This is a genomic window from Streptomyces sp. NPDC090108 (assembly GCF_044747185.1).
GTDB lineage: Bacteria > Actinomycetota > Actinomycetes > Streptomycetales > Streptomycetaceae > Streptomyces.
The window spans coordinates 227,997-285,667 of record NZ_JBIVDQ010000009.1; the positions used below are offsets into that span (position 1 = coordinate 227,997).

The following is a 57,671-nucleotide window of genomic DNA, read 5'->3' on the forward strand; positions in this document are numbered from 1 at the left end:
CCCGGCCTGTGTCCGTAAGGCGGTCCGCTCCACCAGTGACGTCCTCGGCGCCAAGACCGGCACCTACGCGGGCAGGAGTGCCTATCTCGTCGTGGTGCCCGCTTCCGACGACCCCACCCGGATCACGGCCTACGTCGTCGACGCGTCCTGCACCACCAAGCGCGCGGACTCCCCCGGCACGGTTCTGCTGAAGCAGTCCTTCGCCCGTTCCTGACCCGGACAGAGCCTCGCCGGGGTACGTGCGAACCCTCGTCCCGGGTGCGATCCCCGTGTGCCCGGGCATACGGGGAATGCGCGCCCCTTAGGATCCGTTGGGTGGTGTGAGAGTCCCGAGAGGGACTCCCACCGGTCACTGACGTAGACCAGAGACGAGGAATCTTGCCGTGAGCGACGTCCGTAACGTGATCATCATCGGCTCCGGCCCGGCCGGCTACACGGCAGCGCTGTACACCGCGCGCGCGTCGCTGAAGCCGCTGGTGTTCGAGGGCGCCGTCACCGCGGGTGGCGCGCTGATGAACACCACCGAGGTGGAGAACTACCCGGGCTTCAGCGACGGCATCATGGGCCCCGAGCTGATGGACAACATGCGCGCCCAGGCCGAGCGCTTCGGCGCCGAGCTGATCCCGGACGACATCGTCTCCGTCGACCTGACCGGTGAGATCAAGACCGTCACCGACACCGCCGGAACCGTCCACCGCGCCAACGCCGTCATCGTCGCCACCGGCTCCCAGCACCGCAAGCTCGGCCTGCCGAACGAGGACGCGCTCTCCGGCCGCGGTGTCTCGTGGTGCGCCACCTGCGACGGGTTCTTCTTCAAGGACCAGGACATCGCCGTCATCGGTGGTGGCGACACCGCGATGGAGGAGGCGACCTTCCTCTCCCGCTTCGCCAAGTCCGTGACGATCGTCCACCGCCGTGACTCCCTGCGCGCCTCCAAGGCGATGCAGGAGCGGGCCTTCAACGACCCGAAGATCAAGTTCGTCTGGGACAGCGAGGTCGCCGAGGTCCAGGGCGATCAGAAGCTCAGCGGGCTGAAGCTGCGCAACGTCAAGACCGGCGAGCTCTCGGAGCTGCCCGTCACGGGTCTGTTCATCGCGATCGGCCACGACCCGCGCACCGAGCTGTTCAAGGGCCAGCTGGACCTGGACGAGGAGGGCTATGTGAAGGTCGCCTCCCCCTCCACCCGCACCAGCCTCAACGGCGTCTTCGCCTCGGGTGACGTGGTCGACCACACCTACCGCCAGGCGATCACCGCGGCCGGCACCGGCTGCGCCTCCGCCCTCGACGCGGAGCGCTTCCTCGCCGCCCTCGCGGACAAGGCCGAAGACGCGAAGACCGCCGTCTGATCTTCCGCCCCTCCCCCCACCGCACGATCAAGTGAAGGAGCCCGCCGTGGCCGACCTGAAGAACGTGACCGACGCCGATTTCGACGAGGTCGTCCTCAAGAGCGACAAGCCCGTCCTGGTGGACTTCTGGGCCGCTTGGTGCGGTCCGTGCCGCCAGATCGCCCCGTCGCTGGAGGCGATCGCCAAGGAGCACGGCGACAAGATCGAGGTCGTCAAGCTCAACATCGACGAGAACCCGGGTACGGCCGCCAAGTACGGCGTCATGTCCATCCCGACCCTGAACGTGTACCAGGGCGGCGAGGTCGCCAAGACCATCGTCGGCGCCAAGCCGAAGGCCGCGCTCGTGCGTGACCTCGAGGACTTCATCGCCGAGTGATCAGCCGCCGTCGGGCAGACGGCGGGCGCACGTTTCACGTGAAACACGAATGGGCCGACCCCCTTGGGGTCGGCCCATTCGCATGAGACCACCGGTCCTGACCCGGCCGCGGGTCACCGCTACAGCGGTCGCAGTGCCGGCTCCTTCTGGACGGCCCCCAGCAGCCGGTCGAGGGCGTGCTCCACGTCTTCCCTCCAGGAGAGCGTCGAACGCAGATCCAGACGCAGCCGGGGATGCACAGGGTGCTGCCGGACCGTCTTGAAGCCCACGGCGAGAAGATGATCGGCGGGCAGCAGACAGGCAGGCTCTTTCCAGTGCGCGTCACCGAACGCCTCGATCGCTCTGAAGCCCCGCCGGAGCAGGTCCTTGGCGACCGTCTGGACGAGAACCCGGCCGAGGCCCTGCCCCTGATAGCCGGGCAGGACGAACGCGGTGATGAGCTGTACCGCGTCCGGAGAGAGCGGGCTCGTGGGAAACGCGGTCGAGCGGGGGACGTAGGCCGGGGGCGCGTAGAGCACGAATCCCACCGGCACGTCATCGACGTAGACCACCCGCCCGCAGGATCCCCAGTCCAGCAGGACGGCGGAGATCCAGGACTCCTTCTCCAGCGCGGACCGGCCCGCTCTCAGCGCGGCTTCGCCGCTGACGGGATCCAACTCCCAGAAGACACACGCGCGACAGCGCTGGGGAAGGTCCTGAAGGTTGTCCAGCGTGAGCGGTACGAGCCGGCGCCCCATGAAGGCCTTTCCTCGGTTTCTTCGCCCGCCGCGTCGCGAGCGGCTGTCAAAGCGCTCCGTTCCCTGAGCAGGCTGCCGACGAATCCGCCGACCGCTCCGAGGCCCAGGCCCGCGCTCACCAGTCCGGTGCGGCTCATCGTTCGCATGGCCTCCGTCTCCCCACTCAGAGATGCCTGCCGGGTGGATGCGCCATACCCGCTCGCATCGTATCCACGATGCGAACCCCTCGATACCGACTCAAAGCAAAGAGCGGACCGTGTTCCGGTACACACCGGACACGATCCGCTCTCTCCCTCTCAGGCCGTCCCGCCTGGGAGTCAGTCCTCGTTCTGCTGTTCCTCGGACTCGGTGTCCTGGAAACCCTTGGGCAGGATCGGACCCTCACCCGGGGCGAGAGTGCCGAGGATCCGCTCAAGGTCCTCCACGGAGGCGAACTCGACCGTGATCTTGCCCTTCTTCTGACCCAGGTCGACCTTCACCCGGGTCTCGAAGCGGTCCGACAGACGCGTCGCCAGGTCGCTCAGCGCCGGGGAGACCAGCGCACCGGCCCGCGGGCTCTTGGGGCGCTGAGGCGCCTGAGGACGCGAGCCCATCAGCGTCACGATCTCCTCGACGGCCCGCACAGACAGCCCCTCGGCCACGATCCGGTGGGCCAGGCGGTCCTGCTCCTCCGAGTCTTCGACGGAGAGCAGTGTCCGGGCGTGCCCGGCGGAGAGCACACCCGCCGCGACCCGGCGCTGGACCGCCGGCGAGAGCTTCAGCAGACGCAGGGTGTTGGACACCTGCGGACGTGAGCGCCCGATCCGGTCGGCCAGCTGGTCGTGCGTGCAGTTGAAGTCCTTGAGCAGCTGGTCGTAGGCGGCCGCCTCCTCCAGCGGGTTCAGCTGCGCGCGGTGCAGGTTCTCCAGCAGGGCGTCCAGGAGGAGCTTCTCGTCCTCCGTGTCCCTGACGATCGCCGGAATGGCTTCGAGGCCCGCCTCACGGCACGCGCGCCAGCGACGCTCACCCATGATGAGCTCGTAGCGCCCGGAGCCCAGCTGCCGCACGACGACGGGCTGGAGGAGTCCGACCTCCTTGATGGAGGTGACCAGCTCCTGGAGCGCGTCCTCGTCGAAGACCTCACGCGGCTGGCGCGGGTTCGGCGTGATCGAGTCGAGGGAGAGCTCGGCGAAGAACGCGCCCACCGGCGGAGCGGGCGTCTCTGCGGCCGGGCTCGCCGGAAGCTCTTCGGCCTCCTCCGTGACGGGGGGCAGCGTGGCCACCCTCGTCGCGGCGATCCCTCGGTCGGTCGTCAGCACAGGGCTCGCGGCGGGAGCCGCGGACCCTCCGCTCCCCAGCGCACCCGAGGCCGGGTTCTTCTCGGTCGGGGCAGCGGGGATCAGCGCGGCCAGGCCTCTGCCCAGCCCCCTCCGTCGTTCGTTCACTGGATCCCCTCCACCGTGTTCCGGTCGCTCTGGGCGCCGATGTGAGCGTGCGTCGGGTCGTAGTTGACCCCCACACCCCTCAGCGCGATTTCTCGGGCCGCCTCGAGATACGAGAGCGCGCCACTCGATCCTGGATCGTAAGTCAGCACCGTCTGCCCGTAGCTCGGCGCCTCGGAGATACGGACCGACCGCGGAATGCTGGTCCGCAGCACCTCGTGGCCGAAGTGGCTGCGCACCTCTTCGGCGACCTGGGAGGCGAGGCGCGTCCGGCCGTCGTACATGGTGAGCAGGATGGTCGACACGTGCAGGGCGGGGTTGAGATGCCCGCGCACCAGATCGACGTTGCGCAGGAGCTGGCCCAGCCCCTCCAGCGCGTAGTACTCACACTGAATGGGGATGAGGACCTCTTGGCCCGCGACGAGCGCGTTGACCGTCAACAGGCCGAGCGAGGGCGGGCAGTCGATGAGGACGTAGTCCAACGGCTGCTCGTACGCCTGGATCGCGCGCAGAAGCCGGCTCTCGCGAGCCACCAGGGACACCAGCTCGATCTCCGCTCCGGCGAGATCGATCGTGGCCGGTGCGCAGAAGAGGCCCTCGACGTCCGGGACGGGCTGGACGACCTCGGAGAGCGGCCGGCTGTCCACCAACACGTCATAGACGGAGGGGACATCGGCGTGGTGGTCGATTCCCAGCGCCGTGGAGGCGTTGCCCTGCGGGTCGAGGTCGATGACGAGGACCCGGTTGCCGTGCAGCGCCAGGGACGCGGCAAGGTTGACGGTCGTCGTCGTCTTGCCCACGCCACCCTTCTGGTTGGCGACCACCATGATCCGGGTCTGCTCCGGTCGGGGCAGGCCTTCGCCGGCACGGCCGAGCGCTTCCACCGCTAGCTGGGCGGCACGGCCGATGGGAGTGTCGTCCATCGGGGGCGGCGTTTCACGTGAAACATCCGCCCCCATCGACTCGGTGCGGGGACCGGGGACCGGATCGGTCATCGGTCCCGCGATGTTGGCGTCGGACCGCACGGATTCACTCTCCTCGACTTCAGACTCGCAATGAACAGAGCCTCCCATGCCTTCGGGGTGGTGAACCAGTGAGCCCTGGCGTTCTGTGGAGAAATCCACCTCTGTGGACAACTCCGGTACCTCTCCGAGTGAACCGAGAGGCTTCCGGTCGCGCGGTTCGGCCGCAGCGCGGCCCCGACTGATGATGCCGTGCAGCAGTGAGCGACGTTTCACGTGAAACACGATGCACAGCGACGGCGACCGGACCCCGGCGACACTCCGTCCCGCACGGCTTCGGCAGCTTGTGTGGAGTACGCCGCGTCGTCAGGACGGATCAGCGGCGCCGGCGTGTCCGGCTCGTCCGTGCCGCCTTGGCGCGCTTGGCCGCGAACCGCACACCGCCCGGGCTCTCACCGACCTCCACCCGGACGACGGTGGACAGTGGATCGACCACTCCCTCGCCGACCTGAAGGACCGACGTCGACACGGCGCCGAGCTTGCTGAGCGCGGTACCGGCCGCCTTCAGCTCCTCCTCCGCGGTGTCTCCCTTGAGCGCCAGCATCTCGCCGTAAGGACGCAGCAGCGGGATGCCCCAGGCGGCCAGACGGTCCAGCGGAGCCACGGCGCGAGCCGTCACCACGTGAACCGGGGGCACCTTGCCCAGCATCTCCTCGGCCCGCCCTCGGACGACCGTGACGTGGTCGAGGCCCAGCAGCTCCACGACCTCGGTGAGGAAGGTGGTGCGCCGCAGCAGCGGCTCCAGGAGGGTGATGTTGAGGTCCTCCCGCACCAGGGCGAGAGGGATGCCCGGCAGACCGGCACCGGAGCCGACGTCGCACACCGTCACGCCCTCGGGGACGGCCTCGGAGAGCACCGCACAGTTCAGCAGGTGCCGCTCCCACAGGCGGGGAACCTCGCGGGGACCGATCAGACCTCGCTGAACACCGGCCTCGGCGAGCAGCTCCGCATAGCGCACGGCGTCGTCGAAGCGATCGCCAAAAACTTCCCGCGCCTGCTCGGGCGCGGGGGGAAGCTCCGCTGCCTCCGTCACGGGGACCGTCCTTCCGTACAGCGCCGGCGCATCGTGCACCGGCCACCAGAACTACAGGCTGACAAAGTTCGGCCCCGTCTGCTCAACAGACGGGGCCGGTGGAACCAGGGTGCCGATCAGGCAGGCAGCACGACGACGAACCGCTGCGGCTCCTCGCCCTCGGACTCACTGCGCAGTCCGGCGGCCTTGACCGCGTCGTGCACGACCTTGCGCTCGAAGGGGGTCATCGGCTTGAGCTTCACAGGCTCACCCGAGTCCTTGGCCTCGGCCGCCGCCTTGGCGCCCTGCTCGGACAGCTCGGAACGCTTCTGGGCGCGGTAGCCGGCGATGTCCAGCATGAGGCGGCTGCGGTCACCGGTCTCCCGGTGCACGGCCAGCCGCGTCAGCTCCTGAAGCGCCTCCAGCACCTCGCCGTCCCGGCCGACCAGCTTGTTCAGGTCACGGCCGCCGGCGTCGCTGATGATCGACACGGAGGCGCGATCGGCCTCGACGTCCATGTCGATGTCGCCGTCGAGGTCGGCGATGTCGAGCAGACCCTCCAGGTAGTCCGCGGCGATCTCACCCTCCTGCTCCAGGCGGGAGAGGTTGTCTGCGCCCTCGGCAGCGGCAGAGGTGGTGCCTTCCGTCACGGGATGGGCTCCTTCTTACTTCTTGGACGGGGACTTGGGCCGCTGCGAGCCACCCTTGCGCTGGCCGGACTGGGCCTTGCTGCGGGTACCGGACCCGGGCTTCTGGGGCTGCTTGGCAGCGGACTTGCCGGCGACGGCCTGGGCGTCCTGCGACTCGTCGGCCTTCTCCAGCGACAAGGAGGGCTCGTCGACCGGCGTGGTGGACGACTCCTCCGGCTCGGTGGACGACGCGTCCTCGCCCGCCTGCTTGGCCCCGGACTGGCGCTGGGCCTTGCTCTGCCGCTTGGGCTGCTGGCGTCGCGGGGCACCGGCCGTGATGGTCGTACCGTCCTCGGCCTGGACCACGCTCTGGCTCTCGCTCTTCGCCACGGAGCCGTCGGCCTGGGCGGAGAGGCCGGCCTTGCTCAGGGCGTTGATGAACTTGCGCTCGGCCTCGTTGCGGTCGCGGCCCTTGGCGACGATCGCCTTGATGATGTTCTTCTCGCTGCGGCGACGGGCCTTGCCGTGGTGCGTGACGTGCTTGGTCAGACGCTCCAGGTAGGCGCCCTGGGCCTTGGAACCGGGGGTCGGGTTGTTGCGGATGACGAACATCTGCTGGCCCATGGTCCACACGTTGGTGGTCAGCCAGTAGACGAGGACACCGACCGGGAACCGGATGCCGAAGAAGGCGAACATGATCGGGAAGACGTACATCAGCATCTTCTGCTGCTGCATGAACGGCGTTTTCACCGTGGTGTCGACGTTCTTCGTCATCAGCTGGCGCTGCGTGTAGAACTGCGACAGCGACATCAGGACGATCATGATCGCCGTGACCACGCGCACGTTGACCAGCGAGGCACCCAGCGCGTTCGCCTGATCGGCGCTGTCCAGGAACTTCGCGGCCAGCGGGGCGCCGAAGATGTGGGCCTTCTGCGCGCTCTGCAGGAGGCTGTCGTTGATGACACCGATGGTCTTGCCCGACGCGATGCCGTTGAGCACGTGGTACAGGGCGAAGAAGACAGGAGACTGCGCCAGGATGGGAAGGCACGAGGACAGCGGGTTGGTACCCGAGTCCTTGTACAGCTTCATCATCTCTTCGGACTGGCGCTGCTTGTCGTTCTTGTAGCGCTCCTGGATCTTCTTCATCTCGGGCTGCAGCGTCTGCATCGCCCGGGTCGCCTTGATCTGCTTCACGAAGAGCGGGATCAGGCAGATACGGATCAGGACCACCAGAGACACGATGGACAGACCCCAGGCCCACCCGGTGTCAGGGCCGAAGAGCGACCCGTAGACCATGTGGAACTGGACAATGACCCACGAAACGGGTGTCGTGATGAAGCTGAAGAGGCTGGCAATCGTGTCCACTAATCATGCTCCTTGGGCATGGGACGAGGTCTCTGCGGCCGGGCCCGAGGAAGCCTCGGTGGGAGACTTCGGTTCGGTGGCCGGTTCGGCGGCGGAGGACCCGCCCTTGCGTGCGCGCCAGGCGTCGCGCAGCAGTTCGTGCCATCGCGGACGCTTGCGCGGGGGGACATGGTCCACACCGCCGAGCGACCACGGATTGCACCGGAGGATGCGCCAGGCGGTCAGAGCCGTTCCCTTGATCGCACCGTGCCGGTCGATGGCCGTATAGCCGTAGTGGGAGCACGACGGGTAGTACTTGCACACCGGTCCGAGCAGCGGACTGATCGTCCACTGGTACAGCTTGATCAGGACCAGCAGCGGGTACTTCATCGCGCGCCCCCTCCCAGCAGCCGCTGAAGAGCGGCGTCCAGGTCTTGGGCCAGCTGTGCGTGGGTCGCGTCACCCGATCCGGGCAGCGCTCGTACGACTACCAGGCTACCGGGGGGAAACAGGACAACTCGGTCACGCATCAGATGACGCAGTCGGCGCTTCACTTCGTTGCGCACGACCGCTCCACCCACGGCCTTGCTGACGACGAAACCCGCACGCGTCGGGGGAGCGCTCTCCCCAGGCGCGTGCGGGTCCGTGGCACCGCTACGAAAGTGGACGACGAGTGTCGGGCGACCGGCCCGGCGACCTCGTCGTACCGCGGCCGCGAAGTCCTCGCGCCGCCTCAGCCGGTTGTCGGAGGGCAGCACGACGTCACGACCTGACTGAATCAGGCGGACAGGGCGGCGCGACCCTTGCTGCGGCGGTTCGCGAGAATCGCGCGACCGGCACGGGTGCGCATCCGCAGGCGGAAGCCGTGGGTCTTGGCGCGACGACGGTTGTTCGGCTGGAAGGTGCGCTTGCTCACTCGGGGGCTCCAGAAAAAATCGATGGTTGGCGTGGTGCCGTCCTGGCTGTCACCGTGCGCCCACGAGTAGCTCGCGTCACGCCCGAGTGCACCGCTTCCCGATCACCTTTAGCGATCTGTGCCCTTCGGAGGCAGGCGGCAGCAGCCATCGACAACTCGACCTGGTTACGGTACGCGGGGCTACGCCATCCGGTCAAACCGGCGCTAGCCGAGAGACACTGTCCACAGGCTGGGGACAACAACTTGAACCCTACCGGTCGCGCTGACTACCTTGGCTGAACTCCCATTCGTTCGCATATCCCCGCCCGAGCGGGATTGCCCCCGACCTCACCGAGTTTCAACCCCACCCTTCCCACAACCACACGTTCGTGGGACCTGCGAGAGAGCGTGCCCTGTGGCTGACGTACCTGCCGATCTTGCCGCAGTGTGGCCACGCGTACTGGAACAGCTTCTCGGCGAAGGCCGCGGGCAAGGTGTCGAGTCGAAGGACGAGCGCTGGATCCGGCGCTGCCAGCCCCTCGCGCTGGTCGCGGACACCGCCCTGCTCGCCGTGCCGAACGAATTCGCCAAGGGCGTACTGGAGGGCCGCCTGGCCCCGATCGTCAGCGAGACGCTGAGCCGCGAGTGCGGCCGGCCCATCCGCATCGCGATCACCGTGGACGAGACCGCCGGTGAACCGCCGGCCCCCCAGGCACCGGCCGGCCAGCCCCAGCAGCAGTCCCGCTACGACGAGCCTGAGCTGCCCTCCGGTCCTTACGAGGGCTACGGCCGCCACCGCGGCGGCGAGCGCGCCGACCAGCACCGCGGTGGCGACCAGCACCGCGGCGGGGACCATCGTGGTGGCGACCACCGCGGCGGGGACCAGCACCCCGGCGGCGAACCGCCCGCCCGCACCGACCAGCCGTCCGCCGGCCGCGGCGACCAGCTGCCCACGGCCCGGCCCGCGTACCCCGCCGAGTACCAGCGGCCCGAGCCCGGCGCCTGGCCGCGCCCGGCGCAGGACGAGTACGGCTGGCAGCAGCCGCGCCTCGGCTTCCCCGAACGCGACCCCTACGCCTCGCCGTCCCAGGACGGCTACGGCCCGTCGGCCCCGGACTACCGGCAGCCGGGCCGGGAGCGCCCGTACGAGCAGCAGCGCGGCGACTACGACAGCCCGCGCCGCGAGTACGAGTCCGGCCGCCCCGACTACGAGGGCTACGAGCCGCGCTCCGAGTACGACCAGCGCGACCCCGTCCGCCGGGAACTGCCCGAGCCGCCCGCCGGACCCGCCCGCCGCGGCGGGGGCACGGGCCGGCCGGACCTGCCGTCGTCCGGGAGCGGCGGGCTCTCCTCGTCCGCGGCGGGCGGTGCCGGTGAGCCGACCGCCCGGCTGAACCCGAAGTACCTGTTCGACACGTTCGTCATCGGCGCGTCCAACCGGTTCGCGCACGCCGCCGCGGTGGCCGTCGCCGAGGCGCCGGCCAAGGCGTACAACCCCCTCTTCATCTACGGGGAGTCGGGACTCGGCAAGACCCACCTGCTGCACGCCATCGGGCACTACGCGCGCAGCCTCTACCCGGGCACGCGCGTGCGCTACGTCAGCTCGGAGGAGTTCACCAACGAGTTCATCAACTCGATCCGCGACGGCAAGGGCGACAGCTTCCGCAAGCGCTACCGCGAGATGGACATCCTGCTCGTCGACGACATCCAGTTCCTCGCGGACAAGGAGTCGACGCAGGAGGAGTTCTTCCACACCTTCAACACGCTGCACAACGCCAACAAGCAGATCGTGCTGTCCTCCGACCGGCCGCCCAAGCAGCTGGTCACCCTGGAGGACCGGCTGCGCAACCGCTTCGAGTGGGGCCTGATCACCGATGTCCAGCCGCCCGAGCTGGAGACGCGGATCGCGATCCTGCGCAAGAAGGCCGTCCAGGAGCAGCTCAACGCCCCGCCGGAGGTCCTGGAGTTCATCGCCTCCCGGATCTCACGGAACATCCGTGAGCTGGAGGGCGCGCTGATCCGGGTGACGGCGTTCGCGTCGCTCAACCGGCAGCCGGTGGACCTGGGCCTGACCGAGATCGTCCTGAAGGACCTGATCCCCGGCGGCGAGGACTCCGCACCCGAGATCACGGCGACGGCCATCATGGGCGCCACCGCCGACTACTTCGGGCTCACGGTCGAGGACCTGTGCGGTACCTCGCGCGGCCGCGCCCTGGTGACGGCCCGCCAGATCGCCATGTACCTGTGCCGCGAGCTGACCGACCTGTCACTGCCGAAGATCGGCGCGCAGTTCGGCGGCCGCGACCACACCACCGTCATGCACGCCGACCGCAAGATCCGCGCGCTGATGGCCGAGCGGCGCTCGATCTACAACCAGGTGACCGAGCTGACGAACCGCATCAAGAACGGCTGACAGCTCCGCACACGCACACCGACGCCGAGGGCGCCCCGGAACGACCCGGGGCGCCTTTCGCGTCCCCGCACCCACACCGGCGCCCGCCCGTGCCCCAACGAGCGCCCACGAGCCCCACGAGGGCCCTGCCCGGCCGGCCGGCCCCACTCTCCGCCGCGCACCGCCGCGCACGGCCTCACCTAACGCCTCCCTGGCCCCCGCACCGCTCGCGTACGCCTCCCCAGGCGCGGAGAGGCCGCCAGGCGCCGTTCTCCCGTCAGTGCGCCCGGATACGCGCCTCGGCGTTCGAACACCACCTCCGCGCTTCTCTCCGCCCCCTGGAGCCGCCCCCTCCGGGGGCCTCCGAGGCGGCCGGAATCCCCCTCGGAGGCCCCAGCAACCCGCCCCGACGCCCCCTCGGGACGCCCGACCCGGCGTCCGTGCCGCCCCGCTCCGGCCACCCGGTGTTCGATTAATCGCCTGGTTACGGCCTCCCTCCACAGATTTGGCAACTTTCTTCCGTCCACACGCTGGGGACTGCGAAGTTGTCCCGAGCTGCATCCACAGGGAACCTGGGGAGTCAGCGTCCTCGCAGCTCAGAGGGCTGTGGAATCGTGGACGAAGGATCTCCACAGGCTGTGGAAAACGAGATCGTCCACAGGGCGGCCGCGAAGTTTTCCACCGGCGGCCCACAGGCTGGGGGCCGTTGTCCCCAGCAACTTCCACCTTCTCCACACCGCTGTCCACTGTTCGGCAACCCGGCGGCCTCGCTCACCGCGTCGAGTGAAAGGCGTCACACGAAGGTGCCGGATTGGGCTGTGGGAAACGTGGGTAAACCTGGGGACGCAGCTGGGGAGAACTGCCCTCGCCCTGTGGGCGGTGTGTGCAGAACTTTCTGTTCTCCACAGAAACCCCGAGTTGTCCACCGCCTCCACCCACAGGGTCAGTGGACAAAATTCGTGCTCTGAGCTGGGCAAACGCGGTTATCCACCGTTTCCACAGGCCCTACTACTACTGCCAACTAGAGAGAGCTCGGAATCCGTTTCGAAGAGGGGGCTGTGCACAACTCGCCCTCTCGCGTCCCGCTGCCCCTCGGACGGACTTGACCCCGACAGGCACCTACTGTCAGTGCCGTGCGTCAGACTGGTCCCCGGTGTCCCGCGCTCCTCAGTGAGCCGTGACACCGAGTCGGAGGACTCAGTAGCAACAGCAGGAGGCGGCTTACGGTGAAGATCCGGGTGGAACGCGACGTACTCGCGGAGGCAGTGGCGTGGGCAGCACGCAGCCTCCCGGCCCGTCCGCCGGCGCCTGTCCTCGCCGGCCTGCTGCTGAAGGCGGAGGACGGCCAGCTGAGCCTGTCGAGCTTCGACTACGAGGTCTCCGCCAGGGTCGGCGTCGAGGCCGAGGTCGACGAGGAGGGCACCGTCCTGGTCTCGGGCCGGCTGCTCGCCGACATCTGCCGCGCGCTGCCCAACCGTCCGGTGGAGATTTCCACAGACGGTGTACGGGCGACCGTGGTCTGCGGCTCCTCGCGGTTCACCCTGCACACACTGCCTGTGGAGGAGTACCCGTCGCTGCCGCAGATGCCGAGCGCCACGGGCACCGTCCCCGGCGAGGTCTTCGCGGCCGCCGTCTCCCAGGTGGCCATCGCCGCCGGCCGTGACGACACGCTGCCCGTCCTCACCGGTGTGCGCATCGAGATCGAGGGCGACACGGTCACCCTGGCCTCCACCGACCGCTACCGCTTCGCGGTCCGCGAGTTCCTGTGGAAGCCGGAGAACCCGGACGCCTCCGCGGTCGCCCTGGTGCCCGCCAAGACGCTCCTGGACACCGCCAAGGCGCTGGGCGCGGGCGACAGCGTCACGCTGGCGCTCTCCGGCTCGGGCGCGGGCGAGGGCCTGATCGGCTTCGAGGGCGCGGGACGCCGTACGACCACGCGTCTGCTCGAAGGCGACCTGCCGAAGTACCGCACGCTGTTCCCGACCGAGTTCAACTCCGTCGCCGTGATCGAGACCGCCCCCTTCGTGGAGGCCGTCAAGCGTGTGGCCCTGGTCGCCGAGCGCAACACCCCGGTGCGGCTGAGCTTCGAGCAGGGCGTGCTGATCCTGGAGGCCGGTTCCAGCGACGACGCACAGGCTGTGGAGCGGGTGGAGGCGCAGCTGGACGGCGACGACATCTCGATCGCCTTCAACCCGACCTTCCTGCTGGACGGTCTGAGCGCCATCGACTCCCCGGTGGCCCAGCTGTCGTTCACCACGTCCACGAAGCCCGCGCTGCTCAGCGGCAAGCCGGCCCTGGACGCCGAGGCGGACGACGCGTACAAGTACCTGATCATGCCGGTGCGCCTGAGCGGCTGAGTCCGTCCACAGTCGTGCACAGCGCCGGGCGCCCCTGTGGGTACCCGGCGCCGGGCGCATCCCCGGTGTCCGGTCCGTCGGGAACGGACCGGACACACCCGCGGAACGGCCCGAAAGCCGCAGGTCAGAGGCGTCACGTTTGAGCGCGTATGCCCACAGCTGTGCGTGACCGTCCGGGTTTAGGCTCGGCACGGACACGAAGGTGTCCTCACGCCACACAGCGACCTAAGGAACACAACTGATGGAGCTCGGTCTCGTCGGCCTCGGCAAGATGGGCGGCAACATGCGCGAGCGGATCCGCCGCGCCGGCCACACCGTCATCGGATACGACCGCAACCCCGACGTCGCGGATGTCCACAGCCTGGAAGAGCTTGTGGGCAAGCTCAGCGCTCCGCGTGTCGTCTGGGTCATGGTCCCGGCCGGCGAGGCCACCCAGTCCACGGTCGACCAGCTCGCCGAGCTGCTGGAGCCCGGTGACGTGGTCGTGGACGGCGGCAACTCGCGCTGGACGGACGACGAGAAGCACGCCGAGGAGCTGGCGGCCAAGGGCATAGGTTTCGTCGACTGCGGCGTCTCGGGCGGTGTCTGGGGCCTGGAGAACGGCTACGCGCTGATGTACGGCGGCGACGCCGAGAACGTCGCCAAGGTCCAGCCGGTCTTCGACGCGCTGAAGCCCGAGGGCGACTTCGGCTCGGTGCACGCCGGCAAGGTCGGCGCCGGTCACTTCGCGAAGATGGTCCACAACGGCATCGAGTACGCGATGATGCAGGCCTACGCCGAGGGCTGGGAGCTGCTCGAGAAGGTCGACTCCGTGGAGAACGTCCGCGAGGTCTTCCGGTCCTGGCAGGAGGGCACGGTCATCCGTTCCTGGCTGCTGGACCTGGCGGTCAACGCCCTCGACGACGACGAGCACCTGGCGGGCCTGCGCGGTTTCGCACAGGACTCCGGTGAGGGACGCTGGACGGTGGAGGCCGCGATCGACAACGCGGTGCCGCTGCCCGCGATCACCGCGTCGCTGTTCGCGCGGTTCGCCTCCCGGCAGGACGACTCGCCGCAGATGAAGATGATCGCCGCGCTGCGCAACCAGTTCGGCGGCCACGCCGTAGAGAAGAAGTAGTCCACAGGATCGCCCCCGCGATCCACAACCCTGGGGGAGGTCGGCGAACGACCATGCACGTGACGCATCTTTCGCTGGCCGACTTCCGCTCGTACGCCCGGGCCGAGGTTCCTCTCGACCCGGGCGTCACGGCGTTCGTGGGGCCCAACGGCCAGGGCAAGACGAACCTGGTCGAGGCGGTCGGCTATCTCGCCACCCTGGGCAGCCACCGGGTCTCCTCCGACGCCCCCCTGGTCCGCATGGGCGCGGACCGGGCCGTGGTGCGGGCGCAGGTGCGCCAGGGCGAGCGGCAGCAGCTGGTGGAGCTGGAGCTGAACCCCGGCCGGGCCAACCGGGCGCGGATCAACCGCTCCTCGCAGGTCAGGCCGCGGGACGTGCTGGGGATCGTGCGCACCGTGCTGTTCGCGCCGGAGGACCTGGCGCTGGTCAAGGGCGATCCGGGTGAGCGGCGGCGGTTCCTGGACGAGCTGATCACCGCGCGTTCCCCGCGGATGGCGGGCGTGCGCTCGGACTACGAGCGGGTGCTGAAGCAGCGGAACACCCTGCTGAAGACCGCGGCGCTGGCGCGCCGGCACGGCGGCCGGTCGATGGACCTGTCCACGCTGGACGTGTGGGACCAGCACCTCGCGCGCGCGGGTGCCGAGCTGCTCGCCCAGCGGCTGGACCTGATCGCGGTGCTGCAGCCGCTGGCCGACAAGGCGTACGAGCAGCTGGCGCCCGGCGGCGGTCCGCTGGCGCTGGAGTACAAGCCGTCGGCGCCCGGTGACGCCCACGCGCGCGAGGAGCTGTACGCGCAGCTGACGGCGGCGCTCGCGGAGGCTCGCAAGCAGGAGATCGAGCGGGGTGTGACGCTCGTGGGCCCGCACCGGGACGACCTGGTCCTGCGGCTGGGGCAGCTGCCCGCGAAGGGGTACGCCTCGCACGGCGAGTCCTGGTCGTACGCCCTCGCGCTGCGGCTGGCGTCGTACGAGCTGCTGCGCGCGGAGGGCAACGAGCCGGTGCTGGTGCTCGACGACGTGTTCGCCGAGCTGGACGCCCGCCGTCGTGAGCGGCTGGCGGAGCTGGTGGCGTCCGGCGAGCAGGTGCTGGTGACCGCCGCCGTGGACGACGACGTGCCCGGGCTGCTGCGCGGGGCGCGGTACGCGGTGTCGGGCGGGACGGTGGAGCGGCTGTGAGCGCCGGGGAGCCCGCGGGAGGCCCGGACGCGAAGGGCGCGGGCGCGTCCGGTGGTGCGAAGGGGGCGGGCGGTGCCCCGAAGCCGGCCGAGGCCTCCGGTGTCGACCTCGCGCGCGTGGCGTTGCGCGCGGCGAAGGAGCAGGCACGCGCGCGTGGGGACGCGGCGCGGCAGAAGAAGCAGGTGCGGCGGGGCGGCGGGCTGCGGTCCGGCGCGCGTGCCGACGGGCGGGACCCGATGGCGCTGGGCGCGGCGATCAACCGGCTGATCAACGAGCGCGGCTGGGAGACGCCGGCCGCGGTGGGCGGTGTGATGGGCCGCTGGCCGCAGATCGTCGGCGAGGACCTGGCGAAGCACTGTGTGCCGCAGGGGTACGACGAGGACGAGCGGGTGCTGTCGGTGAGCTGTGACTCGACGGCCTGGGCGACGCAGCTGCGGCTGCTGGCGCCCACTCTGGTGGCCCGGCTGAACCAGGACCTCGGGCACGGCACGGTCCGGCTGATCAAGGTGAACGGCCCCGGCGGTCCGGCCCGGAGGTACGGCCCGCTGCGGGCTCCGGGGAGCACGGGACCGGGCGATACGTACGGGTGACGCACTTCACCGGGGGGTGAGGTGCGTCACGTCGTGGCGCCCTCGCGGAGCGCCGTCGCGCGCCCGCGCGGAGATGTGGATCACGCCCTGAGCCCCCGATGGCCAAGGGGAGACCGGCGAAAGCGCTGAGTGCCGCTGTGAGCCCCTCGGAGCCCCCTTCCGTATATCGGTACCCGGGAGACGCCGGTTCAGGGCGGCACATGGGGACTCAGGTGCCCGCAAGCCCCCATTACTGTCGGCGCTACCGGTAGACTGGAGGTAATCCCGCCCCCCATCGTGGGGACCGCCCGGGACAAGCTGAGCAACCGCTGATCAGGGCTTACCAACGCAACATGCCGCAGCCGCTCCGGCAGCCCTCCCCCAGAGGGGGTTCCCCCAGGAGCCCGGCTCGTGCTGTGCCAGAAAGGGCGCTTCGTGGCCGATTCCGGCAACCCCAACGAGAACATCCCTTCCACCGACGCCGGCGTCAACGGCGAGGCCACCGCCTCCACCTCCTACGACGCGAGCGCCATCACGGTGCTCGAAGGGCTGGACGCGGTCCGCAAGCGACCCGGTATGTACATCGGCTCCACCGGTGAGCGCGGACTGCACCACCTGGTGCAGGAAGTCGTCGACAACTCGGTCGACGAGGCCCTGGCCGGTTACGCGGACACGATCGACGTGACGATCCTGCCCGACGGCGGTGTGCGCGTGGTCGACAACGGCCGTGGCATCCCGGTGGGCATCGTGCCCTCCGAGGGCAAGCCGGCGGTCGAGGTCGTGCTGACCGTGCTGCACGCGGGCGGAAAGTTCGGCGGTGGCGGCTACGCCGTCTCCGGCGGTCTGCACGGTGTGGGCGTCTCCGTCGTGAACGCGCTGTCCACGAAGGTCGCCGTCGAGGTCAGGACGGACGGCTTCCGTTGGACGCAGGACTACAAGATGGGCGTTCCGACGGCGCCGCTGGCGAAGAACGAGGCGACCGAGGAGACCGGCACGTCGGTCACCTTCTGGGCCGACCCGGAGATCTTCGAGACCACCGAGTACTCCTTCGAGACGCTGTCGCGGCGCTTCCAGGAGATGGCGTTCCTCAACAAGGGTCTGACGATCAAGCTCACCGACGAGCGTGAGCAGGCGAAGGCCACCGCGGGCGCGGACGAGGCGGGTGCCGACGACAAGGCCGAGGTCAAGTCGGTCACGTACCACTACGAGGGCGGCATCGTCGACTTCGTGAAGTACCTGAACTCCCGCAAGGGAGACCTGGTGCACCCGAGCATCATCGACCTGGAGGCGGAGGACAAGGACAAGAACCTGTCCCTCGAGGTCGCGATGCAGTGGAACGGCGGCTACAGCGAGGGCGTGTACTCCTTCGCGAACATCATCCACACCCACGAGGGCGGTACCCACGAAGAGGGCTTCCGTGCCGCGCTGACGTCCCTGATCAACAAGTACGCGCGCGACAAGAAGCTGCTCCGCGAGAAGGACGACAACCTCACCGGTGACGACATCCGTGAGGGTCTGACCGCGATCATCTCGGTCAAGCTGAGCGAGCCGCAGTTCGAGGGCCAGACGAAGACGAAGCTGGGCAACACGGAGGCGAAGACCTTCGTGCAGAAGGCCGTCTACGAGCACCTCAACGACTGGCTGGACCGCAACCCGGTCGAGGCGGCGGACATCATCCGCAAGGGCATCCAGGCGGCCACCGCGCGTGTGGCGGCCCGCAAGGCCCGTGACCTGACCCGTCGCAAGGGTCTGCTGGAGTCGGGCGCGCTGCCGGGCAAGCTGTCGGACTGCCAGTCCAACGACCCGTCCAAGTGCGAGATCTTCATCGTCGAGGGCGACTCCGCCGGCGGTTCGGCCAAGTCCGGCCGGAACCCGCAGTTCCAGGCGATCCTGCCCATCCGCGGCAAGATCCTCAATGTCGAGAAGGCCAGGATCGACAAGATCCTGCAGAACCAGGAGATCCAGGCGCTGATCTCCGCCTTCGGCACGGGTGTGCACGAGGACTTCGACATCGCCAAGCTCCGCTATCACAAGATCATCCTGATGGCGGACGCCGACGTCGACGGCCAGCACATCAACACGCTGCTGCTGACCTTCCTGTTCCGCTTCATGCGGCCGCTGGTCGAGGCGGGCTACGTGTACCTGTCCCGTCCCCCGCTGTACAAGATCAAGTGGGGTCGTGACGACATCGAGTACGCGTACTCCGACCGCGAGCGCGACGCGCTGCTCGAGATGGGCCGCCAGCGCGGCAAGCGGGTCCGCGAGGACTCGATCCAGCGCTTCAAGGGTCTGGGCGAGATGAACGCCGAGGAGCTGCGCGTGACCACGATGGACCCGGAGCACCGTGTCCTCGGCCAGGTCACCCTCGACGACGCCGCCCAGGCCGACGACCTGTTCTCGGTGCTGATGGGCGAGGACGTCGAGGCCCGCCGTCTGTTCATCCAGCGCAATGCCAAGGACGTCCGCTTCCTCGACATCTGAGTCGGTCTCAGCTGACCGCACCAGGAAGGATCTTCACCAGCAATGACCGACGACACCTCGAACTTCATGCCTGAGCCAGTGACGCCCGAGGAAGAGACCGGCGAGATCGTCACCACGCGCATCGAGCCGGTCGGCCTCGACGCGGAGATGCAGCGCTCGTACCTGGACTACGCGATGTCCGTCATCGTGTCCCGCGCGCTGCCCGACGTCCGGGACGGCCTCAAGCCCGTCCACCGCCGTGTGCTGTACGCGATGTACGACGGCGGCTACCGGCCCGAGCGCGGCTTCTACAAGTGCGCCCGTGTCGTCGGTGACGTCATGGGTAACTACCACCCGCACGGCGACAGCTCGATCTACGACGCCCTGGTGCGCCTCGCCCAGCCGTGGTCGATGCGCATGCCGCTCGTCGACTCCAACGGCAACTTCGGCTCCCCGGGCAACGACCCGGCGGCCGCCATGCGCTACACCGAGTGCAAGCTGGCGCCGCTGTCGATGGAGATGGTCCGCGACATCGACGAGGACACCGTCGACTTCACGGACAACTACGACGGCCGCTCCCAGGAGCCGACCGTCCTGCCCGCGCGCTTCCCGAACCTGCTGATCAACGGCTCGGCCGGTATCGCCGTCGGCATGGCCACGAACATCCCGCCGCACAACCTGCGCGAGGTCGCGGCCGGCGCCCAGTGGCACCTGGAGCACCCCGAGGCCTCCCACGAGGAGCTGCTGGACGCGCTCATCGAGCGCATCAAGGGCCCGGACTTCCCGACCGGCGCCCTGGTCGTGGGCCGCAAGGGCATCGAGGAGGCGTACCGCACCGGTCGCGGCTCCATCACGATGCGCGCGGTGGTCGAGGTCGAGGAGATCCAGAACCGCCAGTGCCTGGTGGTCACCGAGCTGCCGTACCAGGTGAACCCGGACAACCTGGCGCAGAAGATCGCGGACCTGGTCAAGGACGGCAAGGTCGGCGGCATCGCCGACGTCCGCGACGAGACGTCCTCCCGCACCGGTCAGCGCCTGGTGATCGTCCTGAAGCGGGACGCGGTCGCCAAGGTCGTCCTGAACAACCTGTACAAGCACACCGACCTGCAGACGAACTTCGGCGCCAACATGCTGGCGCTGGTCGACGGCGTGCCGCGCACCCTGTCGCTGGACGCGTTCATCCGCCACTGGGTGACGCACCAGATCGAGGTCATCGTCCGCCGGACGCGCTTCCGGCTGCGCAAGGCCGAGGAGCGCGCGCACATCCTGCGCGGTCTGCTGAAGGCCCTGGACGCCATCGACGAGGTCATCGCGCTCATCCGGGCCAGCGACACCGTCGAGATCGCCCGGACGGGCCTGATGGACCTCCTGGAGATCGACGAGATCCAGGCGAACGCCATCCTCGAGATGCAGCTGCGCCGGCTGGCCGCCCTGGAGCGCCAGAAGATCGTCCAGGAGCACGACGAGCTCCAGGCGAAGATCAACGAGTACAACGCGATCCTGGCCTCCGAGGAGCGCCAGCGTCAGATCGTCCACGACGAGCTGGCCGCGATCACGGAGAAGTTCGGCGACGACCGCCGCAGCAAGCTGATCCCGTACGAGGGCGACATGTCCATCGAGGACCTGATCGCCGAAGAGGACATCGTCGTCACGATCACGCGCGGCGGTTACGTCAAGCGGACCAAGACGGACGACTACCGCTCCCAGAAGCGCGGCGGCAAGGGGGTGCGGGGCACGAAGCTGAAGGAGGACGACATCGTCGACCACTTCTTCATCTCCACCACGCACCACTGGCTGCTGTTCTTCACGAACAAGGGCCGGGTGTACCGGGCCAAGGCGTACGAGCTGCCGGAGGCGGGCCGTGAGGCGCGCGGCCAGCACGTGGCGAACCTGCTGGCCTTCCAGCCGGACGAGGCGATCGCCGAGATCCTCGCGATCCGCGACTACGAGGCGGCCCCGTACCTGGTGCTGGCCACCATGTCCGGTCTGGTCAAGAAGACGCCTCTGAAGGATTACGATTCGCCCCGCTCCGGCGGTGTGATCGCGATCAACCTGCGGACGCGCGAGGACGGCTCGGACGACGAGCTGATCGGCGCCGAGCTGGTCTCCGCCGAGGACGATCTGCTCCTGGTCAGCAAGAAGGCCCAGTCGATCCGGTTCACCGCATCGGACGACAGCCTGCGCCCGATGGGCCGTGCCACCTCGGGTGTGAAGGGCATGAGCTTCCGCGAGGGCGACGAACTGCTCTCGATGAATGTGGTGCGACCGGGTACGTTCGTCTTCACCGCGACGGACGGTGGGTACGCCAAGCGCACCGCCGTCGACGAATACCGCGTCCAGGGGCGTGGCGGTCTCGGCATCAAGGCTGCGAAGATCGTGGAGGACCGTGGTTCTCTCGTCGGCGCGCTGATCGTCGAGGAGACCGATGAGATCCTCGCCATCACCCTGTCCGGCGGTGTGATTCGCACGCGAGTCAACGAGGTCAGGGAGACGGGCCGTGACACCATGGGCGTCCAACTGATCAACCTGGGCAAGCGCGATGCCGTGGTCGGTATCGCTCGTAACGCCGAGGCGGGGCGTGAGGCGGAGGAAGTCGACGGCGACGTGGCCGTGGACGAGTCCGTCGAGGCTGTCGCGACCGCCGGCACGGACGAGGGTGAGGCGCCCTCGGCCGAGTAGCACGAGGAGTGAGTGATCGTGAGCGGAGCCACGGGCGCCGGATCGGCCGGTACCTCCACGGGTACGGAGACGGACGGCGGCGGCCGTGGCTCCGCCGCGAGCAGGGCGGGCAGGACGGGCAAGGCCGGCCGGCCCGGCGGCAAGGGGAGCGGCTCCGGCCGGGCCGGTGGGTCCGGCGGGGCGGCGGCCGCGGCCGCGGCTCCTGGCGGTACGGCGGCTCCGGGTACGCCCGGGCCGGCGACCGACCCGCACACGACCGAGCTGAGGCCGGTCAAGGCCGCGGAGGACACCTCCGCGCCCCCCGCCGCCTCCTCCTCCCCGTCCTCCGGCTCCTCCGCTCCATCCGCTCCCTCAACCTCCGACGCGCATGGATCCCAGGGGGGAACTGTGACGGACACCCGAGGCCCGCAGACCCAGTCCGGCGGCGGTACGGCCGAGACCCGGCCGGCCTCCCCGCTGCCCGGGGAGCGGCGCGCCGAGCCCGCCGACGGCCCGTACCACCCGCCGCAGGCCTACCCGGCGCAGCCGCCCGCGGGCGCCGTGCGCCGGCCGCGCACCGGGGCGCGGACCGCGCCGCGCACCCGTAAGGCGCGGCTGCGGGTGGCGAAGGCCGACCCGTGGTCGGTGATGAAGGTCAGCTTCCTGCTCTCCATCGCGCTGGGCGTCTGCACGGTCGTCGCCTCGGCGGTGCTGTGGATGGTCATGGACGCCATGGGCGTGTTCTCCACGGTGGGCGGCACGATCTCGGAGGCGACCGGTTCCAACGAGGCGAATGGTTTCGACCTCCAGTCCTTCCTCTCGCTGCCGAACGTCCTGATGTTCGCGGCGGTCATCGCGATCATCGACGTCGTCCTCGCGACGGCGCTGGCCACCCTGGGCGCGTTCATCTACAACCTCTCCGCGGGCTTCGTGGGCGGCATCGAACTGACGCTGGCCGAGGACGAGTGACCCCTCCCCGCATGCCGCGCCGGCGGTCCCGGGGAACCGATTTTGGGACTGCCGCCCTCGTGCGCTAATCTTCAGGAGTCAGCGCGCGGGACACACACCGCAAAGCGCGGCGGGGCTATAGCTCAGTTGGTTAGAGCGCATCCCTGATAAGGATGAGGCCACAGGTTCAAATCCTGTTAGCCCCACAGTACGAAGACCCCCGGACCACATGGTCCGGGGGTCTTCGGCGTTCACGGGTGAATCGGCGGCGGCCCGGTGGCGGCGGCGCAGGATTTCGGCGTACGGGAAAACCCGACCGCTGGCGACGGGGGATGCACCAGCGATCGGGCTATGGCCAAGGGTAACAAGGTTGGTTGGGCTGGGGGAGGCAAGTCGGAGGAGAAAATCCGAGTAACGGCCTTGATGAGTAGGGTAGTTGGCTGGTCTTGATCGTTCAGTCGGCGCACGGCGGGTCGTAGGAGAGGCGCGGGAGGTACTCGTGCCATCGCTGCGGGGTCAGCACGCCCCGGGTGACCGCGCAGATGTGCCGGATCGCCTCGTCGGCGTCCAGGCTCCACAGGCGGACCGTGTCGGTGCCGCTGGAGACGCCGAGGACGTGGCTGGTGGGGCTGAAGGACAGGAAGTTGCCGGTCTTGGCGTAGGGGCTCATCGACTGGCCGATGGGGGTGGCCGAGGCGGGCCGGGCGACGTCCCACAGCCGGACCGTGTTGTCGTTGCCGCCGCTGGCCAGCGTGTGCCCGTGCGCGCTGTACGTGAGGGACGTGACGGCCTCGGTGTGGCCGGTGAGGGGCGGGCCCAGGGCGGCCGCGGCGCGCGGCTCGGAGACGTCCCACAGCCGTACGGTGTCGTCGTCGCCGCCGCTGGCCAGGGTGTGGCCGTCGGGGCTGTAGGCGAGGGCGTTGACGGGGCCGGAGTGCCCGGTGAGGGGCGCGCCGAGGGGAGCGGCGTGCGCGGGGCGCGTGACGTCCCACAGCCGGATCGTGCCGTCGGCGCTGCCGCTGGCCAGCGTGTGCCCGTGCGGGGCGAACGCGAGGGCGTCCACGAAGCCGCGGTGGCCGGTGAGGGGCGGGCCGAGCGGGACCGCGGCGCCCGGGCGGGTGACGTCCCACAGGCGGATCGTGCGGTCGTCGTAGGCGGTGGCCAGGGTGTGGCCGTCGGGGCTGTAGGCGAGGGCGTCGGGGCCCATGAAGCGGGTGCGCAGCCGCAGGGGAGGCCCGGCGGGCACCGGGCGCGCGGGATCGGTGACGTTCCACAGGAGGACCTCCCGGCTGCCGGTCAGCACGGCGAGGGTGCGGCCGTCGGGGGAGAACACCATCGAGCGCTGGCCGCCGTCGGCGCTCATGAACGGCGGGCCGAGCGGTTCGGGGTGGCCGGGCCGGGTCACGTCCCACAGCCGCAGCCGGCCGTCCCGGGCGGCCGTGGCGAGCACCTTGCCGTCCGCGCGGAACGCCCCGCCGCGGCCGGTCATGTCCGAGGTCGGCACCGACCACAGCCGCACCCTGCTGTCGCCGCTGCCCGTGGCGAGGGTGCGCCCGTCGGGGCTGAACCCGAGCGCGTACATCTCGCCGCTGCCGCCCGCGAGCGGCTCGCCGACCTGGGAGGGCGCGGCCGGGTCGGTGACGTTCCACAGGCTCGCCGTGCTGTCCGCGCTGGCGGCGGCGAGCCTGCCGCCGTCCGGGCTGAAGGCCACGGACCAGACCGGGCCCGTGTGGCCGGTCAGCGGTGCGCCGAGGGGCGCGGCGTGGGCGGGGTCGGCGACGTTCCACAGCCGGATGGTGTCGTCGGCGCTGCCGCTGGCCAGGGTGCGGCCGTCGGGGCTGAACGCCACCGAGTGCACGAGGTCGGTGTGTCCCCGCAGCACCGTCCCGTACGGCCGCGGGTGCCGGGGGTCGGTCACCTTCCACAGCCGTACGGCGTCGTCGTCGCCGCCCGCCGCGAGGGTGCGGCCGTCGGGGGCGAACGCCACGGAGCGCATGGCGGCGCCGGTGCCGCGGAGCACGGCGAGCGGTCTCGGCCGGCGCGGGTCGGCCACGTTCCACAGGCGTACGGTGCCGTCCTCCCCGGCGGCGGCGAGGGTGCGGCCGTCGGGGCTGAAGGCGACCAGGTAGATCGTGCCCTGGTGGCCGGCGAGGGGCGCGCCCAGCGGAGCGGGGCGTCCGCCGGGGCCGCCGACGTCCCACAGGCGGATCGTGCCGTCGTCGCCGGCGCTGGCGAGGGTGCGGCCGCCGGGGGCGAAGACCGCGCTGCTCACCCAGCTCGTGTGCCCGGTGAGCGGCTTGCCGAGCGGCTTCGGGCGGCCGTGGTCGGCCACGTCCCACAGCCGCACCGTGCGGTCGTAGCCGGCGGTGGCGAGGGTGCGGCCGTCGGGGCTGAAGGAGGTGAGGTAGACGGCGCCGGTGTGGCCGGTCAGGGGGGTGGCGAGCGGCGCGTTCACGATGGAGATCAGCCTGCTGTACGTCCCCTCGTCGCCGGGGCGCCGCCGGTGGGCGACCAGGTCGAGCCGGGCGGCCAGCGAGGGGTCGGTGTGCTGGACCCGGTCGGCCTCGGCGAGCACCTGCTCGAAGACGGCGTCGTCACGCTGCTGCCAGGCGACCACCGCGGAACCGGCGGCCAGGACGGCGAGCGTGACCACGACCGCCACCGCGGCCCTGCTGATCAGGACCGTACGCCTGCGCAGCCGCACCGAGGCGGCCAGGAACTCCACCGCGGCCCGGGTGGTGTGGCTGTCCCCGGCGGACCGCGCCCAGCCGCGGGCCTGTTCGAGACGCGAGCCCCGGTAGAGCAGGGAGCTGTCCCGGCCGCCGGCCTCCCAGGCCCTGCCGTCCTCCTCCAGGCGCTGGCGCAGCAGGTGGTCGCCCCGGTCCTCGTCGATCCAGTGGCGCAGCCGGGGCCACGCGTGCAGCAGCGCCTCGTGGGTGATCTCGACGGTGTCCGCGTCCAGGGTCACCAGCCGGGCCCGTACCAGCGCCTCCAGCGACTCCTCGGTCTTGCCCGGATCCGTCGACTCCCGTGCGAGCTGGCGGCGCGCGCCCCGCCGCCGGGTGGCCTGGGTGTCCTCGCCGAGCCGGACCAGGCGCAGCAGGAGCAGCCGGGCCGCGGTGCGGGCGGCCGGGTCCAGCTCGGACCAGGCGCGCTCGGCGGTGGCGGCCACGGCGCCCTGGATGCCGCCCGCCGCGCGGTAGCCGGCCAGGGTCAGCCGGCCCCCCTTGCGGCGCTGCCAGGTGGCGAGGAGGGCGTGGGACAGCAGCGGGAGGACGCCCGCGTCGTGCGCCCCCGTGGCCCGGAAGGCGCGGGAGTCCCCGCCGGCGCGCGGGGCGTCGGCGTTCACCTCGCGGAGGATCAGCTCGGTCAGTCCCGCTTCCAGTTCCAGCCCCGCCGCCCGGGCCGGGCCGGTGACCGCCTCGCGCAGCTCCGCCGTGGTCAGCGGACCGAGCACCATGTGCCGGTGCTGGAGCGCGTCCGCCAGTTCCGGATGGCCGAGGCACTGCTCGTAGAAGTCCGCGCGGATGCCGAGGACCACCCGCACCGGGGCGGGTCCGGACGAGCCCGGCGGCGGGGTGCAGGCGGCGTGCAGGATCCGGACGAAGGCGCGCCGGTCGGCCTCGTCGGCGCAGAGGGTGAAGGTCTCCTCGAACTGGTCGACGATGAGGACCGGGCGGGTGGACGGGGCCCGGGGGGCCGGACCGTGGCCGGTGGGGCCGGTGGGGCCGGTGGGGCCGGTGGGGCCGGTGGGAGAGGCGTCGTGGGGGCCGGAGGCGGGGGTGCGGGCGGGGGCCGGGGGTGTGCCGTCGGTGCCCCGGGCGGGCGAGGTGCCCTCGGGCGTGCGGGCCGGGGGCGCGCCGGGGAGTTCCCGCCCGTCCGCCGTCGCCGGAGGCGGCTCGTGGGCCCAGCGCGTCACGGCCTCCTGTACCGCGTGGGCGAGGTGGGGCGCGTCGGCGACGGGGGCCGAGGGGTGGTCCGCCGCCTCGCGTTCCGCCCGGCGGGCGTCGGCGACGAGGCCGGCGAGCTGCGGTATGCGCGCGGTCAGCTCGCCGAGCGGGTCCGCGCCCGGCACCAGCTGGACCACGGTCCCGGCCCCTGCGCCGTCGACGAGGGCGCCGCCCTGCACGGCGGGCACCAGCCCGGCACTGAGCAGGGACGACTTTCCCGCGCCCGAGGCGCCGACCAGGACCACCAGGCCTCCGGCGGGCCCGGCCGAGCGCAGCAGCTCCACGAGCTTCCCGGTGCTGCGCTCCCGGCCGAAGAACCACTGGGCGTCCTCACGCCGGTAGGAGGCCAGTCCCCGGTAGGGGCAGACTCCGCCGGCGGCGGGCGGCTGCGCGTCCGGGGCGGTCCGCGCGTCCGGATCCGGCGCCGGCGGCCGCTCGCCGACCGGGTCGGCCAGGGCGCGCTCCCAGAGCCGCTGCCACTGGGCGAGGTCGTACAGGCCGGTGGAGACGGGTGCCGGCCGTGCGCGGCGCGCCTCGGGTATCAGGATCTGCAGGACCGCCGCGAGCGCGGTGAACTGGGCCGGTACGTTCTTGGCCCGCCGCCAGTCGCTGATGCGCTGAGCGGACACCCGCACGGGCCGTCCGCGCTCGTCCGTCCGCCGCAGTCGTACGACCGCCTCGGAGACGCTTTTGAGGGGAGGGTTGCCGGCTTCCCTGTAGAGCAGGGCGAGGCGTTCGGCGAAGGCTGTGCGTGCCCCTGAGTCGGAACCCAAGGTCCCACCCCTTACTTCCCCCATGTCTTGGCGTCCGGACCGGAAAACTCACCCTATATGGCTGACCTGCGGAAAGACCGGGATCCGGAGCTCCGGGCCTCCTCCGCGGACGCCGCGGATGGCAGGATCACGTCCCGGTGGCCGCACGGTCACGCAAGGTCCGGACAGGCCACCGGCCCTCGGCTCCGGGACTCCGGTCCGCGAGGCCGATCGTTCTCGGTCAACTTCCCCGCCGGTGCCGGACGCCCGCTTCGCCGGGTCCGTCCGCCCAGCGCCCCGGTCCGTCCCGTCGCACCGACAGGACGCGGACCGGCACACCCCGCCTCGTCCGGTACCGGTCCCCACGTGGGGAGGGACCGGTGCCGGACGGGCGGCGAACCTCCGGCGCTTCCGCCGCCTTCCGCCGCTCGCGCGGCCGCCCGTGATGCCTCTGCCCCCGCGGGGCCGGTTCAGGCCGCCGCCGCGGGGGCAGAGACGTCACGACCGGCGCGGCACCCGCGACGGGAGCGGCATCCATGACGGGAGGGCACATGAAGGTCTCCGTGGACCGCGGCGCGTGCTACGGCTCGGCCGAATGCGCGTACCGGGTTCCTTCGGTGTTCGCGTTCGTCGACGGCTACGGCGAGGTGCTGCCCGGCCGGGAGGACACGGGCGACGACCCCGAGGTGCGCGAGGCCGCCGAGAAGTGCCCGTCGCAGGCGGTTCTCCTGGGCGGCTGAGGCGGCGCGCGCCGGTTCGCCCGGGCGCACGACGGCGGTCACGCCGGCGGTATCGGGCCGAGAAGAGCAGATCGTCGCCGGTCGGGCCGGTGTCGTGCTCGGTCGCGCCGGTCGCGGCGCGGGTGACCCGTGCACTGCCGTGCCCGGTCCTTCTCGCGGCAGGGGCCCGTACGAGCCGGAGGAGCGGCACGTACGGAGAGGCGGGAGGGAAGCGAGGGGACAGGGAGGGGACGGGGGAGCGTCGGGAGACGCATGGACATGAAGGGGAGGGAGCGGGGGCTCCGGAAAGCGCGCGTGACCCCCGGCCGAGGGCAGCCGGGGGTCGTTCCGTGTCGACATACGCGTACGCAAGTCGCCTTAGTTGTCGAAACGTCCGCGGTTCTGCGTGCCGTGGCCCGCGTCAGCAGGCGAGCGGTGCCGTCCGCTGCTCGGTGAGGCCGTCGGTGGCGGCTTCCGCCTGGGCGAGGGGGTCGGTCTCCGCGTCGTTGAGGGGGAGGTGCCGGCAGCGGGGGGACTTTCCGTGGGCCTCGGCCCGGATCCGCTGCTTCATCGTGGGGGGCAGGGCCTTGGCATGGGACCAGGTCCATGGCCGCATCGCCGGGATCGCCGGTGCCGTCCGCTGCTCGGTCCCGCTCTGCGGGGTCCCGGTCGCCGGGCTCTCGGTCCGGGCCGAGGCCGTCGTGGCGGCGGTGGTGACGAGTCCGAGCGCCGTGCACAGCGCGAGGAAGGCGGTGACGATGGCGGTCCACAGATTCATGACCTTGTTCTGGGTCATGGCCCCTCACTTTCGGGTTGGGCGATTTGCGTACTTTCCTCATGATGTGTATGTGGGACGTGAAGTGGTGGACCGACGCCCGTGGCGCGTCGATGTTCAGATGAACACCACCCGTATGGCCGCAAGAGGCCACAAAAGGCCCCTAATCGTGCCGAGAGGGAGAGAAAGGGGAGCAAACTAACCGTCCGTGGAGGTGTGATCACCCTCCGATCAGAACGGCCCCTACCTGGGCTATTACGCTGACGGCGACGGGAGTTGAGCCCCGGCGCAGGTCGCCGACCGATATCGGACGGTGTGTATAGTCGGGCGCCAGAGGTCCCCTACGTCAACGAAAGACGAGGTCGCGCGGTGAAGAAGCTGCTCCTGGTCGCACTGGCCGCCGTCGGCGGTCTCCTCGTGTACCGCCAGATCCAGGCGGATCGCGCCGAGCAGGACCTGTGGACGGAGGCCACCGACTCCGTGTCCACGGGTTCCTGAGTGCCGAACACCAGAATCTGATCGAACCCCGGCCGCCGAGCGGCCGGGGTTTTGTCTTGCCCCGCCGCGCCCCGCCGCGCCGCCCCTTTGTACGGCACGCATGCTCCGCACGGCACGGACGGGTGCGCGGACCCGGTACGGCGGCTCGTGTTGCCGGACTCCGGCGGGTGGGGTAGCCCCACCCCTAGCACGGGGACGGGGCCCCGGACGGTGCGGGTGCCGCCCCGGCAGTACGCGTGTCGCTCCGGCGGCAGGCGTGTCGCCCCGGACAGTACGGGTGTTTCGGACGGGCGTGCGGAATGCGCGGATGCCGCGAGGGGCCCGGGGGGAGGATGGGCCACGGCCGGGTGCGGAGCTACTGGGGGTGGCGGGTGCGGGACCGGGTGCGAGTACGGCCGTGGGCGCGAGTACGGCCGTGGGTGCGGGCGCTGCCACGGATGCGGGCGCTGCCACGGGTGCCGGGGCGCGCGGAGCGGCACCGGCGGGACGAACACCGCGGGTGCGGCGGGCTCGCGGACACCGCCCGCGTGGTCCGGCCCAGGGGCGCTGTCCGTGCGGGGTTCGCCGGTGGCGCCGTCCGTGCGGGGTTCGCCGCCTGTGCCGTCCGTGCCGCGCTCGCCGGGGTCCTGCTGTGGGCGGCCGCCGGGGCACCCGGGGGGACGGGGGCCGTGGCGCTGGCCGCCGGGCAGGGGCAGGGGACGTACTCCTTCACGCCCGGGGACGAGTCCGTCGAGGGCGCGCGGGGGACCGCCGGTGCGCGGCTGCTGGAGGCCGGCCGCGCCTACCGCAGCTCGGTGCCGAAGGGCGGGAAGCTCTACTACCGCCTCGAACTCACCGCGGCGGACACCGCGTACGTGCCCGTCACCGCCGTACCGCCGGCCGGCGTCACCGTCTCCGCCACCGACGGCATCCGCGTCTCGCTCCAGGACGCGGACGGCGGCGCCTGCTCCTACTCCTCCGCCTCCTTCGGCGCCGGACTGAGCCCTCGCCCGGTCACGGCCGTCGGCCAGCGCGACACCGGCAGGTCGCTGTGCCAGGGGGCGGGGACGTACTACCTGCTCGTCGAGCGGCTGGACGCCGAGGGATCCGGGGCCGGCGCGAACGCCCCGGCGCGCCGCTGGGACCTGGAGATCGCGCCCGCCACGGAACCCCGGCCCGCCGTGGCCGGGTCCACCACCGCACCCCGCGCCTGGGACTCCTCCTCGCCCGCGCCGCTCGGCGGCGAGCCGCGCGACCGGGCCGGCGGCGCCGGATTCGCCTCGGCCCCCGTGCTGGGCCAGGGCGTCTGGCACACCCGCCTCGCGCCCGGCGGCACCCTCTTCTACAAGGTGCCGCTCGACTGGGGTCGCCGGCTCGGGGCCACCGCCGAACTGGGCAGCACCCGCACCGGCCGCGGTTACGTGGGCGGCGCGCTGAACCTCTCTCTCTACAACCCGGCCCGCGGCTACGTCGACGACACCTCCCTCGGCTACACCGGCACCCAGCGGACCGCCGCGCTCGACCCGCTGCCCCCGGTGGAGTACGCCAACCGGTACGACGTCATCGGCAGGGAGAACGCCGTCCGCTTCGCCGGCGACTACTACCTGGCCGTGCACCTCAGCGAGCGGATGACCGCGGTCTTCGGGCAGGGGCCCTTCGACGTGACCCTCCGGGTGCGCCTCGACGGCCGCTCGCACGACGGCCCCGAGTACAAAGGGCGGCCCGTGCCGGCCGGCCTCTTCACGCTCAGCGCCGAGGACCGGGCCGCGGTGCCCGGCGGCGCCACCGGGAACGGCGGGACCACGGGCACGGGCACCGCGGGAGGAGGCACGGCGATGACCGCCCTCGCGGCCGGGGGCATCGGCACGGGAACCGTGTTGCTGCTGGTGCTCGGCGGCTGGACGGCCGTCGCCCGCCGCAACGAGCGGAGGCGGCCGGGTCAGACGCGGGCGAGCGCCCAGAAACCGACGGCGTAGCAGGCGAGCGCCAGGAGGAGCACGGGGATCGCCACCCTGGCCGGGGGGCCGGGACGGCGGCGTGCCCGGCGGTGCGGGGTCGCGTGCGCGGGCGTGTGCGGTGCCGCGCGCGATGCCGCCGGTGCGGCGGCCCGGCCGGCGGCGTGGGGGATCGGCGTCGTGACCGGGGTCGGGGTCGGAGTGGGGTCGGCGGGGAACGGCGCCGTGGCGGCCTGGGCGGTGTACTCGGCGGTCGCGGGATCCGGGGGGAGCGCAGGCGGCAGGTCCGGTGGCAGAGGCCGCGCGGGGGAGGACAGGGCCGGCGGCCACGGGGCGTGCGGCGAGGGCGCGGCCCCGGACCGGGGCGCTGACTGGGGTGACACCTGAGGTGAGGCTTGGGGGGATGCCTGCTGCGGGGGGAGCGGCTGCCGGTACGGCTCCGGCGCGCTCTGTGGTGCGGGCTGTGGTGCGGAGTGCGGTGCGGACGGCGGCTGGGGGGCCGACCGGGGGTGCGGCGGGGTGGGTGCGGCTGCCTCGCCCGGTGCCCGGGCGAGGCCGGGGGTGGGTGTGGGCGCCGGCTCGGGCGTGGTGCGACGGGTCGTGGGCGGGGCGGATGCGCCGGTCCGGTCCGGCTGGAGGTCCGGGGCCGCCGGTCTCGGGGGCGGGAGATGGAAACTCCCGGTGTCGGACATCGAAGGCTGAGAGTGCTCCGAGTGCTGTGTGGGTTGCGCGGGCTGAGAGGCCTGTGAGGAAGCCGGTGCGGGGGCTGGTGCGGAGACCGGCTCCGGGGTGGACCGTCCCGTCCAGCTGTCGTCCGACCGGGGGTCGGAGGCCACCGAGCCCGCCCCGACAGCTCTTTCGCGAGCCCGGCCCGTGGCACTCCCGGTCGACGCGCCGTCGTCGAGGCCGTTCCGCGCGCCGGGACGCCGTCCGCGTACTCCCGGGGCCGGAACGAGCGGACCGTCGGGTCCGAACCCCTTCGGCAGCGGCCCCAGTTGGTCGAATATCTCGATCGGTTCGTCGTCCGGGCCGGGTTCCTGGAGGAGTTCGACCGCGGCGGCGAGCGCCTTGCGGGCCCCGGTGGCGGTACGGAAGCGGGCCTCGGGATCGGGCTGGAGCAGGGTGGCGACGACCTGCCAGAGGGGGGCCGGGACGCTCTTGGGCGGGGCGGGCGTCCCGTGTTCCATGAAGTACCGCACGATCGCCTTGGCGTCCGGCTTGGCCCCTTCGAGCAGGTGGAGCGCGAGCAGGCCCACGGCGAACAGGTCGGCGGGGTAGTCCGGGTCGGCCCCCAGCATCTGCTCGGGCGCGAGGTAACCGGGCGTTCCCACCACGAGGTCGGTGTCGGTCAGCCTCGGTTCACCGAACCGCATGGCGATGCCGAAGTCGGACAGCCTGAGCCGCGGTCTTCCGGTGCCGGTCGCTTCGAGGAGCACGTTGGCGGGCTTGATGTCGCGGTGCACCACGCCTTCCGCGTGGACCGCGGCGAGCCCGGACAGCAACTGGTCGAGCAGGGTGCACACGAACAACGGCGGCAGGGGGCCGTAGTCGCTGACGAGGTGGACGAGCGAGCCGCCCGCCACCAGGTCCATGGTGAACAGCACTTGGTCGTCGTCGGCGGCCCAGCTGGCCGGCGCGAGCACATGCGGGTGGTCGATGCGCAGGGCCTGCTCCCGGACGAAGCGCAGGAGCGCGTGGGCGTCGCGCTGCTGGAGCACCTTCGCGGCGACATAGCGCCGTCGGCGATGGTCCCAGGCGCGCCACACGGCGCCCACACCGCCCCGTCCGATCGGGTCGGCCAGTTCGTACCGGCCGGCGAAGACCTCACCCATGACCGTCCGTCGCTCCTCCCCCCAGGACCTGGTCCGAAGACAGGCACTGGCCCGACGACTCCCCCGCTGCTCCGTTCCCCGGGTCCCGCTTCTCCCGGGCCGTGCGATGAGTGACACACCCCGGTCCCTGGGTCCCGGGTTCCCCGCGCATCCCGTCCGTACCTCTGCCCGGCCCGGTTTCCGGACCCCCTCCGGAGAACCGGGCGGTGGGTCAGCTCTGGTGGGACTGGTAGTGCGTGACCGCGTCGGAGGTGCGGCCGGCGCCGTAGACCCGGAGGAACTCTGCCAGTTCGGGGTGGCTCGGGGCGAGGGTGTCGGCCGCCTCGATGATGTCGCCCGCGGCGGCCACGGAACGCAGCAGCGACTGGATCTCGCGGACCACGCGCTTGACCGTGGGCGCACCCGAACTGTTCGTCGTGTGCGTGGTGTTGTTGCTGAGCACGGAGCCCCCCTGCGACTTCTTGATCTCGTCCATCCGCTCGGTCGCCTCGGCGGCGCTGACGCTGCCGTCCGCGACCTGCGCCGCCAGGTCCTGGAGCAGCTGCACCCGCTGGACCACCGCGGGATTGCCGATCTTGGCACGCTGGCCGCTCATCAGCTGCGACAGCATCGGAGCGGACAGTCCCAGCACCGCGGCCAGCCGGGCCTGGTTGAGCCCGAGATCGTCGATCAGCTTACGGAAGAGCGCCCCCAACGGCTCTCCGTACCAGTTCCGCTGCAGCTCCCGCGCTCTCGCGGTGGCTTCCTGCTGTGCGGCGTCCATTGCGTCTCCCCATCGCTTCCCCAGAAAAACCCGCGGTTCGCTGTAGCGAACCACGTTCGAGCATCTTACGGAGCGTGGTCATCCGTCGGGAGCCCCAATCTTTTTGCGGGATACGGGGGGTGACCCGGTACTCTGGTCAGCGGCGCCCGCCGGGACGTGGTTCCTCCGGCCGGACGCTTCTTTCCGGGGCCTTAGCTCAGTTGGTAGAGCGCCGTCTTTGCATGGCGGATGTCAGGGGTTCGACTCCCCTAGGCTCCACTCCACGAAATCCCCCCTGACCTGCGAAAACGCGGGTCAGGGGGGATTTTGCCGTTCAGGGCGCGGGCGGTTGCGCGGCGGTGCGCCGGCCGGCGTCGGTCAGGAAGCCGCCCGCTCCCGCGGTTCGGCGGCGCGTGCCTGGCGGCGCAGTTCGGTGCGGGCCGCCGGCGCCCCGCCGGGGACCGAGGCGAAGTAGGGGTGCTGGAGCAGGCGCACGGAGAGCCGGTGCAGCCGCCGGCGCAGCATCGTCCGGTCACGGGGGCGCGGCGCGGACAGCGCCTCGTACGTGTGGTTCCAGTCGCGCTGGAGCTGGATGAGGTCGTGGGGGAAGGAGGCGGACGGCATGCCCGGATTCAATCACGTGTTCGATTTCTGGGTCATGTCCCGGCACACCCGCCCCCCTGCCGATCACCGGTCCCGGCCGCGTACGGGGACCTCCGGGGCCGGTACGACGGCGCGCGGGGGCTCCGGAACCGGCGCGGCGGGGCGCGCGGGCCGTCGCTCACTCCTCGGCCGGGCGGAGGAAGAACAGGGCGAGCAGGACCGTGGCCACGACCAGGGCGGTGTCGGCCGCGACCGCGGTGCGGACGCCCGTCAGGATGCCCGGCGCGGTGGCCGTCGCCGTCGCACCCGTGGCGACGGCGCTCATCACGGGGGTGCCCAGGGTGATGCCGATCTGCTGGCTCATCGTCGCGAGACCGGCGGCGATGCCCTGCTCGCGGTCGGGCAGCCCGCTGGTGACGGTGACCATGAAGCCGACGATGAGGACCATGTTGCCCACACCGCCGGTGAACGTCGCGGGCAGCAGCAGGGCGAGGCCCGCCGCCTGATCCGTCCCCAGGGCGAGCAGCGCGGCGGTGGCGAGCGCCTGTACGAGGGCGCCGCCGGCCAGGGCGGCCCGCGGGCCGGTGCGTGCGATGACCCGGGGCGCGAGCGCGCCGCCCAGCACCGTGCCCAGACCGAGGACCCCCAGCGCCGCCCCCGCGGCGAGCGGCGAGAAGCCGAGGACCCGCTGGAGATAGAGGGTGAGCAGGAAGACCAGCGAGGTCTCGGTGACGAAGGCCAGGATCCCGGCGAGGTTGCCGAGTGCCACGGTGCGCCGCCGCAGGACGGCCACCGGCACCAGCGGTGCCGGACTCGCCCGCTCGACGAGGAAGAACACGGCCAGCAGGACGGCACCGGCCGCCAGGGCACCCAGCGCCACCGGCGCGCCCCAGCCCCGCTCACCGGCCACCGTGACGCCGAGGACCACGGCGAGCAGCCCCAGGGTCACGGTGAGGGCGCCGGGGACGTCCAGGCGGGTGCGCCCGGCGGGCCGCGACTCGGCGATCACCAGCGGGGCGACGGCCAGCACCGCCACGGCGACGGGCACGTTGACGAAGAACGCCCACCGCCACGACAGCAGATCCGTCAGGACCCCGCCGAGCACGGCCCCGGTGGTGAAGCCGGCCGACATCAGCGCGCCGTTCAGTCCCAGCGCCTTCTCCCGCAGCGGCCCCTCGGGGAAGGACGTGGTGAGCAGCGACAGACCCGCCGGTGTCACGGCGGCCGTGGCCAGGCCCTGGAAGACACGGGCGACGACGAGGACGCCGGTGCTCGTGGCCAGACCACCGGCCAGGGAGGCGAGCCCCAGGACGGCCAGACCCCCGAGGAACAGCCGGCGGCGGCCGAAGAGATCCGCGACCCGGCCGAACAGCAGGGTGAACCCGGCCGCGCAGAGGGCGAACGCCGTCCCGATCCACTGGAGGCCGGACAGGGGGATACCCAGCCCCTTCCCGACCACCGGCAACGCCACGTTCAGGATCGAGAAGTCGACCGCCAGCATGAACTGCGCGACCAGCAGCACCACCAGCGTCCACCGCGCCCGCGGTGTCAGCCGCCCGTCGGACGGCCCCCCACCCGGCCGCCGGTCCGCCGGCACCGGCCCTTCCCTCACCGCACGATCGACCACAGACATGGCCCGTCCCTTCGAGGACCGCCGGCGCACCGCCGACGGGCCGACGGCACCGCCGGCGAAAGGAATGCTGCGCGCCGCGCCGAGGCCCACCCAGTCCCCGGAACCGACGCCCCGGGCGGCGACGGGGCACGCGCTGACCGGTCACCACATGACCACCCCGAACGGGAAGCACCCGGCGGGTGCCCCGTGTTTGACGCAGTGACAGTCCACGTCACCGGATGCACGGGAAGGCCACGCCATGACCGACTTCTCCGAACTGAGCGACTTCCTGCGCAGCCGCCGGGCCGCCCTGACACCCGAGGACATCGGTCTGCCCCAGTTCGCACAGCGCCGCCGCGTGCCCGGGCTGCGGCGCGAGGAGGTCGCCCTGGCCGCCGGCCTGAGCGTCACCCACTACACCCGCCTCGAACAGGGCCGCATGCAGGGAGTCTCGGACTCCGTCCTGGGCGCCGTCGCCCGCACCCTGCGCCTGAACCCCGACGAGTACAGCCACCTCCAGGACCTGGCCCGGCCCGAGGCACCCGGCCCCCGCCGCGCCCCGGCACCGGCCGCCCACCAGGCCGACCAGAGCCTGTGCCAGCTCATCGACACCTTCACCGACACACCGGCCCTGGTCCTGGACCTGCGCAACGACATCCTCGCCTGGAACCCCATGGGTCATCTGCTGCTGGGGATGCACCTGGACAGCGACGCACCCCGGACCGCCGCCGGCCGGCCGAACCTCACCCGCATGCTCTTCCTCGACGAACGGGTCCGCGACCTCTACCCGCACTGGGACGACGAGGCCCAGCTCGCCGTGGCCTCCCTGCGGCTCGTGGCCGGCCGCCATCCCCACGACAAGCGGCTCGCGGAACTGGTCGGCGAGCTCATCATGAACAGCGAGGACTTCGCCGCCCGCTGGGCCCGGCATCCCGTGCGCACCTGCGTGGCGGGCACCAAGGAGCTCCACCACCCCCTGGTCGGGGCGATGGAGCTGTCCTTCCAGAGCCTCGTCGTTCCCGGGCCGTCGGAGCAGCGGCTGATCGCCTACTCCGCCCGGCCCGGGTCCGGCTCCGAGGCCGGCCTGCGGCTCCTCGCCGCCACCCTCCAGGTGCCGTACACCGACCCGGCGAGCACCGCCGACTGACGTTTCACGTGAAACACCGAGGGCGGCCGATTCACCGCATCGGCCGCCCCGGCGTCACACCGGCGGTTCCCCGTCGTCTCACCTGTTCTCGTCGCGGCCACGACCGCGGCCGTTCGTGCTGCTCTCGTCGTCGTTCTGCTTGGCCTGCACCTCGGGGTCCAGCGCCGACGAACCGGTCCCGTCCACCGAGCGCAGCCGGTCCGCGTCGGGCATCTCCGTCGCCGCGGGCGGCTCCACCAGCCAGTCCGGGTTGGCCTGCCTGTCCCACCACTTCCACGCCACGACGGCGACGCCCGCCAGCACGCCCGCCACCGCCAGGTACCGCAGGGCGCGGCCCGTGCCGCACCGGCGCTTGTTCCGCCGGGCCAGATGCTCGATCTCCTCCGCCGAGACATTGCCGCGCAGCGCGGCCAGCGCGGCCGCTCCCCGGGCCGCGGCCTCGTCCCGGACCGGAACGGCGGCCGCCATGGCGTGCTCGAGCCTCGGACGGGAGTACTCGGCCGCCTGCCGGGCAGCCTTACGGGTGAGGACAGCGGCCTCCTGCGCGGCGAGGTCCACCTTGGGCGGCACATGCGCAAGCGCCACTTCCAGACGCGGGGCGAGCCGGGAGTCGTACTGCGTACGGGCCTGTGCGCGGGCCTGCTCCGCGGCCTGGGACACCACGGGCGCGAGCCGTACGCGCGCCTCCTGCGCGTAGTACGCGGCACGCTCCTTGGCGGTGTCGGCGTAGGGCGCCACCACTTCCGCGGCGTGCAGCACGCTGTCCTTCGCCGAGCCGGTCGCGGCGCGCACGCTTTCGATGCGGGTCACGGGATCCTCCTCCAACGGTGGCGTACGGTATTTCGACTGGTAATCCGTCTTTCCACCCTTTAACGGATCATGCCTGCCCCGGACCCGACCGGCATGCGTGGACGGGCATACGGGTGCCCAGGGCCGACCTCGCCCCGCTCGCCGGGACGCCCGGTCCGCCGTGATTCCCGGGCCCGCCCCGACTCCCGGCCCGTCGGGCGCCCGCCGGAGCGGACCGTGCGAGGATCGAGGGATCACGGCAGGACAACGGAAGGCAGATCGTGGCCGAGCGGCTCTATGCCACCCTCAAGACCAACCACGGCGACATCGAGATCGAGCTGTTCCCGAACCACGCGCCCGCCACGGTCAGGAACTTCGTCGAGCTCGCCCAGGGCGAGCGTGAGTGGAAGCACCCCGGCACCGGCGCGGTGAGTCAGGACAAGCTCTACGACGGCACGGTCTTCCACCGGGTCATCAGCGGGTTCATGATCCAGGGCGGCGACCCGCTCGGCACCGGCCTCGGCGACCCCGGCTACCAGTTCGCCGACGAGTTCCACCCCGACCTGTCCTTCGGCAAGCCGTACCTGCTGGCCATGGCGAACGCCGGGCCGGGCACCAATGGCTCGCAGTTCTTCATCACGGTCTCCCCGACCGTCTGGCTCAACCGCAAGCACACCATCTTCGGCGAGGTCACCGGCCCCGCCGGCCGGAAGGTCGTCGACGCCATCGCCGCCGTCCCCACGGGCCGCAACGACCGGCCCGAGAACGACGTCGTGATCGAGTCCGTGGTCGTCGAGAAGCGCGGCGGCGCCGTGGACACGGAGAAGCGGCACCGCTGACCCTCCGGCTCGCCCGGGATCCTCCCGCAGGGAACCAAACGCCCCGCTCGTCCGTAAGGATGAGCGGGGCGGGGTATTTCCGGGGGAAAGTCCACGACGAGCAAGGGGACCTCATGGAGCAGCCCGCAGGCAGCGCCCAGGACGCCCGGAGCCTGCCCGGGTGCTACCGGCACCCGGAGCGCGACACCGGTGTGCGCTGCACCCGGTGCGAACGCCCCATCTGCCCCGAGTGCATGGTCAGCGCCTCGGTCGGCTTCCAGTGCCCCGACTGCGCCGGCGGCCGCACCCCCACGGACCACGGCGCGGCCCGGCCCGCCCCGCCCCTCGGCGACAGCCGTCCCCGCACCCTCGCGGGCGGCACCATGGCGGCGGACCCCCGGCTGGTCACCAAGCTGCTCATCGGCGTCAACGCCGTGCTCTTCCTCGTGCAGCTGACGGTGGGCGCCACCTTCACCGAGCGGTTCGAGCTGATCGGCAGCGCCCTCACCCGCTACTCGCCGTACCTGCCGCAGGGCGTCGCGGACGGCCAGTACTACCGCCTGCTGACGTCGATGTTCCTGCACGGCGGCTACCTCCACATCCTGTTCAACATGCTCAGCCTGTGGTGGATCGGCGGGCCGCTGGAAGCCGCCCTCGGCCGCGCCCGGTACATCGCGCTCTACCTCGCCTCGGGTCTGGCCGGCGGCGCGCTGACCTATCTGCTCGCGGCGCCCAACCAGCCCTCGCTGGGGGCCTCCGGAGCGATCTTCGGTCTGTTCGGCGCCACCGCCGTCCTCATGCGCCGGCTGAACTACGACATGCGGCCGGTGATCGCCCTGCTGGTGATCAACCTGGTCATCACCTTCGGCGTCCCGAACATCGCCTGGCAGGCCCACATCGGCGGTCTGGTCGCCGGTGTCGGTGTGGGGTACGCCATGGTCCACGCCCCGCGCGAGCGGCGGGCGCTGATCCAGTACGGAGCCTGTGCGCTCGTCCTGGTCGTCGTGGCCGTTCTCACGCTCGTGAGGACCGCTCAGCTCGCCTGAAGGGAGCTGCTGCCGAACCACTGTCCACAGTGTGTACCGGATCTTGTGCACAGTGTGCGGGAACAACTGTGCCCCCCGTCGCTCGGATGTGTTTCCGCAGGTCAGACGGGGGGCTGAGGGGCCTGGGCGGCCGGTAGGGCAGTCACACCGGCGTCAACGGCCGATGAGTTATCCACAGATCGTAGTCTTTTCCCCAGGGTGTTTGTGGAAATCACCACTGGCCTGTGGATAACTCAGCGGAGGGCCGTGGGCAGAGGTGCCACGGCGCCCGCTCGCGAGGGTGTCCCCGGCGCTACTTCCACTGCGTGGAGACGCCGAAGCCGGCGGCGATGAAGCCGAAGCCGACCACGATGTTCCAGTTGTCCAGGCTGTCGATCGGCAGCGAACCGTCCGTCACGTAGAAGACGACGATCCACGCCAGACCGATGAGGAACATGGCCAGCATGACCGGCGCGACCCAGGCACGGTTGGTGAGCTTGACGGTCTGCGTCTGCTTCACCGGGGGCGGCGTGTAGTCGGCCTTCTTGCGGATACGTGACTTCGGCACGAGGGTCTCTCCTGTCGATGCGCTGCGTGGCCGCGCAGGTAACTGGGTCGGGCTCGGGGCAGCGTACAAGGGGACAGTAAGGGCACACTCAGTGCTCCCCCAAGCGTCCGTTAGCGTAGTGCTTCCGCGGCGCCGAAGGAGATAAGGGTACGTTGAGCAATTCTGCCGACTCCCCAGGGACGGGATCAATGGGTTCCGCGCCCGCGCGTGGTCCGCGTGTCCCCCCGATGCGCATTCTCACCGTGGCCGTCTTCGCCCTGGCCGGGCTCATCTTCTTCACCAGCTTCGACACCGCCAAGGGCACCGACATCCGTCAGGACGGCTCCCTGCTGAAGCTGTCCGACCTGATCCAGGAGCGCAGCCGCAAGAACAAGGGGCTGGACGAGTCCAACGCCGCCCTGCGCGCACACGTGGACGCGCTCGCCGAGAGCGACGACGGCCGCACCGGGGCCCAGGACCGGCGGCTCGACGGGCTGGAGAAGAGCGCCGGTACGCGGAAGCTCACCGGCCGCGCGGTCTCCGTCACCCTCAACGACGCCCCGCCGAACGCCACCGCCAAGCTCCCCGGCTATCCCGAGCCGCAGCCCGACTACCTGGTGATCCACCAGCAGGACCTCCAGGCCGTGGTCAACGCCCTGTGGCAGGGCGGCGCCAAGGGGATCAAGGTCATGGACCAGCGGCTGATCTCGACCAGTGCGGTGCGCTGCGTCGGCAATACCCTGATCCTCCAGGGCCGCGTCTACTCGCCGCCCTACAAGATCACCGCGGTGGGCGACCCGGACCGGCTGAAGCAGGCGCTCGCGGACAGCAAGGCGATCCAGACCTACATGGTGTACGTCAACGTCTACGGTCTCGGCTGGCAGGTCGACGACGACGGCAGTGTGACGCTGCCGGGGTACACCGGAACGGTCGATCTGCACTACGCGAAGCCGGCCGGGTAAAGGCCGTCTCCGCCGCTGTCCGGAGTCAGGCCACCGAAGGGCCCGGCGCCGTTAGTCTGGTGCGGTACGGCGTGAGTCAGGTGCCGTGGAGGAACGGAAGGGACGGCATGTACGGCTGGATCTGGCGGAATCTGCCGGGGAACGCGTGGGTGAGGGCTCTGATCTCGTTCGTCCTCGTCCTCGCCGTCGTCTACGTCCTGTTCCAGTACGTGTTCCCGTGGGCGGAACCGCTGCTGCCCTTCAACGATGTGACGGTGGACAACCAGTGAGCAGTGCACGGATTCTCGTCGTCGACAACTACGACAGCTTCGTCTTCAACCTCGTCCAGTACCTGTACCAGCTGGGTGCGGAGTGCGAGGTCCTGCGCAACGACGAGGTGTCGACGGCGCACGCGCAGGACGGCTTCGACGGGGTGCTCCTCTCCCCCGGTCCGGGCACGCCGGAGGAGGCGGGGGTGTGCGTGGACATGGTCCGCCACTGCGCCGCGACCGGGGTCCCGGTGTTCGGGGTGTGCCTCGGGATGCAGTCGATGCAGGTCGCCTACGGCGGTGTGGTGGACCGGGCGCCCGAACTGCTGCACGGCAAGACCTCGCTCGTCACGCACGGCGGCCGGGGCGTCTTCGCCGGCCTCCCGTCGCCCTTCACGGCGACCCGGTACCACTCCCTGGCCGCCGAACCGGCCACCGTCCCGGCGGAGCTGGAGGTAACGGCCCGGACCGAGGACGGGATCATCATGGGGCTCAGGCACCGTGAACTCCCGGTCGAGGGCGTGCAGTTCCACCCCGAGTCGGTGCTGACCGAGCACGGTCACCGGATGCTGGCCAACTGGCTGGCCGAGTGCGGTGACGAGGGTGCGGTGGCGAGGTCGGCGGGGCTCGCCCCGGTGGTGGGCAGGGCCACGGCGTGACCGCACTGCGCCCCGAGCGCGAGGACTTCCACGGCGACGTGCCGTACGGGTCCTATGACCATGCGCCGTCCTACGGCGATGCGTCGTTCGCGGGCGCGGGGGAACCTCCGACGGCGCTGATGCCCGCCCTGGACGGGCAGGCGGGGGCGCCGTCGTCGTACGACGACCGGTTCCAGGAGCCGGGGGGTGTCCCGCTGCCCGCCGTGGGCGACGACGAGACGATGGCGCTGCGGATGCCCGAGGCGCCCGAGGGGCCGAGGCGCTCCCGGCGGGCCTCTGCGGGCTCTTCCGGGGCCGCGGGGGACGCGGGCGCGACGGGGGGCCGCGCGGCCCGCAGAAAGGCCGCCAAGCGCGGCGGCGGGCGTCATGGCGGCTCCCGCGAGGCGGCGCCGCCGGCGGAGTCCGGGCGGGCCGCCGGGAAGCGGCCGCTGTCCCGGGTGGAGGCGCGGCGGCAGGAACGGCTGCGCAAGCCGGGCGCGGCGGTGATCGCGAGCCGGGCGATCGGCGAGGTCTTCATCACCACCGGCGTGCTGATGCTGCTGTTCGTCACCTACCAGCTGTGGTGGACGAACGTGCGCGCGCACGCGCAGGCCGGCAGCGAGACGAACCAGCTCCAGGACGACTGGGCGAGCGGCAAGCGGGCCCCGGGGGTGTTCGCGCCGGGGCAGGGCTTCGCGATCCTGCACATCCCCAAGCTGGACGTGGTCGCGCCGATCGCGGAGGGCATCAGCAAGGAGAAGGTGCTCGACAAGGGCATGGTCGGGCACTACGGCGAAGGCGCGCTGAAGACCGCGATGCCGTACGACAAGACCGGCAACTTCGCGCTGGCCGCGCACCGCAACACGCACGGTGAACCGTTCCGCTACATCAACAAGCTGGTGAACGGCGACTCGGTCGTGGTCGAGACGCAGGACAAGTACTTCGTGTACAAGGTGACTTCGATGCTTCCGGTGACCCCGCCCTCCAACACCGGTGTGCTGGAGCCGATTCCGCGGGGGTCCGGCTTCACCCGGCCGGGCCGGTACATCACCCTCACCACCTGTACGCCGGAGTTCACGAGCAAGTACCGGCTGATCGTCTGGGGCAAGATGGTCGAGGAACGCCCGCGCAGCAAGGGCAAGCCGGACGCGCTCATCGAGTAGGGGCTGAGGGACGTGGCAGCGACCGCCGACGACACCGAAGAACACACGGGCGCTTCCGGCGCGCCGCCGGCCGGACCGCGCCGGCGTCCCGGCCGCGTCGCGCTCGCGATCAGTGTTCTCGGCGAACTCCTCATCACGGCGGGCCTGGTGCTCGGCCTGTTCGTCGTCTACTCCCTGTGGTGGACGAACGTCATAGCCGACCGCAAGGCGGACCGGCAGGCCGACCGGGTGCGCGACCACTGGGCCCACCCCGCGGACACCGGGCCCGGCGCGCTCGACACCAAGGAAGGCATCGGCTTCCTGCACGTCCCCGCGATGCGCAACGGCGTGGTGCTGGTCGAGAAGGGCACGGGCACCGACGTGCTCGACGACGGCGTGGCCGGCTACTACACCGACCCGGTCAAGGCCGCCCTCCCGATGACCGGCAAGAAGGGCAACTTCACCCTCGCCGCGCACCGGGACGGTCACGGCGCGAAGTTCCACAACATCGACAAGCTGGAGAAGGGCGACCCGATCGTCTTCGAGACCAAGGACGACTGGTACGTCTACAAGGTCTACTCGATCCTCCCCGAGACCTCGAAGTACGACGTCAAGGTCATCTCCCAGGTCCCCGAGGAGTCCGGCAAGGACGAGCCGGGCCACTACATCACCCTGACGACCTGCACCCCGGTCTACACCTCCCGCTACCGGTACGTGGTGTGGGGCGAACTCGAACGCGTCCAGAAGGTCGACAGCGACCGCACCTTGCCGAAGGAGCTTCGGTAGCGACGAAGTGAGCCCCTCCCGGAACGGTCCCGGGAGGGGCTCACTTCATGAGGTGCGTGGGCCGGATGTCAGCCGCCGCCTCCGAAGAAGCCGCCGTTGCCGTTGCCGCCTCCGCCGCCCGCTGCGGCCACGGTGACGGTGGTGCCCTTGTCGACCGTGGTGCCGGCGGGCGGGTTCGAGTCGACCAGGATCCTGGCGTTGTCGTCCTGCGAGCCCTGGACGGCCAGCTGGAGACCGAGGGACTGGAGCATGTCCCGGGCCTCCTTCACCGTGTGGCCCTGGAGCTGCGGGACCTGCACCTGCTGGTTGGCCTGCACCTGGGCGACGGTGATCGTGACGGGCGTGTTCTTCTTGACCTGCTGGTCCTTCGCCGGGTTGGTGCCCGTGACCTTGCCGTTCTGGGCGGGGTCCGTCACCGTCGTGTCGGGGGTGCAGGTCGCCGCCGGCGCGAGGCCCTTCTGCTGGAGCGTGGCCCGTGCGTCGTCACAGGACTGGCCGGTGACGTCGGGGACCGTGACCAGTTCCTCGGCCTTGGCCACCGTGAGGACGATCTTGCTGCCCTTCTCGACCTCCTGGCCGAGGCGCAGGCTCTGCTCCAGGACCGTGCCGGGCTTCTCCGCGGAGACCTGCTGCTTCTGGACCACGTCGAACTGGTACTTGTTGCTCTCCAGCTGCGTCTTGGCGGAGTCGAAGCTCTGGCCCACGACACTCGGTACGACGACCTTCGGCGCGCCGGTCGACACCACCAGGGAGATGGAGTCGCCCTTCTTGACGTCCGTGCCCACTTCCGGGTCCTGGGAGCAGACCTTGCCCTTGGGCTGGTCGTCGCAGGGACGGCGGGTGGGGTCGGCCAGGGTGAGGCCGGTGTTGTCGGCCATCTTCCGCGAGTCCGCGAGGCTGCTGCCGACGAAGTTCGGGACCTTGAAGGGCTTGTCGTCGGTGTTGTGGCCGCTGACCACGTACTTGCCGATGAGGATCGCGCCGACCAGGACGAGGATGCCCGCGACCACGAGAAGGATCGTGGAGGTGTTGTTCTTCCGCTGCTGCGGGCGCCGCCGGCCGGGTCGGTCGTCGTAGCCGTAGCCGCCGTCGTCGGGGTTCATCGGCGGGAGCATCGTCGTCGCTCCGCCGCCCGGCTCCTGGCGCATGGCCGTCGTCGCCTGTTCATCGGGGTAGCCGACGTAGCCGACCGAGTTCATCGTGGCGGTCGCCGCGACCGGCTGGCCGTCGAGGCAGGCCTCGATGTCCAGGCGCATCTCGTCGGCGGACTGGTAGCGGTAGTTCGGGTCCTTGACCAGTGCCTTGAGGACGATGGCGTCCATCTCGGGAGTGATCTCGGGGTCGAACACGCTCGGCGGCTGGGGCTCCTCGCGGACGTGCTGGTAGGCCACGGCCACGGGGGAGTCGCCGACGAAGGGCGGACGGACGGTCAGCAGCTCGTAGAGGAGGCAGCCCGTCGAGTACAGGTCCGAGCGGGCGTCGACCTGCTCGCCCTTGGCCTGCTCCGGGGAGAGGTACTGGGCGGTGCCGATGACGGCCGCGGTCTGGGTCATGGTCATGCCGGAGTCGCCCATGGCGCGGGCGATGCCGAAGTCCATGACCTTGACCTGGCCGTTGCGCGTCAGCATGACGTTGGCCGGCTTGATGTCACGGTGGACGATGCCCGCGCGGTGCGAGTACTCCAGGGCCTGGAGGATGCCGATGGTCATCTCCAGCGTCCGCTCGGGCAGCAGCTTGCGGCCGGAGTGGAGCAGCTCACGGAGCGTGGAGCCGTCGACGTACTCCATCACGATGTACGGGATCGAGACCCCGTCGATGTAGTCCTCGCCCGTGTCGTAGACCGCGACGATCGCGGGATGGTTGAGCGAGGCGGCCGACTGGGCCTCACGGCGGAACCGGGCCTGGAAGGACGGATCACGCGCGAGGTCGGCGCGGAGCGTCTTCACCGCCACGGTGCGTCCGAGCCGGGTGTCGTGCGCGAGGTAGACCTCCGCCATGCCACCACGGCCGAGCACGTGGCCCAGCTCGTACCGGCCGCCTAGGCGACGCGGCTCTTCCATAGCTACCTACCAGCCCTCTCCGTCGGTCCCGGCCGGCACGGTGTTGTGCGGTCGGAGGCTGCCGTCCGGGCCTACCGTACCCGGCTCTGTTTGTATGACCTGGCCAAGCCCGTAACCCGATACAGGACCGGTATCGCAACGTGCACCGATGTGGAGGTGACGTGAGCGGGCTCACTTCTTGGAGTTGATGACCGCCTCCATCACGTTCTTCGCGATCGGGGCGGCGAGGCCGCCACCGGAGATGTCGCCGCGGTTGGCGTTGTCGTCCTCGATGACCACGGCGACCGCGACGGGCGAGCTGCCGTCGGGGAGCTTGGCGTAGGAGATGAACCACGCGTAGGGGTTGGCGCTGTTCTCGACGCCGTGCTGGGCGGTGCCCGTCTTGCCGCCGACGACGGTGCCCGGGATCTTGGCGTTCGTGCCCGTGCCCTTCTCGACCACGGTCTCCATCATCGACTGGAGGATCTTGGCGTTCTCCGGGCTCAGCGGGCGGCTGAGTTCGGAGGGCTTGGTCTGCTCGATCGGGTCCAGGTTGGAGGACTGCAGCTCGTCGACCATGTAGGGCTTCATCAGCTTGCCGTCGTCGGCGACCGCGGAGGCGACCATGGCCATCTGCAGCGGGGTGGCGGCGGTGTTGAACTGGCCGATGGAGGACAGCGCGGTCTGCGAGCTGTTCATCTTGTCGGAGAACACCGAGGCGGCGGAGCGGACCGGGGTGAACTGCTCGGCGGTGAAGCCGAACTTCTTCGCCTCGGCGAGCATCTTGTCGTTGCCGAGGTCGGCGCCGATCTTGCCGAAGACGGTGTTGCAGGAAAGGCGGAGTGCCTCACGCATCGAGACGTTCTTGCAGTAGATGCTGCCCTCGTTGTTTAGGGGCCGGGTTGTGCCCGGCATGATGTACGGCACCGGCGAGTCGGTGGGCTGGTCGGCCGAGGTGTACTTGCCGTTCTCCAGCGCGGCCGCGGCGGTGACCACCTTGAAGGTGGAGCCCGGCGGGTAGGTCTCGCGCAGCGCCCGGTTCAGCATCGGGTCGGAGGGGTCGTTCTGCTTCTGGAGCTTGGCCCACGCGGCGGAGTCGTGGTCGCGGTCGCCGGAGAACGACGAGGGGTCGTACGACGGGTAGGAGGCCAGCGCCAGGATCTTGCCGGTGGAGGGCTCCAGGGCGACGACGGCTCCCTTGGCGCCGCGGGCCTTCAGACCGCTGAACGCGGCCTTCTGCGCGGCGGCGTTGAGGGTGGTGACCACGTTGCCGCCCTGCTTGGGCTTGCCGGTGATCATGTCGAGGGTGTTGCGGAAGAACAGCCGGTCGTCGTTGCCGGTGAGGATGCCGTCGTCGATCTTCTCGATCTGGCTGGCGTCGAAGGCCTGCGAGGAGTAGCCGGTGACCGGGGCCCACATGGGGCCGTCCTTGTAGGTCCGCTTGAACTTGTAGTCGCCGGCCTTGCTCAGCGTCGATCCCGTTATCGGGCTGCCGTCGACGATGATGTCGCCGCGCGGGGAGGAGTAGCGCTCGATGGCGACACGGCGGTTGGACGGGTCGGTGCGGAGCTTGTCGGCCTGGGCGTACTGGAGCCAGTTGGCGCGGATCAGCAGTGCCAGGACGAGGAGTCCGCAGAAGATCGCGATGCGGCGCAGGGGCTTGTTCACGTCCGGCCTTTCCACAAGCTGACAGGAGAACCTGCCGCTTCAGTCTTTCGGTGGTGCTGGTGCTGGCGCTCGTCCTCGGCCGGGCACAGTCTAGGGGCAGCGGCTGTGTCCGGGGACGGGTCGGCGGGGGCCGCGGGCCCGTACGGGGAGCGTCGCCGGCCGGCCTTCGCGCGGGCCGCGGCCGGGTGGGTGTCCGCCGCCGTACCGCCGGCGAGGACACGGCCGTCCGGCCGTGTCCTCGGGTGTGCGCCGGTGGTGGTCACGGTCATCCCTCGGCGGGGCCGCCGGCTCCGGGCCGCACGATCTGGGTCATCTCGGCGTCGGGGTTGGCGGCCGGCGTGGGCGCGGGGCGCCGGGCGGTGTCGCTGATCCGGATCAGGATGCCGATGAGCGCCCAGTTCGCGATGACGGAGGAACCGCCGTAGGCGAGGAACGGCATGGTCATACCGGTCAGCGGGATGAGGCCCATGACACCGCCGGCGACGACGAAGACCTGGAGGGCGAAGGCGCCCGAGAGGCCGATCGCGAGCAGCTTGCCGAAGGGGTCGCGGGCGGCGAGGGCGGTGCGCACGCCGCGCTCGGCGATCAGGCCGTAGATGAGCAGGATCGCCATGATGCCGGCGAGGCCCAGCTCCTCGCCGAAGGTGGCGAGGATGAAGTCGGAGTTGGCGGCGAACCGGATCAGCTCGGAGTGGCCCTGGCCCCAGCCGCTGCCGAGGGTGCCGCCGGAGCCGAACGCCCAGAGGGCCTGCTGTGCCTGCGGGGAGTGGAGGATGCCGTCGTGGGTGACGGTGAAGCTGAGCTTGTACTCGCGCATCGGGTCGAGCCAGGCCTGGACACGGGTCTGGACGTGCGGCTCGAAGCTGGCCACGCCGACGGCGCCGCCCGCGGACATCAGCAGACCGAAGACGATCCAGCTGGTCCGCTCGGTGGCGACGTACAGCATGATCACGAACATGCCGAAGAACAGCAGCGAGGTTCCGAGGTCGGTCTCGAAGACGAGGATGAGGATCGAGATCATCCAGACGACGATGATCGGACCGAGGTCGCGGCCGCGCGGCAGGTAGATGCCCATGAAGCGGCGGCTGGCGAGCGCGAGCGCGTCGCGCTTGACCATCAGGTAGCCGGCGAAGAACACCGCCAGGATGATCTTGGCGAACTCGCCCGGCTGGATGGTGAAGCTGCCGACCTTGATCCAGATCTTGGCGCCGTAGGTGAGGTCCGCGCCGAGGCCCGGGACCAGCGGGAGCAGCAGCAGGACGAGCGCGACCACCATGGAGATGTAGGTGTAGCGCTGGAGCGTGCGGTGGTCCTTGAGGAAGATCAGCACGACGACGAACAGGGCGATGGCCAGCGCGGTGTAGATCAGCTGGTTCGTCGCCTTGCCGCCGGCCTGGCCGATGGACTGCAGCAGCTTGGACTGGTCCAGGCGCCAGATGCAGACCAGGCCGAGTCCGTTGAGCAGGGTGGCCAGCGGCAGCAGCAGCGGGTCGGCGTACGGGGCGAATCTGCGCACCGCGAGGTGCGCGACACCGGCCAGCAGGCCGAGCCCGAGGCCGTAGCCCAGCAGACCGGTGGGCACCTCGTCGTTGAGGGCGAGGCCCACGTTGGCGTAGGCGAACACCGGGATGACCACCGCGAAGATCAGCAGGGCCAGCTCGGTGTTGCGGCGGCTCGGTGCGCCGATGGAGCCGATCGTGGACGTGTGGTGCGTCGGCGTGTTCGTTGTACTGCTCATCGTGTGACGGGACCTCTCACGGCTTGCTCACTGCTTGCCGCACTGCTCGACGACCTTCTGCTCATCCGCGGAGAGGCTCGGGCCGGGCCTGGGCGTGGTGGTCGAGGGCGGGGTCGGGGACTTCGAGGAGGTCGCCCCGGACGCCGACGGATTCGGGGTCGGTGACGCCTTGGACGTGGCCGCGGTGCGCGTGGTTCCGGTGGCGAGGGCGGTTCTGCCGCCCTGGCCGGCCGTGGCGTTCGGCTTGGTCTGCGCGGCCGCGTGGTCGGCGGTCGTGCGTTCGGCCTGCTTGCGGCACGCGGAGGCCTGGAGGGCCAGGGCGTCGATCTTCGTCCGGGCCTGGTCCAGTCCGCCCGCCGCGATCGTGTTCTTGACCTGCTTCTGCTGGTAGGCCGGCAGGTACTTGAGTTCGATCTCGGGGTGGTCCTTCTCCACCTTCGACAGCGAGACACCGGCCAGCTTCTGGCCGATCCCGCGGTAGAGGGCGACGTGCGCGCCGTTGGTGCCGACGTAGTACTGCGTCTGGGTCCAGCGGTAGCCGCCGTAGAGGCCGCCGCCGACGACCGCGAGGGCGAGCGCGCTGTACAGCGTGCCCTTCAGCCATCCCCGGCCCTTGCGGGGCTTGGTGAAGCCGCCGTCCTCGTAGCCGCCGTAGCCGTCGTCGGGGGCGTAGCCCGCTTCGCCGGAGCCGGGCGGACCGAACTCGCCGCCGCCCTGCCCGCGGCCCTGACGGCCGAGGTGGGAGGCGCGGCCGGCCGGGGTCTGCATGATCCCGTTGTCGTGCAGGTGGTTCTGGTTCTCGGCGACGGCGCCGACCACGACCGGGGTGTCGGAGAGCTGCGCGGCGAGGGTGTCGCCGGTGTCCAGGTCGAGGACGTCGGCGACGATCACGGTGATGTTGTCGGGGCCGCCGCCGCGCAGGGCGAGCTGGATCAGCTCCTGCACGGTCTCCTGCGGGCCCTGGTAGCTGGCGAGCGTCTCCTCCATCGTCTGGTGGGAGACGACGCCGGACAGGCCGTCGGAGCAGATCAGGTAGCGGTCGCCGGCCCGGACCTCGCGGATGGACAGGTCGGGCTCGACGTGGTCGCCGCTGCCGAGCGCCCGCATGAGCAGGGAGCGCTGCGGGTGGGTGGTGGCCTCTTCCTCGGTGATCCGGCCCTCGTCGACCAGACGCTGCACCCAGGTGTGGTCCTGGGTGATCTGGGAGAGGGCGCCGTCGCGCAGCAGGTAGGCGCGCGAGTCGCCGACGTGGACGAGGCCGAGGCGCTGTCCGGTCCACAGCAGGGCGGTGAGCGTGGTGCCCATGCCCTCGAGCTGGGGGTCCTCCTCGACCATGGAGCGCAGCTGGTCGTTGGCCCGCTGCACGGCGAGGCCGAGGGAGGTGAGGATGTCGGAGCCGGGCACGTCGTCGTCGAGCGTGACCAGGGTGGAGATCACCTCGGAGGAGGCGACCTCGCCGGCCGCCTGGCCGCCCATGCCGTCGGCGATGGCGAGGAGGCGGGGACCGGCGTAACCGGAGTCCTCGTTGCCCTCACGGATCATGCCCTTGTGCGATCCGGCGGCGAAGCGCAGTGACAGGCTCATGCGCACCTCGCCAGTCGGCTCCGGGTACAGCCGGTCGTGTCGAGCCACACTGCCCACCCTCCGGTCGGGAGCGCGCCGGGGGCCGGGGTGTGGCCCACCGTTGCGTGCTCGCTCCGCTCGCGCTCACTCATGACGTAGCACTACTTCCGCAGCTCGATGACGGTTTTGCCGATGCGGATCGGCGCGCCCAGCGGGATCGGTGTGGGGGTCGTCAGCCGGGACCGGTCCAGATAGGTGCCGTTGGTGGAGCCGAGGTCCTCGACGATCCACTGGCCGTCGCGGTCGGGGTAGATCCTGGCATGGCGGCTGGAGGCGTAGTCGTCGTCCAGCACGATCGTGGAGTCGTGCGCGCGGCCCAGGGTGATGGTCTGGCCCTGGAGCGCCACGGTGGTCCCGGTCAGGATCCCCTCGCTGACGACCAGCTTGGTGGGGGCGTTGCGGCCGCGGCGGCCGCCGCCCTGCTGCGCGCGCTGCTGGCCGCGCTGCTGCGGAGGCGCGGCCTGCTGCTGCCGGGCGGCCGGCTGCGGCCGTGCCGCTTCCCGGCGCGCTCCGCGCTGCGACCCGCGCTGAGTGACACGCGTGCCGAACAGATCGCTGCGGATGACCTGCACGGCCACGATCACGAACAGCCACAGTACGGCCAGGAAACCCAGCCGCATGACCGTGAGGGTCAGCTCTGACATTGCCCCCGCTTCACCCTTCGGCTTGCCGGTAAATGATGGTGGTGCTGCCCACGACGATCCGCGAGCCGTCGCGGAGCGTAGCGCGGGTGGTGTGCTGCCCGTCCACCACGATGCCGTTGGTGGAGCCGAGATCCTGGATCGTCGAGGGCGTTCCGGTCCGGATCTCACAGTGCCGGCGCGAGACGCCGGGGTCGTCGATCCGCACGTCGGCCTCGGTGCTGCGGCCCAGCACCAGGGTCGGGCGGGAGATCTGGTGGCGGGCGCCGTTGATCTCGACCCAGTAGCGGGTGCGTCCGCCGCCCGTCGGGGCGGCCGCGCTCTGCTGGGCTGCGGGCTGCGGGTAGCCGTAGCCGCCGGGGGGCGGCGAGGACGGCATGGGGGGCGCTCCGGTGGGCGGATAGCCGTATCCGCCCTGGGCGCCGCCTCCCGCGGGTCCGGGCCTGCCGGACGGTTCCGGAGAGGCCTGCTGGCTGCTGGAGCCGGCCAGGGTGCGGCTGCGCACCCGGTACAGACCGGTGTCCAGGTCCTCGGCCTTCTCCAGATTGACCTTGATCGGGCCCATGAAGCTGTAGCGCTGCTGCTTGGCGTAGTCGCGCACCATGCCGGCCAGCTCGTCGCCGAGCTGTCCGGAGTAGGGGCTGAGGCGCTCGAAGTCCGGCGCGCTCAGCTCCACGATGAAGTCGTTGGGTACGACCGTGCGGTCGCGGTTCCAGATCGTGGCGTTGTTGTCGCACTCGCGCTGCAGCGCGCCGGCGATCTCCACGGGCTGGACCTCGGACTTGAACACCTTGGCGAAGGTGCCGTTGACCAGACCTTCGAGACGTTGCTCGAACTTCTTCAGGACTCCCATGGGGCACCTCCTCCGTCGTGGCCGTTCTGCCGTGCCTACTGATCGTATCTACGCGCCCGGCAATCAGCCGGTTCCCCGAGTGGCTCCCCTTTGAACTCTGCCAGGGATCGTAGAACCGGTTCGAGCCCAGTGTCGCGCACCCGGGGGTGCGCCCGGACCTCCTCATGGGGAGATGACCTGGACCGGTACGAGGTTGATACGTGAACCAGCTTTCCTCGAGATGTGGCGACGGACACGTCGCGGGGTGCGGGACGGGCACGTCGTGAGGTGCAGGACGGACACGTCGTGGGATGCGGCGGGACGGGAGTGCCGGGGGTGCGGCGAGTGCGGCGAGGGGCGGGGCTGCCGTGGGGAGCGGACGGTGGCCGAGGGGGATCGGGCGGGAGAAGGGCGGCGGAGGGCGGCGGAGGGCGAGGGAGGGCGAAGGGCAACGGGAGAGGGGCGAGGGCGGGGACGGGGATGCTGCCGGGGGTGCGGCCGTGCGGGCTGACCGGGGTGGACGGCCGCGCCCGGCCGTGGCGGACGGGGCCGGGCCGGGGCGTGGCGAACGGGTGAGGAGCGGTGCGGTGGCGGGTGCTGCCGTGCGGAGGGAAGGGATGTGAATCCACCCCGTCCGACGTGCTAATGTTCTGCATGTCGGAAGGGGCCAGCCCGAAAGGGAAAAACCGGAAGACACACCCAATGCGCGGGTGGCGGAATAGGCAGACGCGCTGGATTCAGGTTCCAGTGCCCGCAAGGGCGTGGGGGTTCAACTCCCCCCTCGCGCACAACAAAGGGCGGCATCGCTGAGGCGGTGCCGCCCTTGTTTTTGTCTGCGTGCGTGACGCTCGTCTCCCGGGCCTTCCCGGTTCTTTTCCGCGCCCCGCTCCTCTCCGGTTCCTCCGGACCTCGCTCGGCGCCTCGCTCCGTACCTCTGGTTCCTGTCGTTCCCGCGCCCGGATCCTGTGAGGAAGGTCTCAGAGCGTGTGCCTCGTGGAGATGATCAACTTCTGTGGTTTTGGCCCGAGTTGGCTGGTGGTGCGAGGGCGTCCGGCGTCCTCCCGTCCGGATCGCGGCCGATCCGGCTTTCCAACTTGCCTGAATGACAAGGCCTTTGATCAGGTCGGGGCGCGTCCCGCCCCGTGATCCGCCGGGGCCCACCAGGCATGACGTGATCCTGCCAGCGGCGCTACGGTTCGGCACGGGTTCGTGTGCGTGCGTCCGCGGGCGCGGGAAAGGCGGTTGTGGTGGCCGGTGCCGGTACGGGAGTCGCGGAGACGGAGATCGGGGCGGGGCGCGGGGAATTCCGTGTACGCGGCTTCGCCCGGTGGCCCCGGCACGGCTCGCCCAAGCGGGAGGGCAAGGCGCTCAGGACCGCCGTGCCGCGCGCGTCCCACCGCCTGCTCGACCTGGACGACGCCCGCCCCGACCCGGTCGCGGCGGTGGAGGAGTCCAACGCCGGCCGCGTCGCCGCGCTGACCCCGATCCGGGTGGGCAGGATGGCGGCCACCCCGTTCGCCTTCCTGCGCGGTTCGGCGGGCCTCATGGCGTACGACCTGGCCCGCACCCCCACGACCGGCATCGGCGCCCGGATATGCGGCGACGCCCACGCCGGCAACTTCGGCCTCTACGGCGACGCCCGCGGCGGTCTGGTCATCGACCTCAACGACTTCGACGAGACCGTGCACGGGCCCTGGGAGTGGGACCTCAAGCGGCTCGCCGCCTCACTGGTGCTGGCGGGCCGGGAGGCCGGTGCCGATGAGGAGACCTGCCGCGCCGCCGCCGCGGACGCGGCCGGCGCCTACCGGCGCACCATGCGGCTGCTCGCCAGGCTCCCCGTGCTGGACGCCTGGAACGCCATCGCCGACGAGGAACTGGTCTCCCACGCCGACGCCCACGACCTGCTCGGCACCCTGGAACGGGTCGCGGAGAAGGCACGGGCCAACACCAGCGGCCGGTTCGCCGCGAAGTCCACCGAGCGGACGGCGGACGGCGGGCGCCGCTTCGTCGACGCGCCCCCGGTGCTGCGCCGCGTCCCGGACGCCGAGGCCGCCTCCGTCGCCGACTCCCTCGGCCCCTACCTGACGACGCTCTCCGCCGACCGACTGCCGCTGCTGGCCCGGCACGCCGTGCACGACGTCGCCTTCCGGGTGGTCGGCACCGGCAGCGTCGGCACCCGGTCCTACGTGGTGCTCCTGCTCGACCACCGCGGTGAGCCCCTGGTGCTCCAGGTGAAGGAGGCCCGCCCCTCCGCGCTGGTCCCGCACCTGGCCACGGCCGGGTTCGCGCCGGTGGCGGTGGAGCACGAGGGGCGCCGCGTGGTCCTTGGACAGAAGCAGATGCAGGTCGTCAGCGACAATCTGCTGGGCTGGACGACGGTCGACGGACGGCCCTTCCAGGTACGGCAGTTCCGCAACCGCAAGGGCAGCGTCGACCCGGCCGCCCTCGCCGCCGACCAGATCGACGACTACGGCCGGATGACCGGCGCCCTGCTCGCCCGTGCCCACGCCCACAGTGCCGACCCCGGCCTGATCGCCGGCTACTGCGGCAAGAACGAGGAACTGGACGCGGCGACGGCCGCCTTCGCCGTCGCCTACGCCGACCGCACCGAGGCCGACCACGCACAGCTCGTCGCCGCCGTCCGCTCCGGACGGATCGCGGCCGAGCCGGGCGTGTGAGGCGGCGGCCCCGGCGGGCCGGTGCCGCCGGGCGGCCCCGTGCGAGCGCGCTGCTGCATCGGCGGGTCGGGGGCTGCCGGGGTGGGCGTGGGTGTGGTGGGGCACCGGTGGGTCGGGGGTCGGCCGGGCGAGTGTGGGCGTGGTGGGGCAGCGGCGGGTCGAGGGTCGGACCGGCGGGCGCGGGCGCGGCGCGGCACCGTTATGCCAGGTGCGGGGTGTTCGGGCAGTTCCGTCGATGTGGATCAAGGTTGTCGAGTGCGTCCGGAACGGCCGTCGGGTTCCGGCCGTGGCCTAGGCTGGTCGGGTGACGACCCCGGAAGCTGAGCAGTCCCAGGCACCACGGCCCGAGGAACGGCTGGAACAGGCCGTACGTGCCGCCGAGCAGGCGTTGATCGAGTTCGAGATCGCTGTCGAGACCTTCCGAGTCGAGGTCGAGAACTTCTCCCGGCTGCACGATCAGAAACTCGGCCCGCTCTACTCCCGCATCGAGGAACTGGACGCCGAGATCGCCGAGGCGAGAGCCGCCCGCAGCGGTGATCCCGAGGACATCCGGCGGGCCGAGGAGGCCCGCGCCCGCGTCCAGCCGATACCCGGCGTCGAGGAACTGCTGCACGGCTGGATGGACGGCCACGGCCTGTTCCCGGAGGCCGCCGCGATGCTCACCGAGCAGGCCGTACGGCCGCCCCAGCGGGTCCGCCCCGGTGAGGAGGCCCGCAAGCTCTACCGCGAGCTGGCCCGCAGCGCCCACCCCGACCTCGCCCAGGAGGAGAAGGAACGGCTGCGGCGCGAGGAGTTCATCACCCGGGTCAACTCCGCCTACGCGCGCGGCGATGTGGCCCTGCTGAAGGAGCTGGCCGCGGAGTGGGCGGCGGGCCCGGTGCTGCCCGAGCGGCCCCCGAGCCCCAGCGAGGAGCTGTACGCCCGCCTGGAGTGGCTGTCCGAGCGCAAGGAGCTGCTCACGATGGTCGCCCGCGAGCTGGAGAACGGCGCGATCGCCGGGATGCTGCGGCTCGCCCCGGACGACCCCGACAGCCTGCTGGACCAGATCGCCGGGCAGCTGCTCCTCGACATCCACCAGCGCGAGACCGATCTGGCCGGCCTGCACGGGCTCGGGTGAGCGCGGCCCGCGTCGGGTAGCGTCGGAGACATGAATTTCGGATCTGGTGTCCCCACGGTCGAGGTCACGGGCCTCAAGGACGACGACTTCCTGCTGGACGTCCGTGAGGACGACGAGTGGCAGGCAGGTCATGCCGAGGGCGCGCTGCACATCCCGATGAGCGAGTTCGTCGCCCGGTACGGCGAGCTGCTCGAGGCCGCCCCGCAGGACGGCCCGGTCAACGTCATCTGCCGTTCCGGCGGCCGCTCGGCCCAGGTCACGATGTACCTGGCCCAGCAGGGCGTGGACGCCGTGAACGTCGACGGCGGCATGCAGGCCTGGCAGACCGCCGGCCGCCCCGTGGTCACGGACGACGGGCAGCCCGGCTTCGTCAGCTAGCGGACACCGGGGGCGCTGCGGGCGCCGAGGGACGTCGCGGGGCGCCGCGAGCCGTCGGGCTGTCTGCCGACGGCGGGCGGCCTCCGGCCCAGGCGGCTGCCGGTGCGCGGCAGCCGCGGCTTCCCCGCGCGCCGGGGCCGGTGTCCCGGCGGGCGGGGCCTCAGCGGTCGAAGTCCAGCTCCACCGCCTCCGTCACCGGGTGCGACTGGCACGCCAGCACGTACCCGGCCTCCGTTTCCTCCGTCTCCAGCGCGAAGTTGCGGTCCATGCGGACCTCGCCGGAGACGAGGAAGGCCCGGCAGGTGCCGCAGACTCCGCCCTTGCAGGCGTAGGGGGCGTCGGGCCGGTTGCGCAGGACCGTGTCGAGCAGCGACTCGCCGTCCTGGACCGGCCAGGTCCCGCCGCGCCCGTCGAGCCGGGCGGTGACCGTGCTGTGCGCGGGAGCCTGCCCGGTGGCCGCCGGCGCCTGGCCACCGTCCACGTGGAAGATCTCCTGGTGGATCCGGGTACGGTCCACACCCAGCCCGCGCAGTGCCTTCTCCGCGCCCTCCACCAGTCCGTACGGACCGCACAGGAACCACCCGGCCACCTGGTCCACCGGAAGCAGCGCGGGCAGCAGTCCCGCGAGCCGCTCCCGGTCCAGCCGCCCGGACGGCAGGCCCGCCTGCTGTTCCTCCCGGGAGAGCACGGTCACCAGCTGCAGGCGCTGCGGATACCGGTCCTTCAGATCCGCGACCTCCTCCAGGAACATCGTCGAGGCCGCCGTGCGGTCGGCGCGGATCAGGCAGAACCGGGCCTCCGGCTCCCGCGCCAGCAGCGTCGCGACGATCGACAGCACCGGGGTGATGCCGCTGCCGCCGACGACCGCCGCGTACCGCCCCGGCGCGGGCTCCAGGGTGAAGCGGCCGGCCGGGGTCATCACCTCCAGCTCGTCGCCGACACCGATCTCCTTCAGCGCGTACGTCGAGAAGGCGCCGCCG

The 57,671-nt window shown here is 71.2% G+C and carries 48 protein-coding genes and 3 tRNA genes (2 of these 51 cut by a window edge); 27 read left to right on the forward strand and 24 right to left on the reverse strand.

What is annotated here, in order from left to right; all coding sequences use genetic code 11:
* From ACIPRD_RS29195 to trxA, 3 genes are all read left to right on the forward strand, one after another.
* A protein-coding gene (locus ACIPRD_RS29195; RefSeq protein WP_401567350.1) for an anti-sigma factor family protein crosses the window boundary here: on the forward strand, window positions 1-214 show its 3' end. 695 nt of this gene lie to the left of the window's left edge; 214 of the gene's 909 nt are visible here — the last part of the coding sequence; its start codon lies beyond the left edge, outside the window; it ends in the stop codon at window positions 212-214.
* A gap of 169 nt (window positions 215-383) precedes the next feature.
* Window positions 384-1,346, forward strand: a complete 963-nt coding sequence (trxB, locus tag ACIPRD_RS29200; RefSeq protein ID WP_356402091.1) for a thioredoxin-disulfide reductase — start codon at window positions 384-386, stop codon at window positions 1,344-1,346.
* Window positions 1,347-1,392: 46 nt separating this feature from the next.
* Window positions 1,393-1,722: a thioredoxin gene (gene trxA / locus ACIPRD_RS29205; protein WP_356402088.1), complete on the forward strand. Its 330-nt coding sequence runs from the start codon at window positions 1,393-1,395 to the stop codon at window positions 1,720-1,722.
* Window positions 1,723-1,841: 119 nt separating this feature from the next.
* On the opposite strand, the gene ACIPRD_RS29210 is transcribed toward trxA, so the two are convergent.
* From ACIPRD_RS29210 to rpmH, 9 genes are all read right to left on the reverse strand, one after another.
* Entirely contained in the window at window positions 1,842-2,459 is a 618-nt protein-coding gene (locus tag ACIPRD_RS29210; RefSeq protein WP_356402086.1) for a GNAT family N-acetyltransferase, read from the reverse strand.
* Window positions 2,460-2,776: 317 nt separating this feature from the next.
* Entirely contained in the window at window positions 2,777-3,883 is a 1,107-nt protein-coding gene (locus ACIPRD_RS29215; protein WP_356402084.1) for a ParB/RepB/Spo0J family partition protein, read from the reverse strand.
* The gene (locus ACIPRD_RS29220) at window positions 3,880-4,953 is read right to left on the reverse strand and encodes a ParA family protein (RefSeq protein ID WP_401567516.1); all 1,074 of its coding nucleotides are present in this window, start codon (window positions 4,951-4,953) and stop codon (window positions 3,880-3,882) included. The genes ACIPRD_RS29215 and ACIPRD_RS29220 overlap by 4 nt, the downstream gene beginning before the upstream one ends.
* A 265-nt stretch (window positions 4,954-5,218) precedes the next feature.
* The gene (gene rsmG / locus ACIPRD_RS29225; protein WP_356402082.1) at window positions 5,219-5,935 is read right to left on the reverse strand and encodes a 16S rRNA (guanine(527)-N(7))-methyltransferase RsmG; all 717 of its coding nucleotides are present in this window, start codon (window positions 5,933-5,935) and stop codon (window positions 5,219-5,221) included.
* 116 nt (window positions 5,936-6,051) lie between these two features.
* Window positions 6,052-6,564: a R3H domain-containing nucleic acid-binding protein gene (locus tag ACIPRD_RS29230; protein WP_356402080.1), complete on the reverse strand. Its 513-nt coding sequence runs from the start codon at window positions 6,562-6,564 to the stop codon at window positions 6,052-6,054.
* A 15-nt stretch (window positions 6,565-6,579) separates the two neighbouring features.
* A complete protein-coding gene (gene yidC / locus ACIPRD_RS29235) occupies window positions 6,580-7,908 on the reverse strand; it encodes a membrane protein insertase YidC (protein WP_356402078.1) in 1,329 nt (442 codons plus the stop codon).
* A gap of 3 nt (window positions 7,909-7,911) precedes the next feature.
* Complete coding sequence (yidD, locus tag ACIPRD_RS29240; RefSeq protein WP_356402076.1) at window positions 7,912-8,277, reverse strand: membrane protein insertion efficiency factor YidD; 366 nt, start codon at window positions 8,275-8,277, stop codon at window positions 7,912-7,914.
* Complete coding sequence (gene rnpA / locus ACIPRD_RS29245) at window positions 8,274-8,645, reverse strand: ribonuclease P protein component (RefSeq protein ID WP_356402075.1); 372 nt, start codon at window positions 8,643-8,645, stop codon at window positions 8,274-8,276. Before rnpA ends, yidD begins: the two co-directional genes overlap by 4 nt.
* 20 nt (window positions 8,646-8,665) lie before the next feature.
* Window positions 8,666-8,803, reverse strand: a complete 138-nt coding sequence (gene rpmH / locus ACIPRD_RS29250) for a 50S ribosomal protein L34 (RefSeq protein WP_018547628.1) — start codon at window positions 8,801-8,803, stop codon at window positions 8,666-8,668.
* A 394-nt stretch (window positions 8,804-9,197) separates the two neighbouring features.
* Between rpmH and dnaA the strand changes: the two genes are divergently transcribed.
* The 9 genes from dnaA (at window position 9,198) to ACIPRD_RS29295 (ending at window position 22,664) form a co-directional block, all read left to right on the forward strand.
* Window positions 9,198-11,195: a chromosomal replication initiator protein DnaA gene (gene dnaA / locus ACIPRD_RS29255; RefSeq protein WP_401567357.1), complete on the forward strand. Its 1,998-nt coding sequence runs from the start codon at window positions 9,198-9,200 to the stop codon at window positions 11,193-11,195.
* A gap of 1,205 nt (window positions 11,196-12,400) precedes the next feature.
* A complete protein-coding gene (gene dnaN, locus ACIPRD_RS29260) occupies window positions 12,401-13,531 on the forward strand; it encodes a DNA polymerase III subunit beta (protein WP_356402070.1) in 1,131 nt (376 codons plus the stop codon).
* A 241-nt stretch (window positions 13,532-13,772) separates the two neighbouring features.
* A complete protein-coding gene (gnd, locus tag ACIPRD_RS29265; RefSeq protein WP_356402068.1) occupies window positions 13,773-14,648 on the forward strand; it encodes a phosphogluconate dehydrogenase (NAD(+)-dependent, decarboxylating) in 876 nt (291 codons plus the stop codon).
* A 53-nt stretch (window positions 14,649-14,701) separates the two neighbouring features.
* Window positions 14,702-15,823, forward strand: coding sequence for a DNA replication/repair protein RecF (gene recF / locus ACIPRD_RS29270; RefSeq protein ID WP_356402066.1), 1,122 nt, complete (start codon window positions 14,702-14,704; stop codon window positions 15,821-15,823).
* Window positions 15,820-16,413 (forward strand): DUF721 domain-containing protein, encoded by a 594-nt coding sequence (locus ACIPRD_RS29275; RefSeq protein WP_401567360.1) that lies wholly within the window; start codon window positions 15,820-15,822, stop codon window positions 16,411-16,413. Before recF ends, ACIPRD_RS29275 begins: the two co-directional genes overlap by 4 nt.
* Window positions 16,414-16,803: 390 nt before the next feature.
* A complete protein-coding gene (gene gyrB, locus ACIPRD_RS29280; RefSeq protein WP_356402064.1) occupies window positions 16,804-18,873 on the forward strand; it encodes a DNA topoisomerase (ATP-hydrolyzing) subunit B in 2,070 nt (689 codons plus the stop codon).
* A 42-nt stretch (window positions 18,874-18,915) separates the two neighbouring features.
* Entirely contained in the window at window positions 18,916-21,531 is a 2,616-nt protein-coding gene (gene gyrA / locus ACIPRD_RS29285; protein WP_356402062.1) for a DNA gyrase subunit A, read from the forward strand.
* Window positions 21,532-21,792: 261 nt separating this feature from the next.
* Window positions 21,793-22,479: a DUF3566 domain-containing protein gene (locus ACIPRD_RS29290; protein WP_401567518.1), complete on the forward strand. Its 687-nt coding sequence runs from the start codon at window positions 21,793-21,795 to the stop codon at window positions 22,477-22,479.
* A gap of 111 nt (window positions 22,480-22,590) precedes the next feature.
* Window positions 22,591-22,664 (forward strand) — tRNA-Ile (locus tag ACIPRD_RS29295).
* A gap of 248 nt (window positions 22,665-22,912) precedes the next feature.
* On the opposite strand, the gene ACIPRD_RS29300 is transcribed toward ACIPRD_RS29295, so the two are convergent.
* A complete protein-coding gene (locus ACIPRD_RS29300; RefSeq protein WP_401567363.1) occupies window positions 22,913-27,205 on the reverse strand; it encodes a hypothetical protein in 4,293 nt (1,430 codons plus the stop codon).
* Window positions 27,206-27,711: 506 nt separating this feature from the next.
* Here ACIPRD_RS29300 and ACIPRD_RS29305 point away from each other — a divergent pair.
* Complete coding sequence (locus tag ACIPRD_RS29305) at window positions 27,712-27,900, forward strand: ferredoxin (RefSeq protein ID WP_356402440.1); 189 nt, start codon at window positions 27,712-27,714, stop codon at window positions 27,898-27,900.
* Between the two features lie 400 nt (window positions 27,901-28,300).
* Here ACIPRD_RS29305 and ACIPRD_RS29310 read toward each other — a convergent pair whose 3' ends face one another.
* On the reverse strand, window positions 28,301-28,675 hold the full coding sequence (locus ACIPRD_RS29310) for a DUF6344 domain-containing protein (protein WP_401567365.1): 375 nt from the start codon (window positions 28,673-28,675) through the stop codon (window positions 28,301-28,303).
* A gap of 348 nt (window positions 28,676-29,023) precedes the next feature.
* Here ACIPRD_RS29310 and ACIPRD_RS29315 point away from each other — a divergent pair, with 348 nt between their 5' ends.
* The gene (locus tag ACIPRD_RS29315; protein ID WP_330458827.1) at window positions 29,024-29,152 is read left to right on the forward strand and encodes a DLW-39 family protein; all 129 of its coding nucleotides are present in this window, start codon (window positions 29,024-29,026) and stop codon (window positions 29,150-29,152) included.
* Window positions 29,153-29,484: 332 nt separating this feature from the next.
* Window positions 29,485-31,107 carry a hypothetical protein gene (locus ACIPRD_RS29320; protein ID WP_401567368.1) on the forward strand — a complete coding sequence of 541 codons (1,623 nt, stop codon included), beginning with the start codon at window positions 29,485-29,487 and terminating at the stop codon, window positions 31,105-31,107.
* Here the strand turns inward: ACIPRD_RS29320 and ACIPRD_RS29325 are convergent.
* A complete protein-coding gene (locus ACIPRD_RS29325; RefSeq protein ID WP_401567370.1) occupies window positions 31,071-32,918 on the reverse strand; it encodes a protein kinase in 1,848 nt (615 codons plus the stop codon). The genes ACIPRD_RS29320 and ACIPRD_RS29325 overlap by 37 nt on opposite strands.
* A gap of 211 nt (window positions 32,919-33,129) precedes the next feature.
* Window positions 33,130-33,681: a DNA-binding protein gene (locus ACIPRD_RS29330; protein ID WP_356402049.1), complete on the reverse strand. Its 552-nt coding sequence runs from the start codon at window positions 33,679-33,681 to the stop codon at window positions 33,130-33,132.
* A gap of 185 nt (window positions 33,682-33,866) precedes the next feature.
* Between ACIPRD_RS29330 and ACIPRD_RS29335 the strand changes: the two genes are divergently transcribed.
* Window positions 33,867-33,939 (forward strand) — tRNA-Ala (locus ACIPRD_RS29335).
* A 99-nt stretch (window positions 33,940-34,038) separates the two neighbouring features.
* Here the strand turns inward: ACIPRD_RS29335 and ACIPRD_RS29340 are convergent.
* Entirely contained in the window at window positions 34,039-34,284 is a 246-nt protein-coding gene (locus ACIPRD_RS29340) for a hypothetical protein (RefSeq protein WP_356402047.1), read from the reverse strand.
* 157 nt (window positions 34,285-34,441) lie between these two features.
* Entirely contained in the window at window positions 34,442-35,896 is a 1,455-nt protein-coding gene (locus ACIPRD_RS29345) for an MFS transporter (RefSeq protein ID WP_401567374.1), read from the reverse strand.
* A gap of 238 nt (window positions 35,897-36,134) precedes the next feature.
* On the opposite strand from ACIPRD_RS29345, the gene ACIPRD_RS29350 reads away from it, so the two are divergent.
* Complete coding sequence (locus ACIPRD_RS29350) at window positions 36,135-37,022, forward strand: helix-turn-helix domain-containing protein (protein ID WP_401567375.1); 888 nt, start codon at window positions 36,135-36,137, stop codon at window positions 37,020-37,022.
* 78 nt (window positions 37,023-37,100) lie between these two features.
* Here ACIPRD_RS29350 and ACIPRD_RS29355 read toward each other — a convergent pair whose 3' ends face one another.
* Window positions 37,101-37,832 carry a DUF5324 family protein gene (locus tag ACIPRD_RS29355; protein WP_356402041.1) on the reverse strand — a complete coding sequence of 244 codons (732 nt, stop codon included), beginning with the start codon at window positions 37,830-37,832 and terminating at the stop codon, window positions 37,101-37,103.
* 260 nt (window positions 37,833-38,092) lie between these two features.
* On the opposite strand from ACIPRD_RS29355, the gene ACIPRD_RS29360 reads away from it, so the two are divergent.
* Together ACIPRD_RS29360 and ACIPRD_RS29365 are read left to right on the forward strand one after the other, a co-directional pair.
* Entirely contained in the window at window positions 38,093-38,650 is a 558-nt protein-coding gene (locus ACIPRD_RS29360; RefSeq protein ID WP_401567378.1) for a peptidylprolyl isomerase, read from the forward strand.
* 113 nt (window positions 38,651-38,763) lie between these two features.
* Window positions 38,764-39,675: a rhomboid family intramembrane serine protease gene (locus tag ACIPRD_RS29365; RefSeq protein ID WP_401567380.1), complete on the forward strand. Its 912-nt coding sequence runs from the start codon at window positions 38,764-38,766 to the stop codon at window positions 39,673-39,675.
* Window positions 39,676-39,967: 292 nt separating this feature from the next.
* On the opposite strand, the gene crgA is transcribed toward ACIPRD_RS29365, so the two are convergent.
* Window positions 39,968-40,222, reverse strand: coding sequence for a cell division protein CrgA (gene crgA / locus ACIPRD_RS29370; protein ID WP_356402034.1), 255 nt, complete (start codon window positions 40,220-40,222; stop codon window positions 39,968-39,970).
* A 152-nt stretch (window positions 40,223-40,374) separates the two neighbouring features.
* On the opposite strand from crgA, the gene ACIPRD_RS29375 reads away from it, so the two are divergent.
* The 4 genes from ACIPRD_RS29375 to ACIPRD_RS29390 all read left to right on the forward strand — a co-directional run bounded on the left by ACIPRD_RS29375 (window position 40,375) and on the right by ACIPRD_RS29390 (window position 43,977).
* Window positions 40,375-41,163, forward strand: coding sequence for a DUF881 domain-containing protein (locus ACIPRD_RS29375; protein WP_356402032.1), 789 nt, complete (start codon window positions 40,375-40,377; stop codon window positions 41,161-41,163).
* Between the two features lie 265 nt (window positions 41,164-41,428).
* Window positions 41,429-42,070 carry an aminodeoxychorismate/anthranilate synthase component II gene (locus ACIPRD_RS29380; protein ID WP_356402030.1) on the forward strand — a complete coding sequence of 214 codons (642 nt, stop codon included), beginning with the start codon at window positions 41,429-41,431 and terminating at the stop codon, window positions 42,068-42,070.
* On the forward strand, window positions 42,067-43,212 hold the full coding sequence (locus ACIPRD_RS29385) for a class E sortase (protein ID WP_356402028.1): 1,146 nt from the start codon (window positions 42,067-42,069) through the stop codon (window positions 43,210-43,212). The genes ACIPRD_RS29380 and ACIPRD_RS29385 overlap by 4 nt, the downstream gene beginning before the upstream one ends.
* Window positions 43,213-43,224: 12 nt before the next feature.
* Window positions 43,225-43,977 (forward strand): class E sortase, encoded by a 753-nt coding sequence (locus ACIPRD_RS29390; RefSeq protein WP_401567384.1) that lies wholly within the window; start codon window positions 43,225-43,227, stop codon window positions 43,975-43,977.
* A gap of 68 nt (window positions 43,978-44,045) precedes the next feature.
* Here the strand turns inward: ACIPRD_RS29390 and pknB are convergent, their stop codons facing one another.
* From pknB to ACIPRD_RS29420, 6 genes are all read right to left on the reverse strand, one after another.
* Window positions 44,046-46,037, reverse strand: a complete 1,992-nt coding sequence (pknB, locus tag ACIPRD_RS29395; RefSeq protein ID WP_356402024.1) for a Stk1 family PASTA domain-containing Ser/Thr kinase — start codon at window positions 46,035-46,037, stop codon at window positions 44,046-44,048.
* 171 nt (window positions 46,038-46,208) lie between these two features.
* A complete protein-coding gene (locus ACIPRD_RS29400) occupies window positions 46,209-47,684 on the reverse strand; it encodes a peptidoglycan D,D-transpeptidase FtsI family protein (RefSeq protein ID WP_401567388.1) in 1,476 nt (491 codons plus the stop codon).
* Window positions 47,685-47,949: 265 nt separating this feature from the next.
* Window positions 47,950-49,422 carry an FtsW/RodA/SpoVE family cell cycle protein gene (locus tag ACIPRD_RS29405; RefSeq protein ID WP_356402020.1) on the reverse strand — a complete coding sequence of 491 codons (1,473 nt, stop codon included), beginning with the start codon at window positions 49,420-49,422 and terminating at the stop codon, window positions 47,950-47,952.
* Between the two features lie 27 nt (window positions 49,423-49,449).
* On the reverse strand, window positions 49,450-51,006 hold the full coding sequence (locus tag ACIPRD_RS29410) for a Stp1/IreP family PP2C-type Ser/Thr phosphatase (RefSeq protein WP_356402018.1): 1,557 nt from the start codon (window positions 51,004-51,006) through the stop codon (window positions 49,450-49,452).
* A 140-nt stretch (window positions 51,007-51,146) separates the two neighbouring features.
* A complete protein-coding gene (locus ACIPRD_RS29415; RefSeq protein WP_356402016.1) occupies window positions 51,147-51,689 on the reverse strand; it encodes an FHA domain-containing protein in 543 nt (180 codons plus the stop codon).
* A gap of 10 nt (window positions 51,690-51,699) precedes the next feature.
* Window positions 51,700-52,539, reverse strand: a complete 840-nt coding sequence (locus ACIPRD_RS29420) for a DUF3662 and FHA domain-containing protein (protein ID WP_356402014.1) — start codon at window positions 52,537-52,539, stop codon at window positions 51,700-51,702.
* A 683-nt stretch (window positions 52,540-53,222) separates the two neighbouring features.
* Between ACIPRD_RS29420 and ACIPRD_RS29425 the strand changes: the two genes are divergently transcribed.
* The 4 genes from ACIPRD_RS29425 to ACIPRD_RS29440 all read left to right on the forward strand — a co-directional run bounded on the left by ACIPRD_RS29425 (window position 53,223) and on the right by ACIPRD_RS29440 (window position 56,691).
* Window positions 53,223-53,306, forward strand: a tRNA-Leu gene (locus ACIPRD_RS29425).
* A gap of 459 nt (window positions 53,307-53,765) precedes the next feature.
* The gene (locus tag ACIPRD_RS29430) at window positions 53,766-55,196 is read left to right on the forward strand and encodes a DUF2252 domain-containing protein (RefSeq protein WP_401567391.1); all 1,431 of its coding nucleotides are present in this window, start codon (window positions 53,766-53,768) and stop codon (window positions 55,194-55,196) included.
* Window positions 55,197-55,500: 304 nt separating this feature from the next.
* Entirely contained in the window at window positions 55,501-56,313 is an 813-nt protein-coding gene (locus ACIPRD_RS29435; protein ID WP_356402010.1) for a hypothetical protein, read from the forward strand.
* A gap of 30 nt (window positions 56,314-56,343) precedes the next feature.
* Window positions 56,344-56,691, forward strand: coding sequence for a rhodanese-like domain-containing protein (locus ACIPRD_RS29440; protein WP_356402008.1), 348 nt, complete (start codon window positions 56,344-56,346; stop codon window positions 56,689-56,691).
* A 160-nt stretch (window positions 56,692-56,851) separates the two neighbouring features.
* Here the strand turns inward: ACIPRD_RS29440 and ACIPRD_RS29445 are convergent, their stop codons facing one another.
* Window positions 56,852-57,671 carry the 3' portion of a 2Fe-2S iron-sulfur cluster-binding protein gene (locus ACIPRD_RS29445; RefSeq protein WP_356402006.1) on the reverse strand. The gene runs 248 nt beyond the window's last position, so 820 of the gene's 1,068 nt are visible here — the last part of the coding sequence; the start codon falls outside the window, past its right edge; it ends in the stop codon at window positions 56,852-56,854.

Excerpts from the sequence above, each read along its gene's own strand:
- ACIPRD_RS29210 (WP_356402086.1), bottom strand. The coding sequence starts at position 2,459 with ATGGGGCGCCGGCTCGTACCGCTCACGCTGGACAACCTTCAGGACCTT.
- ACIPRD_RS29220 (WP_401567516.1), bottom strand. The coding sequence starts at position 4,953 with ATGGGAGGCTCTGTTCATTGCGAGTCTGAAGTCGAGGAGAGTGAATCC.
- yidD (WP_356402076.1), bottom strand. The coding sequence starts at position 8,277 with ATGAAGTACCCGCTGCTGGTCCTGATCAAGCTGTACCAGTGGACGATC.
- gnd (WP_356402068.1), top strand. The coding sequence starts at position 13,773 with ATGGAGCTCGGTCTCGTCGGCCTCGGCAAGATGGGCGGCAACATGCGC.
- recF (WP_356402066.1), top strand. The coding sequence starts at position 14,702 with ATGCACGTGACGCATCTTTCGCTGGCCGACTTCCGCTCGTACGCCCGG.
- gyrA (WP_356402062.1), top strand. The coding sequence starts at position 18,916 with ATGACCGACGACACCTCGAACTTCATGCCTGAGCCAGTGACGCCCGAG.
- ACIPRD_RS29300 (WP_401567363.1), bottom strand. The coding sequence starts at position 27,205 with ATGGGGGAAGTAAGGGGTGGGACCTTGGGTTCCGACTCAGGGGCACGC.
- ACIPRD_RS29305 (WP_356402440.1), top strand. The coding sequence starts at position 27,712 with ATGAAGGTCTCCGTGGACCGCGGCGCGTGCTACGGCTCGGCCGAATGC.
- ACIPRD_RS29310 (WP_401567365.1), bottom strand. The coding sequence starts at position 28,675 with ATGACCCAGAACAAGGTCATGAATCTGTGGACCGCCATCGTCACCGCC.
- ACIPRD_RS29320 (WP_401567368.1), top strand. The coding sequence starts at position 29,485 with ATGGGCCACGGCCGGGTGCGGAGCTACTGGGGGTGGCGGGTGCGGGAC.
- ACIPRD_RS29325 (WP_401567370.1), bottom strand. The coding sequence starts at position 32,918 with ATGGGTGAGGTCTTCGCCGGCCGGTACGAACTGGCCGACCCGATCGGA.
- ACIPRD_RS29330 (WP_356402049.1), bottom strand. The coding sequence starts at position 33,681 with ATGGACGCCGCACAGCAGGAAGCCACCGCGAGAGCGCGGGAGCTGCAG.
- ACIPRD_RS29340 (WP_356402047.1), bottom strand. The coding sequence starts at position 34,284 with ATGCCGTCCGCCTCCTTCCCCCACGACCTCATCCAGCTCCAGCGCGAC.
- ACIPRD_RS29345 (WP_401567374.1), bottom strand. The coding sequence starts at position 35,896 with ATGTCTGTGGTCGATCGTGCGGTGAGGGAAGGGCCGGTGCCGGCGGAC.
- ACIPRD_RS29350 (WP_401567375.1), top strand. The coding sequence starts at position 36,135 with ATGACCGACTTCTCCGAACTGAGCGACTTCCTGCGCAGCCGCCGGGCC.
- ACIPRD_RS29365 (WP_401567380.1), top strand. The coding sequence starts at position 38,764 with ATGGAGCAGCCCGCAGGCAGCGCCCAGGACGCCCGGAGCCTGCCCGGG.
- pknB (WP_356402024.1), bottom strand. The coding sequence starts at position 46,037 with ATGGAAGAGCCGCGTCGCCTAGGCGGCCGGTACGAGCTGGGCCACGTG.
- ACIPRD_RS29405 (WP_356402020.1), bottom strand. The coding sequence starts at position 49,422 with ATGAGCAGTACAACGAACACGCCGACGCACCACACGTCCACGATCGGC.
- ACIPRD_RS29410 (WP_356402018.1), bottom strand. The coding sequence starts at position 51,006 with ATGAGCCTGTCACTGCGCTTCGCCGCCGGATCGCACAAGGGCATGATC.
- ACIPRD_RS29415 (WP_356402016.1), bottom strand. The coding sequence starts at position 51,689 with ATGTCAGAGCTGACCCTCACGGTCATGCGGCTGGGTTTCCTGGCCGTA.
- ACIPRD_RS29420 (WP_356402014.1), bottom strand. The coding sequence starts at position 52,539 with ATGGGAGTCCTGAAGAAGTTCGAGCAACGTCTCGAAGGTCTGGTCAAC.
- ACIPRD_RS29440 (WP_356402008.1), top strand. The coding sequence starts at position 56,344 with ATGAATTTCGGATCTGGTGTCCCCACGGTCGAGGTCACGGGCCTCAAG.